This window comes from Microbacterium sp. NPDC057407 (assembly GCF_042803895.1).
Lineage (GTDB): Bacteria > Actinomycetota > Actinomycetes > Actinomycetales > Microbacteriaceae > Microbacterium.
The window spans coordinates 1-55869 of the sequence record NZ_JBHVCA010000006.1; the positions used below are offsets into that span (position 1 = coordinate 1).

The window sequence follows — 55869 nt, forward strand, 5'->3', positions numbered from 1 at the left end:
TGACAAGTGCACGCTGTTGAGTTCTCAAGGATCGGACGCACCCACCCACCAACCACACAGGCCAGCACAGCAGGGCAACTTCACAATCTTATCCGACCTCGGCCCGCTCGTCAAATCGGCGGCATCCAGGTCGTCGACCCGATGCCGCGGTCATCGACCGCGCCTCCGAGGAGGATCTCCCACCGGGCCCGAGAGCCAGTCCTCCGAAGAGGTGTCGGTGAGGTGTTTTCCGCTTGAGGGGGCGGGGCCTTCGGCCTCTCCGCTCTTCCCTTTGGGGCGAACAACAAGAACATTACGTGTCGGGCGCCCCGCCGTCCAATCGAGGCAGCATCCCGGGCGTGTCGCGCAGTGTGCCGCCCCAACGCGGCGGGATCGCCCCACCGAAAAGTGTCAGCTGCGCGTTGAGACGTTCGCGCGCGCTGTGCGCCGCCGCTGCACCGCGGCGCACAGCACCGCGGTGGCCAGTCCCCATGCCGCGCAGGCGGGAGGGAGCACGCGGTAGGCGAGATGAGCGACGGTGAAGTCGGAATCGATCGGCCCGAGGACGGCCAGCCCGCCCGCCCAGGCGACGAGGAGGACCACCGGCAAGGACGCCCACCACGCCCAGCGCACGCCGTGGGGGAGAACGCGCGCGACCTGCCCCGTGGCGTCGCGCCGGGACAACCAGACCATCATCCAGACGCCGAGGACGGCGAGCCCGATCACGGAGGACCCGTGCTGGAGCCATTTGTACCCCGGTAGAGCGCCCCATTCCTCGGCGAGCGCCGGAATCGCGGCGACTCCCCACCGTCCCTCGTGGGTGAAGAGGTCCCAGACGATGTGACTCACCACGCCGAGCGCCAGGGACACCGCGAGAAGGACGAGCCCTCCCCACGACACCCGCCACCGCTGCGATGCCAGACCCGCCGCCGGGAGGACGGCGAAGGTCTCGCGAAACGCCGCCGGAGCGCCGGCATCCCATTCGACGGGCAGCCTCTCCGCCAGCGCGCGGGGTGACAGCTCGCGGATCGCGGGGCGCAGGAGGGTCCGCCACACGAGCAGCAGCACGAGCGCGAGAACGGTGGTGGCACCGAGCCACGCCACATCGTGGGTGAGCCCGTAGCCGAGCGGAAGGAACCGTACGAAAAGGGGCAGGTCGGGGGCCATGGCGCCGACGGCGATGGCCGCCGGGACGAGCGGAGTGCGCACGAAGGGCAGCGCCACCACGGCGTGACTCGGAGTGAACGGCATACGACTCTCGCGCTTCAGGTCCGGGCGGTCACGAGCTGTCGGAGGTCGCCGCGCTCAGGAGCCGACGTACAGTCCGGCGAGGGTCTTCTTGCCGCGCCGAAGCACCGACACGCCGCCCGGCAGGCTGCCCGTCACCGTCGCCGCCTCGTCGTCGACCTTGACCCCGTCGAGCGAGACACCGCCCTGCGCGATCGAACGGCGGGCCTCCGAGAGGCTCGTCACGAGTCCCGTCTCGACGAGGGCCTGCACGACGGGGGTGCCCCGACCCACGGTCGCATGCGGGAGTTCGGCCAGCGCATGCCCGAGCGTCTCGGCATCGAGCGCAGTGAGATCGCCGTGACCGAAGAGCGCCTCGGAGGCCGCGACCACGGCGGCCGCGGCATCCGGTCCGTGAACGAAGCTCGTGACTTCGAGCGCCAGCCGTCGCTGAGCGGCCCGGCGGAACGGCTCGCTGGCCACCAGGCGCTCGTACTCCTCGATCTCGGCGCGTGTGAGGAACGTGAACACCTTCAGCCGCGAGATCACGTCGGCGTCGTCGGTGTTGAGCCAGAACTGGTACATGCGGTACGGGCTGCACATGTCGGGGTCGAGCCAGATGGCGTTGCCCTCGCTCTTGCCGAACTTCGTGCCGTCGCTGTTCGTGATGAGCGGAGTGCCGATCGCGTGCACGGAGACGCCCTCGACGCGATGGATGAGGTCGGTGCCGCTGGTGAGGTTGCCCCACTGGTCGCTGCCGCCCGTCTGCAGCACGCAGCCGTACTGGCGGTACAGCTCGAGGTAGTCCATGCCCTGGAGGATCTGGTAGCTGAACTCCGTGTAGCTGATGCCGGCCTCGGAGTTGAGGCGCGCGGCCACCGCGTCTTTCTTGAGCATGGTGCCGACGCGGTAGTGCTTGCCGATCTCGCGGAGGAAGTCGATGGCGCTCAACGGCGCGGTCCAGTCCAGGTTGTTGACGATGCGCGCCGCGTTGTCGCCCTCGAAGCTGAGGAAGCGCTCGACCTGCGAACGGAGGCGATCGACCCATTCGGCGACGGTCTCGCGCGTGTTGAGCGTGCGCTCCGCGGACGGCCGGGGGTCGCCGATGAGGCCCGTCGAGCCGCCGACGAGGCCGAGCGGCCGGTGGCCGGCCAGCTGCAGGCGACGCATCGTGAGGAGCTGCACGAGATTGCCCAAGTGCAGGCTGGGAGCGGTCGGGTCGAATCCGCAGTAGTACGTGATCGGGCCATCGGCCAGCAGGGCGCGCAGCGCGTCCTGGTCGGTGGACACATGCACGAGCCCCCGCCACACGATCTCGTCCCAGACGTTGTCGAAGGTCGGGTCGTTGGCGGGCGCTGACGCGCTCACGACGGTTTCAGACACGCGCTTCAGGCTATCAGCGGGCGCACGGATGCCGCGGCCGCCGCCGGACGCCCGGGGACGAGGCATCCGCCGTCCCTCCCGTCACGCCGCTGCGTCGAGGCGCGCGAGCTGGTCCGGTGAGAGCGCGCGTGGCATGTCGCCCGCGGCGTGGCTCGCGGGAAGCACACGTTGCATATGTCTCGGGGCTAAACCGTCGAGGATTTAGCCTGGGAGCTTTACGTGCGGGGGGACCGCAGGCTAAACTTTCCGAATGTTAGATCCGAGGCTAAAGGCGACGCTGTGTTCGTGATCACCGCCGACCAGCGCGGCAGCCGCACGCGCTCCGACTTGGTCCCCGAGGGCATCGCGGCGGTCGCCGAGGCTGCCGGCACGAGGCTCACCCTCGCTCCGGAACGGACCGCCGGCGACGAGCTGCAGGTCGCACTACCCGACCCGGCTGCCGTCCTCGATGTCGTGCTCGACCTCACGCGGGCCGGCAGCTGGAGCGTGGGCGTCGGAGTCGGACCGGTAGAAGAACCGCTGCCCGCGCAGGTTCGGGCCGGGCGCGGCACCGCCTTCGTGAACGCTCGCGACGCGGTGGAACGAGCCAAGCGGACGCCCACCCGACTCGCCATCACCGGCGGCGAGGGCGGCGCCGACGCCGAGGCGCTCCTGCGTCTGCTCGTCGAGCTGCGCGACCGGCGGACGGTCGAAGGATGGGAGATCTACGACCTCCTCGCGGAGGGACTCACCCAACGAGAAGCCGCCGCGCGCTTGAGCATCACCGAGGGAGCCGTCAGCCTGCGCGTGCGGAATGCGGGCATCCGAACCGAAGAGGCCGCGATCCCCGCGCTGCACCGGCTGCTGGGCCGCGCCGACGGCGAAGGGCCGGGCGAGGTCGGGGCATGACTCCGCACGCCCACCACCCCGTGCGAGACTGAGCCGCATGATCGTCCCGACCAGCCTCCACCCGCTCGGAATGGCGCTGCTCCTGCTCGCGACGCTCTGCATCGCGCTCGTGCTCGTGATCGTCACGACGAAACGGCCGCGGGAGATTCCGCTTCTGATCGCCGGCGGACTCGTACTCCTCTCGCTGCTGGTGGTCGTCGTCGTCCCGGTGAACGTGCCCCTTCCCGCTGCCGTCGTGATCGCCCTGCTCGGGGTGTCTCTGGCCGCGGTCGGCGGGAGCCCGGTGACGCGCCGCGTGCTCGACGTCGCGACGCACGGTACCGTTCCCGAAGGCGCGCACGGAGGGATCATGCTGCGACCGGCGGCGGTCCCGGGGATCGTCCCCGACGACGCCCCCGAACGGGAGGTGCTCCGCGGCGGCACCACGATCGGCTACCTCGAGCGACTCGCGGTCGCCATCGCCATCATCGTCGGCTACCCCGAGGCCATCGCCGTCGTCGTGGCGATCAAGGGCGTCGGGCGCTTCTCCGAACTCGCCTCGGCCGAAGCACGCGAGCGATTCATCATCGGAACGCTCGCGAGCCTGCTCTGGGCCTGCGCCATCGGCGGGGTGGTGCGGCTCGCCATCTGGTGAGCACCAGGCTGGCGGCCGGAATCAGAGCCCGAGAGCGTGAGCCGCGGCCTGCACGCGCTCGACGAGGTCGGCGCGCTGCTCGGCCACCCGCACCGGGGCCGTGCCGCCCGAGCCCGCGCGACTGGCGACCGATCCCTCGACGGTGAGCACCTCGCGCACGTCGGGCGTGAGAGCGGGAGAGACCTCGGCCAGCTGACCGTCCGACACCTCGTGCAGCTCGATCCCCTGCGACTCGCACACACGGACGAGGCGCCCGGAGATCTCGTGCGCGTCACGGAACGGGATGCCTCGCTTCACGAGCCATTCGGCCACATCGGTCGCGAGCGAGAAGCCCTCCGGGGCGGACTGCGCCATCCGCTCGGTGTCGAAGCGGAGCGTCGCCACCATTCCGGCGAAGGCAGGCAGCACGGTCTCGAGGGTGCGCACCGAGTCGAACACCGGCTCTTTGTCTTCCTGAAGATCGCGGTTGTACGCCAGGGGCAGAGCCTTGAGCGTCGCCAGGAGGCCGGTCAGGTTGCCGATCAGCCTTCCCGCCTTCCCGCGGGCCAGCTCGGCGATGTCGGGGTTCTTCTTCTGCGGCATGATGCTCGAACCCGTGGAGTACCCGTCGTCGAGCGTCACGAACCCGAACTCCCGTGTGTTCCACAGGATGATCTCCTCGGCGAATCGCGAGACGTCCACGCCGATCATCGCCGCGATGAAGGCGAACTCGGCCACGACGTCGCGGGCGGCGGTGCCGTCGAGCGAGTTCTCGGCGGGACGTGCGAGTCCGAGCTCGCTCGCGACGAGCTGCGGATCGAGTCCCAGCGTCGAACCCGCGAGCGCTCCGCCGCCGTAGGGCGAGACCTCGGCACGCGCGCTCCAGTCGCGCAGCCGCTCGAGATCTCTGACGAGCGGCCAGGCGTGGGCCTGCAGGTGGTGGGCGAGCAGCACGGGTTGCGCATGCTGCAGGTGAGTGCGGCCGGGCATGACGGCATCGGGGTTGGCTTCGGCCTGCGAGACGAGCGCATCGACCAGGCGAAGGAGCTCGCGGGCGATCGTGCGGCTGTGGTCGAGCAGGTACATGCGCACGAGCGTCGCGATCTGGTCGTTGCGGCTGCGTCCGGCGCGGAGCTTGCCGCCCAGCTCCGGCCCGACGATCCGGATGAGGGCCTGCTCGAGCGCGCCGTGCACGTCCTCGTCGGCCGGCGCCGGGCGAAGCGTCCCGTCCACGACCGCGCGTGAGAGATCGTCGAGCCCGTCGTGCATCGCCCGCTCCTCGTCGGCGGTGAGGTATCCCGCCGCGGCGAGCGCCTTCGCGTGCGCGTGGGAGCCCGCGATGTCATAGAGCGCCAGGTCCCAGTCGAAGTGCGTCGATCGGCTCAGCTCGGCGAGCTCCGGCGACGGTCCGGTCGCGAATCGCGCCCCCCACAGCGCGCCCTCATTGGTTCCCTCGCCCTTGCTCTCGCTCATCGGACCAGCCTATCCGCGCTCGCGTCGGCGACGAGGCGGCTGCTGCGATCGACCAGCCATTCGAAGGGCCCCCGGCCGATCAGCAGCGCCCACGCCGTGCACGCGACGACGGTTCCGCCCACGAGCGGCCAGAACGGCTCGAGGTCGCGGAAGCCGGCCAGATCTCCCGGCGCTCCCAGCACCGCCGTCGCCACCGCGGCCCACACGATGAGCTGACCGATGTACGCCGTCAGCGGCATCGCGCCCACCGCCCGCAGGGGAAGCACCACCCATCGGACGGCAGTCCGGCATGCCAGCAGGCTCGCACCGATGACGGCCAGCGCGAACCCGCCCGACCCAATGACTTCCAGCAGTCCGCTGGAGTGGGCCCGGGCGGTCCACAGCGCACCGCCGTAGGACGAGCTCTCGTCTCCGGCGGTGAGGCCGGATGCGGCATCCAGTCCGTATGCGACGGCAGCGAGAGCGCTGCCGATCGCCAGCGCGCCGACCTGTACCGGGAGCCGGGAGACGCCCGCACGGGCGACGCCCAGGCCCGCGACGAGGAACGCGATCCACGTGGTGAAGGGATAGTGCCATCCGAGCGCCAGCGAGAGCGCTTCGCCGAGAGGCGACCGCCACAGCGGCAGCTCGTCGAGGGCCACCTGCGCGAACGGCATCACGAGCGCGAGCACCGCCGCCAGCATGAGGAGCGATCGAGCACTCAGGGACAGCAGCGGCAGTGCGAGAAGGAAGAGCAGGGCATAGGCCGGGAGGATCACGTAGACCGGAACGCCCGTGAGGATGAGCGCGACGCCGAGAACCCACAGGATGGCCGCACGCACCCCCAGGCGAATGCGGGCGACGCGGAGGCGCTCCCCCCGCACGGGTGTGCCGCCCCCGGTGGCGAGTCCGATCGACACCCCGGCGAGCGTCGCGAACAGGATCGACGAGCGGCCGTCGACCACCGCGATCCACGTCGAGGGCTCGCCCCAGCGGAACGGATCCCGGATCCACAGCAGGTGGGCCGCGAACATGCCCAGCACCGCGAGCCCGCGGGCGAGGTCGACGCCGGCGACCCGATCCGGGCCGTTGAGGCGCAGCCACCGCGTGGCGAGCCACGTCCTGCCCTGCGCATCGGCCACGGGAGCCCGCTTCAGCCCTGCCGCAGCAGCCAGACCAGGAGCGCCTTCTGAGCGTGGAGGCGGTTCTCGGCCTCGTCCCAGACCACGCTCTGCGGGCCGTCGATGACTTCCGCGTCGACCTCGTAGCCACGGTCGGCGGGAAGGCAGTGGATGAAGATCGCGTCGTCCTCGGCGAGCGACATGAGCTCCTGCGTCACCTTGTACGAGCCCAGGTCGCGGAGCCGCGCGAGCTTCTCCTCCTCTTTGCCCATCGACACCCAGGTGTCGGTCACGACGACATCCGCCCCCGCGGCCGCCTCATTGGGGTCGGTGTAGAGGGTGACGGATCCCCCCGTCTCGGCCGCCCGCCGGTCGGCGTCCGCGATCACGTCGTCGCGGGGAGCGTAGGACTCGGGCGACGCGACGCGCACGTGCATGCCGGCCGTGACACCGGCCAGCACGTACGAGTGCGCCATGTTCGACATCCCGTCGCCGAAGAACGCCAGCGTGAGACCCGCCAGCCGTCCCTTGTGCTCGCGGATCGTCAGCAGATCGGCCAGGAGCTGGCACGGGTGGAAGTCGTCGCTGAGGGCGTTGACGACGGGAACCCGCGTGCCCTCCGCCATCTCCTCCAGCCCTGCCTGCGCATACGTGCGCCACACGATCGCCGCGACCTGACGCTCGAGCACCCGCGCGGTGTCGGATGGCGTCTCCTTGCCGCCGAGCTGGCTGTTCGCCGTCGAGATGATCAGCGGGGACCCCCCGAGATCGGCGATGCCCACCGCGAAGGACACGCGGGTGCGGGTCGACGACTTGTCGAAGATCACCGCCACGGTCTGAGGTCCCTCGAGCGGACGGAGCTTCCAGCGATCCTTCTTGAGCGCGACCGCCAGGTCGAGGATCTCGTCCTGTTCGGCCTGCGTCAGGTCGTCGTCACGCAGCAGATGGCGGGTCATGCGGGGACCTCCGTGGGAGTCTCGAGCAGCAGGGCGTCCTCGACCGTCCGCAGTGCGGCGGTGAACAGCTCGACGAACTCGTCGACTTCGACGTCGCCGATCGTGAGAGCGGGGACCAGCCGGATGGTCTCGTCGTTCGGAGCGTTGACGACCAGGCCGTGCTCCTGCGCGGCCGCCACGACCGCTTTCGCGACGGGGTGGGCGAGGGCGACGCCGATGAGGAGCCCGCGGCCGCGCACGCCGACCACGAGAGCGGAGTCGATCCCCAGGATCGCTGCGCGCAGCTGCGTACCCCGCTCGGCGGCGTTCCGCACCAGGTCGGCGCGCTCGATCTCGCCGAGCACCGCACCGGCGACCGCCGTTCCCAGCGCGTTGCCGCCGAAGGTCGAGCCGTGCGTCCCCGGGTAGAAGAGATCGCTCGCCGCGCCGAATGTGATGAGCGCACCGATGGGGAATCCCCCGCCGATCCCCTTGGCCACGGTGATCGCGTCGGGGGTGATGCCGCTGTGCTGGAACGCGAACCACTCCCCCGTCCGTCCCGCACCCGTCTGGATCTCGTCGACGATGAGCAGCGCGCCGTGGCGTGCGGTGATCTCCCGTGCCGCCTCGAGGTACCCGTCCGGCAGCTCGATGACGCCGGCCTCTCCCTTCACCGGCTCGACGAACAGCGCCGCGACGCGATCGTCGATCGCCGCTTCCAGTGCCTCGACGGTGGAGTCGATGAACTCCACACCAGGGGTCATCGGAAGGAAAGGCTCCTGCATGTACGGCTTGCCGGTGAGCGCGAGGGTGCCCATGGTGCGGCCGTGGAACGCGTCCGTGAGGGCGAGGATGCGAGGACGGTCGGCGCCGCCGTGCAGTCGTGCCAGCTTGAACGCCGCCTCGTTGGCCTCGGCCCCGGAGTTGCCGAAGTACACCCGGCCCGTGGGCCCGGTTCCCGCGAGCCGCTTCAGCCGGGCCGCGAGCTCGAGCTGCGGCGGCGTGGCGAAGTAGTTCGACACGTGCGCGAGGGTCGCGGCCTGGTCGGCGAGAGCCCCCACGAAGACCGGATGCGCGTGTCCGAGCGAGTCGACCGCGATGCCCGCGAGGAAGTCGAGGTAGCGCTTGTCGTCGGCGTCCCAGAGGTACGAGCCTTCGCCGCGCACGAACATCGCCATCCGGTCGCCGAAGCTGCGGACGAGGTCTCGTCCGGCGTCTTCCTGCCACGTCATCCGAGCACCACCTCTGTTCCGATTCCCTTGCTGGTGAAGATCTCCACGAGCACCGAGTGCGGCACGCGTCCGTCGATGATCGCGGCCGTCTCGACGCCGCCCTCGACGGCTTCGAGGCACGCCTGCATCTTCGGGATCATCCCGGACTCGAGCGAGGGCAGCATCGCCTTCAGCTCGGTCGAGGTGAGGTGCGACACGAGGGAGTCGCGGCGGGGCCAGTCGGCGTACAGCCCGGGCACGTCGGTGAGGACGACGAGCTTCGCGGCGCCCAGGGCGACGGCGAGGGCGGATGCCGCGGCATCCGCGTTCACGTTCAGACTGTGTCCGGGATGGTCGAGGTCGGGTGCGATGCTCGAGACGACCGGGATCCTGCCCGCGGCGAGCTGGTCGAGCACCGGCTGCGGATCCACCTCGACGACGTCGCCGACCCGGCCGAGGTCGTGCTCGACCCCCTCGATCACCACACCGCGGCGGCGGCCGCCGAAGAGTCCCGCATCCTCGCCGCTGAGCCCGGCGGCGTGGGGCCCGTGGGCGTTGATCTTGGCCACCAGCTGCGGGTTGATCTGACCCGTGAGCACCATGCGGACGACCGAGATCGCCTCGGTGGAGGTCACGCGGTACCCGCCCTTGAACTCGCTGGGGATGGCCAGACGGTCGAGCATCGACGAGATCTGCGGGCCCCCGCCGTGCACGACGACCGGCTTGACCCCGACGTAGCGCAGGTAGGCGATGTCGGCGGCGAACGCGTCCTGCAGCTCGTCGGAGACCATCGCGTTGCCGCCGTACTTGATGACGACGATCTGTTCGCTGAAGCGCTGGAGCCACGGCAGCGACTCGATGAGCGTCGCCGCCTTGAGGCTGGCCTCGTCGGGATCGGTGTCCTGGATCTGAGTCATGAGGAGTACGCGCTGTTCTCGTGGACGTAGTCGTGCGTGAGGTCGTTCGTGAGGATCGTGGCGGACTCGCCGCCGACCTTGAGGTCGATGACGAGGTCGGTCGCACGCGGCGTGAGGTCGACCGCTTCGCGCGGAGCATCGGGGCCACCGGCCGAGCACACCCTGACGCCGTTCATCCAGACGTCCACGTCGTAGGGATCGAAGGCGGCGTCGGTCGTGCCGATCGCGGCGAGCACCCGGCCCCAGTTGGGATCGTTGCCGAAGATGGCCGCCTTGAAGAGGTTGTTGCGGGCGACCGAGCGCCCCACGTCGACGGCATCCTGCTCGGACGCCGCGTTCACCACCCGGATGGTGATGTCGTGGCTGGCGCCTTCGGCGTCGGACTGCAGCTGCACGGCGAGATCGCGGCTGACCTCGGCGAGCGCAGCGGCGAACTCGGCCGGGTCGGGCGCGATGCCGGAGGCTCCGCTCACGAGGAGCGTCACCTGGTCGTTGGTCGACATGCAGCCGTCGGAGTCGAGCCGGTCGAAGGTGCGCGCGGTGGCCGATCGCAGGGCCGCGTCGGCCTGCGCGGCGTCGAGCACCGCGTCGGTGGTGATCACCACGAGCATGGTCGCCAGGCCGGGCGCCAGCATCCCGGCGCCCTTCGCCATCGCGCCGATGGACCATCCGTCGCGCGAGAGGCTCGACCGCTTGGGTCGGGAGTCGGTCGTCATGATCGCGAGGGACGCGGCTTCTCCCCCATCGGCCGACAGCTCGGCGATCGCCTGCTCGGTCCCGGCGAGAACCTTGGCCCGGAAGACCTCGTCGCCCGTGCCGATCAGCCCGGTCGAGCACACCAGCACGTCGCCGGCGCCCACGTCGAGCAGGGCGGCCGCCTTCTCGGCGGTCTGGTGGGTCGTCTGGAACCCGAACGACCCGGTGAAGCAGTTCGCACCACCGGAGTTGAGGACCACCGCCTCGACGACGCCGTCGCGCACCGCCTCTTCGGACCAGATGATGGGATTGGCCTTGGCCCGGTTGCTGGTGAAGACGGCGGCTCCCACCTTCAGCGGCCCGCGGTTGACGACGACGGCCACGTCGGGCTTGCCCGTCGACTTCAACCCCGCGGCCACCCCGGCTGCCTCGAAGCCCGCCGGCACGGTGACGCTCACGGCGCGACCCCGTTCACGGCGAGCGCGGTCCCCTCGGCGAGGCCGAGCGCGATGTTCATGGACTGCACGGCCGCTCCCGCTGTTCCCTTGGTGAGGTTGTCGAGCGCCGCCACCACGACCACGCGCCCGGCGGCGCGATCGATCGCCAGGCCCATCAGCGCGGTGTTGGCGCCGATGACGTCGGCGGTGCGCGGGAACTGGCCCTCGGGCAGCAGCTGCACGAAGGTCTCGTCGCCGTAGGCGGTCTCCCACGCCGCCCGCACCTCTTCGTCGGAGACGCCGGGGGCGAGGGGCGCGGTCGACGTGGCGAGGATTCCCCTCGACATCGGGACGAGCACCGGCGTGAACGAGATGCGGATGCCTTCGTCGGCGCCTCCCGCAGACGACGGCCGCGCGGCGGCGAGCGCCTGGCGGATCTCGGGGACGTGCCGGTGCGTGCCGCCGACGGCGTAGGGGTTGGCGCTGCCGAGGATCTCGCTCGCCAGGAGGTTGGTCTTCAGGCTCTTCCCGGCACCCGACGGGCCGACCGCGAGGACGGTGACGATGTCGGACGGGTCGATGACGCCCGCCGCGACGCCCGGCGCGAGCGACAGCGACACGGTCGAGGCGTTGCAGCCCGGGGCGGCGATGCGAGCGGCGCCGACCAGCCGCTCGCGCTGCTTCGACCCGCCGACGGGGAGCTCGGGGACGCCGTAGGCCCACGGTTCGTGGAAAGAGCCGCCGTAGAAGCGATCCCAATCGGCCACCGACTCGAGCCGGTGGTCGGCGCCGGCGTCGATCACCAGCGGCGTGTCCCGGAGGGCGTCCGTGTACTGCCCGGACTGACCATGCGGAAGGGCGAGGAAGACGATGTCGTGACCGGCGAGCACCTCGGGCGTGGTCTCGGCCAGTGTCAGGTGGGCGAGCGAGCGCAGATGCGGCTGGTGCTGGATGAGCGGCTGCCCCGCGTTGGAGTGCGCGGTGACGGTGCGGATCTCGACGTCGGGATGCGCGGCGAGGATCCGCAGGATCTCGCCGCCCGCATAGCCGGATGCGCCGGAGACGGCGACCGAATATGTCATGGATTCCACCTTAGAGTCTGGGTGCGGGAGCCGGAGACGGCGACGCCCGAGGGTCCACGACAGACCGCGTGCGGGGTCGCCTAGAGTCGGCGCTCGCCCAGACGGCGTCGGCGCGCAGGAGAAGCGCTCGAGACGAGCGTCAGTGTTCCCTGGGGCGCCGAAGGCATGCCGCGACGATAGCCGCAGGGTCGCGGCATCCGCAAATCCGGCGGCGGCGCGCTACGCCAGCTGCGCCAGCAGCGCCAACTCGTCGGGCCGGGAGAGGCCGGCGCGGCGGTCCCGATCCAGGCCCCGCGACCGCTCGTCGTCGAGGGTCCGTCGGAGCGTCTCACCGATGGGCCGCAGCCTGCCGCCGAGAAGTCGGTAGACGGCGTTCGAGCGCGTCCAGAACCCCGGCATGTCGGCCGGGAGCCACAGCGGCAGCGACCGCGGGCCCATCCAGTAGGCGACGCCGTGCTCCGCCAGCCAGCCGGCATCCGCCGAGCGCTGACGTCCGGCGAATCCGGCCGCCGTCGCCGCCTCCCGCAGCAGCGCATCGAGCGGGAGCGGATCTCCTACCGCGTTGGCGACGCCCGTCCAGCGTTCCCGCCCGATGGCCGCGACGAAGTCGGCCAGGTCGTCCACGTCGATGACCTGCGCCCCCAGCCCGTGGCCCGGCGGGACGAGGACATCGCCGTCTGCGGCGAGCGCGAACCGGCCGACCCAGTAGCCGAACCGGTCCGTCGGGTCGCCCGGGCCCACGATGAGCCCCGGGCGGACCACCGCGGCGCGGTGCCCGAGTCCCACGCGGACGGATGCCTCGGCCGCCGCCTTCGCGCGGCCGTAGTCCGCTTCGTCGTCGGGGCCGAGTGGCGCGAGGAGCTCAGCCGACTCGTCCTCGCCGGGACGGTCGTTCGCGGCGTACACCGACACGGTGGAGATGTACGTCCAGTGCTTCGCGCGGCCGCCGAGCGCATCGACGGCCGCCGCGACATGCACCGGATTCGACGAGATGTCGACCACTTCGTCCCAGTCCCGCCCCGACACCTGGTCATAGGGCGCCGACGCATCGCGATCCGCGGGCGCGAGGGTCGTCCCGTAGGGCGCCGGGCGTCCGCCCCGCGCGAGACAGGTGACGGATGCCCCGGCATCCGCCCAGCGCTCGGCGATCCGTCCGCTCAGCCAGCCCGTTCCACCCAGCACCAGTACGTCGGTCATGCGTCCAGCCAACCAGAACGTCGCTGCGAGGTCTCGGGACTACTCGCGCAGGGTGGCTCCGAAGCGCTCCGCCGCGACGGCCACACCGGCGAGCTTCGCCTCCGTGGCCTCCGCCGCGGTCAGCGTGCGATCGGCAGCCCGGAACCGGAGCGCGAACGTCAGGCTCTTCGAGCCCTCCGGCACGCCCTGTCCACGGTAGTCATCGACCAGCCGCAGAGACTCCAGCAGCTCGCCCGCGCCGTCCTGAAGCGCCGACCGCACCTCGGCGGCCGGGATGTCGGCGCCGACGACGAGCGAGACGTCCTGGGTCGCTGCCGGATACCCCGACAGCGAGCCTGCGACGACCTTCTCGCCCGCGAGCGAGAGGACGAGGTCGAGGTTCAGCTCGGCCACGACGACCCGCCCCGCGAGATCGGATGCCTCCGCCACGGTCGGCAGGAGCTCGCCCACGTAGCCCACCTCGGTGCCGGCGACCGACAGCACCCCGGTGCGGCCGGGATGGAGCGCGGCGCGGCGGCCCTGGGCGACGTCGATCCTGACCCCCGCAGCCGCGGCGATCGTTCGGACCGCGTCCACGGCGTCGGCCAGACCGGCGGCCAGCGGCGCGACCCCGGGCTGCTTCGCGACGACGTTGCCCGTCAGCAGCACGGCGACGTGCCGCGGCTGCGGAGGGATCGACGCGTCGAGCTCGGCGAGGGTCGAGGCATCCGGTCGCACCGCCAGCGGCGGCACGTGGGACGTGCCGTAGCGCACGCCCGCCTTCGGCAGGAACACCGCCCCCGCCTCGAACAGTGCGAGGTCGGTGAAGCCGCGCGAGACGTTGCGGTGGGCCACCTGGAGCAGGTTCGGCACGAGCGAGCGGCGCAGGAACGGGGCCTGGCCGTCGAGAGGATTGGCCAGCTTGACGCTCGGGAGGTGCTCGCCCGAGGCCGAGCCGTGGAGGTCGTTGTGCTCTTCGGTGGTGAAGGGGAACGACGGCGTCTCGACGAAGCCCGCCGCGGCGAGGGCGTTCGCGACGCGGCGGCGACCCTGCTGCGCGGACGTGAGCCCGCGTCCCGACGGGGGCAGCGGCAGCACCGAGGGGATGCGGTCGTAGCCCTCGATGCGGGCGACCTCCTCGGCCAGCGTCCACTTGTCGGTGAGGTCGGGGCGCCACGACGGCGGTGTGACCCACCACTGCGACTCTTCCGATGCGGCGCCGCTCTCGCTCACCTCGGCGCCGATCATCTCGAGCGCCGCGACGATCTCGCCCTCGGTGTAGGGCACCCCGATCAGAGCCGGCACGAAATCCTTCGGCAGCCCGATCGCGCGCTGCTCGACGGCCGCGAACAGCGCGCCGCCCGTCTCGACGTCGAGGGTGCCGCCCGCGTACTCGACCATGAGCTCGGCGACGCGTTCCGCCGCGACGAAGGGGATCAGCGGGTCGACGCCCCGTTCGAACCGGCGCGAGGCCTCACTGGGAAGCTTGTGGCGCCGTGCCGTGCGCGCAATCGACACCGTGTCGAACGTCGCGGCCTCGATGAGGACGTTGCGGGTCGCCTGGGTCATCTCGGTCGTGCCGCCGCCCATGACGCCGGCCAGGCCGATCGGCCCCGACTCGTCGGTGATGAGGAGGTCTTCAGGGCTCAGGGTGCGGATCTTGCCGTCGAGGGTCTCGAGCTTCTCGCCGGCGTGTGCGCGGCGGACGGTGATCCCGCCCTGGAGCTTGTCGAGGTCGTAGCCGTGGATCGGCTGGCCGAGCTCCACCATGACGTAGTTGGTGATGTCGATGAGGATGCCGAGCGAGCGGATGCCGGCCAGCGTCAGCCGCGCCACCATCCACGCCGGGGTCGGCTTCGTGGGATCGACGTCGCGCACGATCCGGGCGACGAACTCCGACGCCCCCACGCGGCCGCGGATGGGCGCACGATCGTCGACGGCGACCGGGAAGCCCCCGGTGGGCTGGTGCAGGTCCTCCCACGCGCGCAGGCCGGGGTCGCGGAAGGCCGCGCCCGTCGCGTGGGAGTACTCTCGCGCGACGCCGCGGATGGAGAGGGCGTAGCCCCGGTCGGGCGTGACGTTGATGTCGACCGCGACGTCGTCGAGCCCGAGCAGGGCGATCGCGTCGGTGCCGACGGGTGCGTCGAGGCCGAGCTCGACCAGCCGGAGGATGCCGCTGTGCTCGTCGCCGAGTCCGAGCTCCTTCGCCGAGGCGATCATGCCGTCGGACACGTGTCCGTAGGTCTTGCGCGCGGCGATCGGGAACGGCCCGGGCAGCACCGATCCGGGAAGCGTCACCACGACCTTGTCGCCGACGAAGAAGTTGCGGGCGCCGCAGACGATGCCGTGCACGGCGTCCCCGCCGTCGGCCGCCTTCTCACCTTCGGGCGCGACGCGCACCTGGCACCACCGGATCGTCTTGCCGTTGGACTGCGGCTCCTCGACGAAATCGAGCACCTCGCCGACGACGATGGGGCCCTCCAGGTCGAAGCGGAAGACGTCCTCCTCTTCGAAGCCGACCGACACCAGGGCGGCCAGGACGTCCTCGGCCGTGGCGTCGTGCGGGACGTCGACGAATTCGCGGAGCCACGAGAGCGGGACGCGCATCAGACCACCATTCCGAACTGCTCGCTGAAGCGCACATCGCCCTCGGCCATGTCGCGCATGTCGTGGACGTCGCTGCGGAACATGAGGGTGCGCTCGACGCCCATGCCGAAGGCGAAGCCCGAATACTCCTCCGGGTCGATCCCGGCCGCGCGCAGGACGTTGGGGTTGATCATCCCGCAGCCGCCCCACTCGATCCACCGCGCCCCGCCCTTGAAGGTGGGATGCCACAGGTCGAGTTCTGCGGAGGGCTCCGTGAACGGGAAGTAGTTCGCCCGGAACCGGGTCTTCGCCTCGGCCCCGAACAGCACCTTCGCGGCGTGGTCGAGCGTGCCCTTCAGGTGCGCCATCGTGATGCCCTTGTCGACGACGATGCCCTCGAACTGGGTGAAGACGGGCAGATGCGTCGCGTCGAACTCGTCGGTGCGGTACACCCGCCCGGGGCACAGCACGTACAGCGGCAGATCGCGCTCGAGCATCGAGCGGACCTGGACCGGGCTCGTGTGGGTGCGCATCACGAGGTGCCGTTCGACGGGGTCGACGAAGAACGTGTCCTGCATCTGCCGGGCCGGGTGGTCTTCGTCGAAGTTGAGAGCGTCGAAGTTGAACCACTCGTGCTCGAGCTCGGGCCCCTCTGCGATCTCCCACCCCATGCCGACGAAGATGTCGGAAATCTGGTCCTGGAGGAGGGAGATCGGATGGCGCGCCCCTACGCGGGCCCGCTGGGCGAGGGCCGTGACGTCCACCCTCTCCGCCTCCAGGCGGGCCGCGGTCTCGGCCTCGGCGAGCTCCTGCTCGCGCGACGCGAACGCCTGCGTGACGCGGCCGCGGGCCTGGCCCACGAGCTTGCCGAACTCGGCCTTCTTCTCGTTCGGCACATCGCGGAGCCGCGCGTTCAGCCGAGCGAGCGGCGAGCCTTCGGCGGTGTGCGCGGCGCGAGCGGCCTTCAGCGCCGCGGTGTCACCCGCTGCGGCCACGGCGTCGAGCGCCGCCTGCACCGCCGATTCCACCGCCTCAGCGGTGATCTCCGCGGACGGGTTCAGTGGTACGTCAGACACGAAGAGAGAGTCTACCGAGAGCGGATGCCTCGCCTGCTCCGGACCACGTCGACAGCGGCCGTCGGGTCAGGCTCCCCCGCTCTGCCCGTACCTCCCCGCCGCGCGCTGCGCGACGATCAGCTCGGTATCGGTGATCTCCTGCACCGGCTGCTCCGCAGCAGCCACGCGGCCGGTCTTCCCCGAGCGGCGCAGTCGCTTCTCGACCGTGTTGGCCACGAGCGACAGGATCAGACAGAGCGCGATGTAGATCGCACCCACGACGATCGTGGCCGGGACGATCGGCGAGTCGAGCACGGCCTGCGATCCGAGGAATCGGGCATAGAACAGCAGCTCGGGGTAGGTGATGATGAACCCGAGCGCGGTGTCCTTCAGGGTCACCACGAGCTGGGCGATGATGACCGGCATCATGGCGCGGATGGCCTGCGGGAGCAGGACGAGCCGCATGACCCCCGCCTTGCGCAGTCCGATCGCGTAGCCGGCCTCCTTCTGGCCGCGCGGGAGCGACTCCACCCCGGCGCGGATCACCTCGGCCAGCACCGACCCGTTGTAGGCGATGAGCGCGATCACGACGGCCCAGTACGAGGGCATCCGGATGCCGATCACCGGGAGGCCGTAGTAGAGCAGGAACATGAAGATCAGCACCGGGATGGCGCGTAGCACCTCGACCACGGCACCGACCGGAATGCGGATCCAGGCGTGGTCAGACATCCGTCCGATCGCGAGCACGAACCCGAGGATCAGCGCGCCGATCGCCGCGACGATAAAGGCGGCGAGCGTGCGCAGCGTCGCCAGCCCCAGCTGGATCCAGACGTTGGTGTACGTGAACGCGGCCCACTTCTCGGCCGAGAACTGCCCGGTGACCGCGAGGCGCCACACGAAGAAGCCGACGATCGCGGCGACGACGAGGATCGTCAGGACGCCGAGCACGCGGTTGCGCGTGATGGCGCGGGGACCCGGGACGTCGTAGAGGACCGAGCTCATCAGCGGGCCACCTTCCATCGGTTCTCGAGGGAGCGCTGGGCCCACGAGAGGAGGAGCACCATGGCGACGAAGATCGCCATCACCCACAGGATGACGACGAACTGGTTCTCACCGCGCTCGCTCAGGTAGTTGCGCATCGATCCGAGGTTCACCACGGAGAACCCTGCGGCCACGGTGGTGTTCTTCAGCAAGGCGATGAAGACGCTCATCATGGGCGGGATGACCGACCGGAACGCCTGCGGCATGACGACGAGCGTCATGACCTGCCCGAAGGTGAGGCCGAGCGCCCGCGCCGCCTCGGCCTGGCCCACGGGCACCGTGTTGATGCCGGACCGGATGGTCTCGGCGACGTAGGTGGCGGTGTAGATGCCGAGCGCGCAGATCGCGAGGGTCAGCGAGACCGGCGCCGTGAGGCGAAGCCCCAGCAGCGGCGGCAGCGCGAAGGCGAAGGCGAAGAACACGAGGGTGAGCGGCGTGTTCCTGATCGTGTTCACGTAGAGAGCACCCACTGCTCGGGCGACAGGGATCGGCGACACCCGCATCGCACCGACGATCGTCCCCAGGATCAGCGCGAGCAGCCCGCCCGCGAAGAACAGGATCAACGTGCCGACGAGGGTCTCGACCCACAGGTCGAGGTTGTCGGTGATGACGCCCACGCGTCCTCCTTAGCGCTGAGAGGGTGAGAGGTCCCGGGGGCGGCCCGCGCCACCCCCGGGAACGGATCACTCGTCGACGGCCGGCTGGGTGCCGGTGATCCCCGCCGGGGCCAGGTACTGCTCGAAGAGCGCCGTCCACACGTCGCCACCGTCGGTGAAGAGCGTGTTGATGTGCTCCTGGAGCGCGCTGTCGCCCTTGGCGAGGCCGACGCCATAGCGCTCCTCGCTGAAGGGCTCGCCGGCGATCTTCAGGTTGTCGGGGTCTTGCGCGACATAGCCGGCGAGGATGGCCTCATCGGTCGTGATGGCGTCGACCGACCCCGCCTTGAGCTGCTCGACGCACTGCGAGTAGGTGTCGTACTCGACGGTGTCGCCGGGGTTGTACTCGTCGCGGATGCGCTGCAGCGGCGTGGACCCCGTGACCGAGCAGACGATCTTGCCCTCGAGGTCGTCGGGTCCGTTGATGTCGTCGTTGTCGGCGGCGACCAGCAGGCCCTGCCCGGTGATGAAGTACGGGCCGGCGAAGTCGATCTGCTCCTTGCGGTCGTCGGTGATCGAGTACGTGCCGACGTAGTAGTCGATGTCGCCGTTGACGATGGCCTGCTCGCGGTTCGCCGACGGGATCGTAACGTATTCGATCTGGTCCTGGTCGTAGCCGAGCGATGCCGCGATCCACCGGGCGATGTCGACGTCGAACCCGGAGCGCTCACCGGTCGTGGGATCTTCCATTCCCAGTCCCGGCTGGTCGTTCTTGACGCCGACGACGACGCCGCCGCGCTCGGTGATCGCATCGAAGGTCGGGCTGCCCTCGAGCGAGACGTCGGACGCGACCTCCCACAGCCCCTCGCTGCTCATGTCGTCGCCGCCGCCGCTGGGGTCCGCGCCGGGCGTGCCGCTGTTGCAGGCGGTGAGCGCGAGCATGGCGATGGCCGAGATGCCGATGCCCGTGATGATCCGTGATTTACGCATGTCTTCTCCTGGTTGCTGTGCGTGCTGGTTCCGTATGTCCGACGTTTCGGGTCCGTGCGGGCGTCGATGAAGGGGGTTGTGCTGCTCGGAATCGTCCTCCTCGGTGGCGGGCCTGACCGTCGTCAGTGGGTCAGGAGCTTGGACAGGAAGTCCTTGGCGCGGTCGCTGCGCGGGTTGGTGAAGAACTCCTCCGGCGTCGCCTGCTCGACGATCTGCCCATCGGCCATGAACACGACGCGGTCGGCGGCCTTGCGGGCAAAGCCCATCTCGTGGGTGACGACGATCATCGTCATGCCGTCCTGGGCGAGCCCCACCATCACGTCGAGGACCTCGTTGATCATCTCCGGGTCGAGCGCGCTCGTCGGCTCGTCGAACAGCATGACCTTCGGCTGCATGGCAAGCGCCCGGGCGATCGCGACGCGCTGCTGCTGGCCGCCCGACAGCTGAGCGGGGAGCTTGCCGGCCTGGTGTCCCACGCCCACGCGATCCAGCAGATCGCGGCCGAGCTTCTCGGCGTCGCCCTTCTTCATGCCCTTGACCTTGAGGGGGCCGAGGGTGACGTTGTCGAGGATCGAGAGGTGCGCGAAGAGGTTGAAGGACTGGAAGACCATGCCGACGTCCGCGCGCAGCGCCGCGAGCTCCTTGCCCTCCTTGGGCAGCTCTTTGCCGTCGATCGTGATCGTTCCGCTGGTGATCGTCTCGAGGCGGTTGATCGTTCGGCAGAGGGTGGACTTGCCCGATCCGGAGGGGCCGATGACCACCACGACCTCGCCGCGGTTGACCGTGAGGTCGATGTCCTTGAGAGCCTGGAAGTCGCCGTAGTGCTTCTGCACTCCCGTGATGTCGACCAGAGGATCACCGCGGCGGACGTTGATGTTCGACGTTCTCGACGCGCTTTCATCGGGCGTCGTCATACCGCCACCCTATGGCGACGCGGTGAGCATCGACCAGGCCCTGGCGCGGGTCTTAACCGTGTTGTAACAGCGGGTGATCGCCGGATGAACCGGTCAGCCGGCACGCTGCGCGAAGGCCGTCTCGTACATGCAGACGCTCGCCGCCGTCGCGAGGTTGAGCGACTCCGCCGCGCCGTAGATCGGCAGGCGCAGCGAGAGGTCGGCGAGCGCGAGCGCCTCCTCGTCGAGCCCTCGGGCCTCGTTGCCGAACAGCCACGCCGTCGGCTCTGAGAGGAGGTCGCGCGAGGCGAGGAAGTCGCCGCCCGCGACGTCGGCCGCGATGACCCTCACTCCCGCCGCATGCGCCCGCTCGACGGCGGTGGCGAGGTCGACGCCGACCGCGACCGGCACATGGAAGAGCGACCCGGTGGTCGCGCGCACGACCTTCGGGTTGTACGGGTCGACGGTGCGGCCGGTGAGCACCACCGCGTCGGCGCCGGCGGCGTCGGCCGCGCGGATGATGGTGCCCAGATTCCCCGGATCCCGCACCTCCTCGCAGATGGCCACGAGACGAGGGGATGCCGCGAACACGTCGCGCACCGACGTCGGCGCCTGTCGCGCCACGGCGACGATCCCCTGGGGGGTGACCGTGTCGGCCATGGAGTCGAGCACGGCCTCCGTGGTGAAGACGACCTCGACGGCCGCATCCCGGGCGGCTTCGCGCACGTCGGCGTGGCGCTCCAGCGCCGTAGGGGTCGCGAACATCTCGACGAGCGTGTCGGGCCGGTGGGCCAGGGCCTCACGCGCCGCCTGCGGGCCCTCCAGGAGGAACAGTCCGGTCTCCTGGCGGGCGCTTCTCTTCGTCAGCTTCGCGACGGCGCGAACTCGCGGAGAGCGGGGGTTCTCGAGCACGCACTCAGCATAGGGTCGATGCGGCTCGAGACACGCGCGGAGCGCCCGCGGCGGCCGAAGCATCCGTCCGCTCGATTCGGGCGAACGACGAAAGGGCGCCCTCCTCGCGGAGGACGCCCCTTCGGGAAAGAACCTGCGTCAGGCGCTCTTGGGAGCGTTGACGTTCTCGGGCAGCGCGGCCTTAGCCGTCTGCACCAGCGACGCGAACACGGCCGGCTCGTTCACGGCCAGCTCGGCCAGCATGCGGCGGTCGACCTGGACACCCGCGAGGCCGAGGCCCTGGATGAAGCGGTTGTAGGTGATGCCGTTCTGACGGCTCGCAGCATTGATGCGCTGGATCCACAGACGACGGAAGTCGCCCTTGCGCTTGCGACGGTCGCGGTACGCGTAGACGAGCGAGTGGGTGACCTGCTCCTTCGCCTTGCGGTACAGACGCGAGCGCTGGCCCCGGTAACCGGAGGCGCGCTCGAGGATGACGCGACGCTTCTTGTGGGCGTTGACGGCCCGCTTGACTCTAGCCATTTCGTTGGTTTCCTAACTTGCGTCGGCGCGCTCAGCGGCCGAGGAGCTTCTTCGCGACCTTGGCGTCGCCCGGAGCGAGGACCTGGTCCTGCGACAGGCGGCGGGTGCGGCGCGTGGGCTTGCCCTCGAAGTTGTGGCGGAGGTTCGCCTGCTGCTTCATGAGCTTCCCGCTGCCGGTGACCTTGAAGCGCTTCTTGGCGCCCGAGTGGGTCTTCTGCTTCGGCATCTGTTCTTCCTTCGTTTCACGTCCCGCATGGGCGGGAGTCGGGTTCCCGCCGTGCGGGAGTCTGTGGGGGACCTACTCGGCCGCAGCCTTATCGGTCGCTTCTTCGTCGGCGTGCGCCGCACCGGTGCGGGCGGATCGCGCGGCCTCCTTGTTCGCGGCGCGCTGAGCGTTCTGCTCGGTCTTCACCTCGGACTTGTTCTTGTGCGGCGCGATCACCATCACCATGTTGCGTCCGTCGATGGTGGGGTTGGACTCGACCGTGCCGAACTCCGCGACGTCCTCTGCGAACTTGCGCAGCAGGCGCACGCCCTGCTCGGGACGGGACTGCTCGCGGCCACGGAACAGGATCATCGCCTTGACCTTGTCGCCGGCCTTGAGGAAGCCCTCGGCGCGCTTGAGCTTGGTCGTGTAGTCGTGGGCCTCGATCTTCAAACGGAACCGGACCTCTTTGAGGACGGTGTTCGCCTGGTTGCGACGCGCTTCCTTGGCCTTCTGCGCAGCCTCGTACTTGAACTTGCCGTAGTCCATGATCTTGACCACGGGCGGCTTCGAGTTGGGGGCCACCTCGACGAGATCGAGGTCGGCCTCCTGGGCCAGGCGCAGCGCCACCTCGATGCGGACGACGCCGACCTGCTCACCCGCGGGTCCGACGAGGCGGACCTCGGGGACGCGGATGCGGTCGTTGGTGCGGGGATCGCTGATGCGGAGCTCCTTGGGTTGCGGCTGGTGATCACCGCGACACGGGAGCATCGCGGGCGGAAGAGGCTCTCATTCCACCCGGCCGGACGCACGGGCGCCGACTCTGCACCCTGTCATCGTGCGCAGCGTTCCGCTGGCGCCCGCCTGCCTCGATCGCGGAACGGTCGGGGCGGAGTGCGTGACCCGGTAGCCTGGAGCGGCAAGCGCGGGTGGGATGTGATCCTCTTTCGGTCCGGCACAGATCGCACCGGAATCCGCACAAGTCTATCAGAGAGAACCGCGTGACCACGATTCCGCCCGCCGACGACGACCGACACGCCCGCTGGGAAGAGCAGGAGCGCGCCGCCGCCGCCGCTTCGCGCGACATCGCCGACGTCCCGGCGGTCGAGGTGATCACCACCGCGGCGGTGCATCTGATGAGCGCCGCCGCCGTCAAGGTCGGCCTCGCCGACGACCCCGGCGTGCAGACCGATCTCGACGAGGCCCGCAAGCTCATCAACGCGCTGGCCGGTCTCATCACCGCCGGCGCCCCCGAGATCAGCGACATGCACGCCCGGTCACTTCGCGACGGACTCCGGTCGCTCCAGCTGGCGTTCCGTGAGGCGTCCGCCATCCCCGACCCGATCGGCAAGGGGCCGGGCGAGAAGTGGACCGGGCCGGTCACCTAGCCACGGATGCCGACGGATGCCGCGCCCCGGGCGACGGCGTCCACGGTGCGCGCGATCGCCTCGGCGCCGGTGCCGAAATTGCTCACCGCGAAGCGGACGACCGTCCGCCCCCGCCATGACGAAGACGAGGCCCAGACCGTTCCCTCGTCGCGAAGCCATTCGCCCAGGGCTGCCGTGTCGTCGTCGTCCCGAGCCGCGACGCACACCTGCGTGAAGACCACGTCGTTGAGCACCTCGAGCCCCGGAATGGCACGGAATCCGTCCGCGAGGGCGGTCGCGGCATCCGCCAGCCCATCGACGAGTGCGGCCACTCCCCCACGGCCGAGGGTGCGCAGCGCTGCCCAGACGGGGACGCCGCGGGCCCGGCGCGACAGCTCCGGCACCCGGTCGTAGGGGTCCGACACGGTGGCGACGGCGGGAAGGTACGCGGCGTGCGCACCCAGCGACGCCGTCATGGCCGCCTCGTCCCGGACGATCGCCACGCCGCAGTCGTAGGGCACATTGAGCGTCTTGTGCGCATCGGTGGCCCAGGAGTCGGCCTCCGACATGCCGACGGTGAGGTGGCGCAGGCGCGGACTCGCGGCGGCCCACAGCCCGAAGGCGCCGTCCACGTGCACCCACGCCCCGGCGTCGTGCGCGACGCTCACCGCCGCCGCGAAGTCGTCGAAGGCGCCCGAGTGCACCTCCCCCGCCTGGAGCGACACGACCGCCGGCGCGTCGTCCTCGGCGAGGGCGCGCGCGAGCCCGTCGACGTCGATGCGGCCCTGCGCGTCCGCGCCCACGGTGACCGGCACGCCCAGGCCCGCCAGCCGTCCCGCGAGCACGACCGAGGTGTGCACCGCGCCGCCCGCGAGGAACCGGATGCGCGGGGCCGCCTGGAGCCCGGCGAGGGGATCCACCCCCGCCCGCCGCAGCATCGCGTCGCGCCCGACGATCAGGCACGACGTGTTGGCCATCGTCGCGCCCGTGACGAATCCCACGCCGCTGCCCCCGGGCAGCCCGAGCAGGTCGAGAAGCCATTCGGCAGCGACCTCTTCCAGCGCGGCGGTCCCCGGCGTCGGCTGCCGCGAGCCGCTGTTCTGGTCCCAGGCGGAGACGAGCCAGTCGGCTCCGAGGGCCGCGGGGTAGGCGCCGCCGATCACGAACCCGTAGAAGCGCGACGACCCCATCGCCATCAGTCCCGGGCCCGACGCATCCGCCATCTCCTCGACGACGGCCGCCGCCTTCGCCCCACCCTCCGGAAGCTCGCGATCCAGTCGCGAGAGCACGCCGTCGACATCGAGCTCGGGCCGGATGGGCCGGTCGTCCAGCGAGTCCAGCCACTCCACCGCGCGCCGGTGCGCTGCGTCCAGAGCCTCTCGATACTCACGCCGCACCGTGTCACGATCCATGCGAACACCTCCGCCCAGGCGATCTCCTGACCAGGCGATCCTCCGCCCTGCGCCTCCTCCTCGGCAACCCCTCGGCGCCGCGGGCCCGGCCGGGCGCCTCAGGCGCGCAGCAGCTTGACGGTGAGCGAGTCCACGAGGACGGCGACGCGGTCGTCGGCCGCCCAGCGGGCGGCGAGGCGCGCCAGCACGGCATCGAGTTCGGCGCTCTCCAGCCCGTGGATGAGGTGCAGCCGCACGACGAGCTCGGGTCCGCGGAGCCGGGCATCGGGATCCCCCGCCTCCACGGCCAGATCGATCACGGCGAGCTCCCCGCCGATGCTCGACTGCAAGCCGGCGAACACCTCGGGAGACGCGAAGCTCGGCTCCCAGGACACCCCCTGCGCGATCGCCCACACGGCGGGTCGACGGATGACGAACTCCGTGTCCGAGCCGGGATCCACCACGATCAGGTCGGTGTCGTCGGCCGAGGCGGCCACGGCGGTGCGCACACCGTCGGCAGGAACGGGCCGGGCCGCGGCATCCCACCGGCTCATCGCCTGAACCGACGTGAACACGGGAAGAACGCGGCGGCCGTCGGGCGCGGCGACCGTGACGATCGACAGCTCCTGCGTCTTGTCGACCGTCAGGCCGTGCGCTCCCACTCCCTCGTCGCCCTTGTCGGCCAGGAGCGGGATGAGCAGGCGCGCCGACCGGTAGGCGTCCACGACGTCCGCCTGCCCTGCCGTGCCCGCGCGGAAGGCCGTCAGGGCAGCCAGGAGCGCAGGGTCGGCCGAGCCGTCGTCGTCGGAATGCGGGTTCGGCTGGAAGCTGCGACCCTCCCACGGAACCCCGGCGGAGTCAGCGCCGCGGCCGTGATGGTCGTGCGGGTCAGTGTCCGGCGACATCCAGCGCCTCGGCGAGCGTGAAGGCGCCGGCGTACAGCGCCTTCCCGACGATCGCTCCCTCGACGCCCAGCGGCACGAGCTCGCGCAGGGCGGCGATGTCGTCGAGGCTCGACACCCCTCCGGACGCGACGATCGGCTTCGGCGTCCGCGCGGTAAGTTCGCGCAGCAGGTCGACGTTCGGCCCCTGCAGGGTGCCGTCCTTGGTCACGTCCGTGACGACGTAGCGGCTGCAGCCGGCCGATTCCAGTCGGTCCAGGACGGTCCACAGGTCGCCGCCCTCCCGCGTCCATCCCCGTGCGGCGAGGGTGGTGCCGCGGACGTCCAGCCCGACGGCGATCAGGTCGCCGTACCGGCCGATCACGTCCGCCGCCCACTCCGGGTTCTCGAGCGCCGCGGTGCCCAGGTTGATCCGGGCGGCACCGCTCTCGAGGGCCGCTTCGAGCGTGCGGTCGTCGCGGATGCCGCCGGAGAGCTCGACCTGAACGCCCCGCACCTGCTTGATCACCTTGCGCAAGACGCCCGCGTTGGAGCCCCGGCCGAAAGCGGCGTCGAGGTCGACCAGGTGGATCCACTGCGCACCCTGGCGCGCGAAGTCCATCGCGGCGTCGACCGGGTCGCCGTAGTTCGTCTCGGTGCCCGCCTCCCCCTGGGTGAGGCGCACCGCCTTGCCGTCGGCGACGTCGACGGCGGGCAGCAGGATCAACTCGGGCGTTGAGGCGAAATCGTTCATGGCTCCTCGTGCGGGGAAGTCGCGGGAAGCAGGCGCTCCCGCGAACGGCACGATCTCAGAGGGTAGCCCCGCCGAGGCCGTCGATCCAATTCGCGAGGAGCTGGATGCCGGCATCGCCGGACTTCTCCGGGTGGAACTGCGTCGCCGAAAGCGGCCCGTTCTCGACGGCCGCGAGGAACGGCTGGCCGTACGTGCACCACGTCAGCGCGGGCGGCGGGAACGGCGGCTGGACGTCGAGTGTCCACTTCTGCACACCGAAGGAGTGGACGAAGTAGAAGCGCTCGTCCTCGAGTCCGCGGAAGAGCCGCGACCCCTGCCCCGCCTCGACCGTGTTCCAGCCCATGTGCGGCAGGACGGGCGCGTCGAGCTCGGTCACCACGCCGGGCCACTCGCCCATGCCCTCCGTGTCGACGCCGCGTTCCACCCCTCGCTCGAAGAGCACCTGCATGCCGACGCAGATGCCGAGCACGGGTCGGCCGCCCGCCAGGCGCCGATCGATCAGCTCGTCGCCGCGACTGGCGCGAAGCGCGTCCATCACCGCGCGGAAGGCGCCGACGCCCGGCACGACCAGACCGTCCGCATCGCGGACGAGGGCGCGGTCCGACGTGAGGCGCGCGTCGGCGCCGGCCGCCGCAAGCGCCTTCACGGCGGAGTGGACGTTGCCGGATCCGTAGTCGAGGACCGCGACGACGGGCTGGGAGCTCACAGAGCGCCTTTCGTGCTCGGGATCCCCTCGACGAGCGGGTCGAGGGCCTTCGCCTGACGGAACGCCCGGGCGAACGCCTTGTATTCCGCTTCGGCGATGTGGTGCGGATCGCGCCCCGACAGGACCGTGACGTGAACGGTCAGCGCGGCGTTGAAGGAGATGGCCTCGAACGTGTGCCGCACGAGCGAACCGGTGAAGTGACCGCCGATCAGGTGGTGCTCGAAGCCGGCCGGCTCGCCGGTGTGGACGAGGTAGGGGCGGCCGCTGATGTCGACGACGGCCTGCGCGAGCGCCTCGTCGAGCGGGACGAGCGCATCGCCGTATCGCGAGATGCCGGATTTGTCGCCGAGCGCCTCGCGGATCGCCTGCCCGAGCACGATCGAGATGTCTTCGACCGTGTGGTGGGCGTCGATGTCGGTGTCACCGGAGGCACGCACGGTGAGGTCGGTGAGGGAATGCTTGGCGAACGCGGTGAGCAGGTGATCGAAGAAGGGAACCGTCGTGTCGATCCGGCTGCGACCGGTGCCGTCCAGATCGAGTTCGAGCTCGACCGTGGACTCGCTGGTGGAGCGTCGAACGGAGGCGGTACGCGGGGCGGCGCTCATGCGTCCGAGTCTACCGAGGCGAGTGCGTCGAGGAACGCCGTCGTCTCGTCCTCGGTGCCGGCGGTGACCCGCAGGTGGTGCGGGATTCCGACATCCCGGATCAGCACGCCGCGGTCGTACAGGCGCTGCCAGGTGGCAGCCGGATCGGAGACGCCCCCGAAGAGCACGAAGTTCGTCCACGACGCGTGGGGCACGTAGCCCAGCGCCTCCACGGTCGCGGTGATGCGGTCGCGCTGCGCGACGATCTCGTCCACCATGCCGAGCATCGTCGGGGCGTGACGAAGAGCGGCGGATGCTGCGGCCTGCGTCAGGGCGCTCAGGTGGTAGGGCAGTCGCACGAGGCGCAGCGCATCGACGAAGGCCGGGTCGGCGGCGAGGTATCCGACGCGGGCCCCGGCGAACGCGAAGGCCTTGCTCATCGTTCTGGACACCACGAGCCGCTCCCTGCCGGGGAGCAGCGTGAGTGCGGAGCGCTCGTCGCGCGGCGCGAACTCGAAGTAGGCCTCATCCACGACGACCACTCCCGGCGCGGCGTCGTACACCGCCTCGATCACGTCGAGGCCGAGCGGCGTGCCGGTCGGATTGTTGGGCGAGCAGAGGAAGACGACGTCGGGCGCGGCGTCGGCGACCTGCGCGGCGGCGTCGCCGGCGTCGACCGTGTAGTCGGCCGAACGGGGCGCGGTCACCCATTCCGCCCCCGTCGCTCGCGTCAGCAGCGGGTACATCGAGTAGGTGGGTGCGAAGCTGAAGGCCGTGCGACCGGGCCCGGCGAAGGCCTGCAGGACGTGCTGGAGCACCTCGTTCGAACCGTTCGCCGCCCAGATCTGATCGCGGTGGAGTCCATGGCCCAGATAGTCGGCGAACCCTTCGCGCAGGGCCGTGAACTCGCGGTCGGGGTAGCGGTTGACGTCGCGCAGAGCCTGGGCGACCGAATCCATGATGTCGTCGGCGACGTCTTGGGGAACGGGGTGGGTGTTCTCGTTGACGTTGAGCGCGACCGGAAGCGGGGCCTGCGGTGCGCCGTAGGGCGTCATTCCGCGGAGGTCGTCGCGCAGAGGGAGATCTTCGAGGCGGGGACTCACCCCTCCGATCCTACGGCGCGCACTCAACGGCCCGGTGCGTACTCCGCGGGGATGGCGAGGCTCTGACCGGCCTGGAGCGTCACGCCGTCGAGCGCGTTCAGGCGGACGATGGCGTCGACCACGTCGCGCGGATCGGCGTCGGGAGCCACGTCCTGCGCGATCGACCACAGGGAGTCTCCTGACGAGACCGTCACGGTGGCGAAGGAGCCGGGGTCGGTGCCGGCGTCGCGCGAAGCCAGCGCCGCCCCACCCGAGACCATGGCGACCGAGATCGCCACGACAGCCGGCAGCGCGGCGAGGGCGGCCAGCACACGACGCCCGCGGAGGGTGAGGCGCAGGCGGGTCGACCGTGCCGGCAGGCCGAAAGACGTCGTGCCGAGCCCGGGGGACGTGATGCCGATGGCGGTCATGGTCTTCTCCTCCTGTGGGGGAGAGATTCGCACCCTTCGCGCGGCCGGGAGCGGAGGGTGCGAATCTCTGTACCGAAGTTATCTTCGATGTTCTACGATGTCAACAGTCCGTTTCGGCGGCGCACCCTCGAACGCGACACGCGGTCGTGTTGCTGTGTTCGAGGGCCGAAGCCGGATACGGTTTCGATACGAGTAGCCCACCACGGGCCTCCGACATTCGAAGACCGCTGCACCCCGAGGACGCCTCCCGGGACGAGACAGGAGCCGGAAGATGAGCGATGCCACCGGGCGTGAACGGCCGCAGACGCGGCGCCGCAAGAGCCTGAGCGACAAGCAGCTGGCGATCCTCGAGGTGATCCAGCGCTCGATCGCGCGGCACGGGTATCCCCCGAGCATGCGCGAGATCGGCGATGCGGTCGGTCTGAAGTCGCTGTCGAGCGTGACGCACCAGCTCAATCAGCTCGAGCTGAGCGGCTACCTCCGCCGCGACGCCGGCAAGACCCGGGCCATGGAAGTGCTCATCGACCTCCCGGGCGCCGCCACCGAGAGCCCGGCGGACTCGCTCCCCTCATTGGGCGACGCAGCGCTGGTGCCGCTCGTGGGGCGCATCGCCGCCGGCGTGCCCATCACAGCCGAGCAGCAGGTGGAGGAGATCTTCCCCCTTCCCCGTCAGCTGGTGGGCAAGGGCGAGCTGTTCATGCTCAAGGTGTCGGGCGAGTCGATGATCGACGCCGCCATCTGCGACGGCGACTGGGTGGTGGTGCGTTCGCAGGCGACGGCCGACAACGGCGAGATCGTCGCGGCGATGCTCGACGGCGAGGCGACCGTGAAGACCTTCCGGCAGCGCGACGGCCACACGTGGCTGCTCCCCCGCAACTCGGCCTTCGAGCCGATCCTCGGCGACGAGGCGGTCGTCCTCGGCAAGGTCGTCGCGGTGCTGCGCGCGGTCTGACCCGCCGGGTCACCCGCGCCGGGTGATCCTTCTCGCAACGGGCTCGCGTTCGGCCAGAATGACGCCATGAGCGACATCGACATCGATGCGGCCGACGCCCCGGCTCTCGCCGCGCGCATCCGCGAACTCGAATCCGAGAACGCCCGGCTCGCCTCGGCGGTGACGACGAGTCCCGCGCCGCGGTCGAGCGGCCGATGGCGGGCCGTCGTGTCGGCGATCTGCATCGTCGTCGCGGCCATCCTCGTCCCCGTCTCGATCGTGACCGCGTGGGCGCGGGTGCAGCTCGTCGAGGAGGAGGCCTTCGTCGCGACGCTCGCTCCGCTCGCCGACGATCCGGCGGTGCAGGCGCTCGTTGTCGACGAGACCATGGACGCCATCACGGCGCAGGTCGATTTCGACCAGCTCACCTCCGACGTGTTCACCGGCATCGCCGACCTCGGCGTCCCGCCGCGCGTGGCTCAGCTGCTCGACATGCTCCAGGCGCCCGCCGCCGACGGACTGGAGAACCTCGTCGACGGGGCCGTGACCCGGGTGGTGGAATCGGATGCCTTCTCCGACGTGTGGGCGACCGCGACCCGGGCGGCGCACCGGGCGCTCACCACCGCGGCCACGTCGGACGGCGGCGGCCTGGTCGTGAAGACCGACGACGGGGTCGGCATCCAACTCGGCGCGATCGTCGACGTCGTGAAGCAGCGGCTTCTCGACCGCGGGGTGAGCGCCGCGCAGCTGATACCGGCCGTCGACCGGGTGGTGATCATCGGAAAGGGCGACAACCTCGCGGCGATCCGCACCGGATACGCCCTGGCGACGACTCTGGGATGGTGGCTGCCGGTCATCACCCTCGCCCTGTTCGGCGCGGGGATCGCGATCGCCCGGCGCCGCAGCGTCGCGGTGCTCGGCACCGGGCTCGGTCTGGCGATCGGGGCCGGAGGTCTCGCCGTCGCACTCGCGATCGGCGACACGACGATGGGCATCGTCGCCGGCGACCTCGACCTGTCTGCGTCGGCCCTCGACGTCATCTACGACCAGCTCGTCGGGGCGATGACCCAGACCGCCATCGTGCTGTGCGTGCTCGGCGTCTTCGTCGCCGTCCTCGGCTGGGCGATGGGCCGCTCGGCTGGCGCGGAGGGCGCGCGCCGGGCCGTGCGCAGCATGAACTCGTCGGCACGGCGGCAGCTGGCCGGCCGCGGCCTCGATACCCGCGGGTTCGGCGCCTGGCTCGCCCGCTATCGCGTGCTCGTCCGCTCGGTGATCGCGGTACTCGCGGTTCTCTGGCTCTTCGCGTTGCGGCCGCTGTCGTTCGGGGACGTCGTCCTGGTCCTGGTGGTGGCCTTCGGCGTCGCCTGGATCCTCGAGCTCGTCCAGCGCCGCGACGAGGAGCAGCCGCTGCTCGCCGCACCGGCGGGGGATGCGGGCGCCGGGCACGGGCCGGCAGATGCCGACATTCACACCGGCCCTCCCACTGCCGAGGCGGTGCCCGCGGAGGACGCCGCCACCGACGCCGTCACCGTCGTCATCCCGGCCAGGGGCGAGACGACGGATGCCGCGGAGGCACCGGCCCCCGCGGCATCCGCGTCGACGAAGAAGAAGCCGCCGCGACGCTAGACGGCCGCGCCCACCTTCTCGCGGATGTCGCGGGTGGCGGTGATGATGTTGCGCAGCGACTCGACCGTCTCGTCGTAGCCCCGGGTCTTGAGGCCGCAGTCGGGGTTCACCCACACCTGACGCAGCGGCAGCTCGGTCGCGGCGCGATCGAGCAGGTCCGCCACTTCGCCCACCGACGGCACGCGCGGCGAGTGGATGTCGTACACCCCGGGGCCGACGCCATGGGTGAAGCCCGACGCGGCGATGTCGCCGATCACTTCGCCGCGGCTGCGGGCCGCCTCGATCGAGGTGACGTCGGCGTCGAGCGCGGCGATCGCATCGATCACCACGTCGAACTCGGAGTAGCAGAGGTGCGTGTGGACCTGGGTCGCTTCGGCCGCGCCGGCGGTGGCGAGACGGAACGCGCCGACCGACCACTCGAGGTACGCGGGCTGATCGGCCTTCTTCAGGGGCAGCAGCTCGCGCAGGGCCGGCTCGTCCACCTGGATCACGCCGATGCCGGCCGCCTCGAGATCGGCGATCTCGTCGCGCAGCGCGAGCGCGACCTGGTTGGCCGTCTCGGCGAGCGGCTGGTCGTCGCGCACGAACGACCACGCGAGGATCGTGACGGGACCGGTGAGCATCCCCTTCATGGGCTTGTCCGTGAGCGACTGCGCGAAGGTCGACCAGGCGACGGTGATCGGAGCCGGACGGGACACGTCCCCCCACAGGATCGACGGGCGTGTTGCACGCGAGCCGTAGGACTGCACCCACCCGTGCTCGGTGACGTCGAAGCCGCCGAGGTTCTCTGCGAAGTACTGCACCATGTCGTTGCGCTCGGCTTCGCCGTGCACGAGGACGTCGAGCCCGAGGTCCTCCTGCAGTGCCACGACTCGCGCGATCTCGTCGCGGAGGAACTGCTCGTACTCCTCGGTGCTGATCTCGCCCTTCGCGTGCCGGGCACGGGCGCGACGGATGTCTCCGGTCTGCGGGAACGAGCCGATCGTGGTCGTCGGCAGCACGGGAAGGCCGAGCGCCGCCTCCTGCGCCGCGACCCGGGCATCGTAATCGCCGCGGTCGAAGTCGTCGGGCGTGAGCGCCTCCGCGCGCTCGCGCACCGCGCCGTCGCGCACGCCGGGCGCGCTGCGCCTGTCGGCGAGGGCAGCGGATGCCGCGGCCAGCTCGTCCGCGATGGCGTCGGCGCCGTCGGCGAGCCCTCGCGCGAGAGTCACGACCTGGCGCGTCTTCTGATCGGCGAAGGCGAGCCACGACGCCAGGCGCGGGTCGAGGCGCGTCTCGTCGTCGACGTCGTGGGGAACGTGCTGCAGCGACGTCGACGTGCCGGCCGACACCCGGTCGGCGCCCAGCGCTTCGAGCGCCTCCAGCTTCGCCCACGCGCCGGCGAGGTCGCCGCGCCAGATGTTCCGCCCGTCGATCACGCCGCCCACGAGCGTCTTGCCGCCGAGATCGACGGCAGCGTCGGGCGTCGCGCCGCGCGTCAGGTCGATGGCGACGGCCTCGACGGGAGCAGCGGCCAGCGCGGTCCAGGCGGCGTCGGTCAGCTGGGCGTACCCGGCCGCCACGAGGATCGCCGGACGATCGGCCGCGGTGCCGAGCGCCGCGTAGGCTCGCGCGGCAGCGGCGGCGAGCGTCGCGGCGTCGACCGGCAGACTCTCGCTCACGAGAGCGGGCTCGTCCAGCTGGACCCAATCGGCCCCGGCTGAGCGGAGGCTCGCGAGAAGCTCCGCGTAGACGGGCACCAGGTCGTCGAGGCGGGTCAGCGGATCGAAGCCCGCGGGCGCGGCATCCGTCGCCTTCGCGAGCGCGAGCAGCGTGACCGGGCCCACGATCACAGGCCGCACGGTGAAGCCGTCGGCCCTCGCCTCGGCCACCTGGCGGGCGAACCGGTCGCTCGACAGGGCGAAGCGCGTCTCGGGGCCGATCTCGGGAACGAGATAGTGGTAGTTGGTGTCGAACCACTTGGTCATCTCGAGGGGAGCCTTCTCGCCGGCGCCCCGCGCGGCCGTGAAGTACGCGCCGAGGCCGATCTCGCCGTCGTCGCCGCGCAGGTCGGCGAACCGCTCCGGAAGGGCTCCGACGGCCACCGCCGCATCGAGGACCTGGTCGTAGTACGAGAACGACTCGGGAATCGAGGAGTCGTCGCGCCCGAGCCCGAGCGCTGCGAGACGCTCTCGCGTCTGGCGGCGGAGCTCTGCCGCGGTCGTCTCGAGCTGCTGCTCGTCGGCGGTCCCTGCCCAGTGGGCCTCGACGGCGCGCTTGAGCTCGCGACGGCGTCCGATGCGGGGGTAGCCCAGGATCGTTCCGCGGGGGAAGGCGGGTGTGGTGTCGGTCATCGTGCGGCTTCCTTTTCGAGGGGAGGGGTGAGGATGCCGGCGTCGCGGAGGACCGCGATCACCGTCTCGTGGCTGTTGAACGCATAGAGGTGGACGCCTGGCGCGCCGCCGGCGACGACGTCACGGGCGAGGCCGGCCGCATAGCCGAGGCCGACGGCACGCTGGCCTTCGGGCGTCGGCTCGATCTCGAGCGCGATGGCGAGCTCGGCCGGCAGCTCTTCGCCGGTCAGCTCGAGGACGCGCCGCAGCCGGGCGGGCGACGTGATCGGCATGATCCCGGGGAGGATCGGGATCGTGACGCCCGCGTCGCGCGATCGCTGGACGAAGGCGAGGTAGTCGTCGGCGTGGAAGAACAGCTGCGTGATCGCCAGCGTCGCGCCCGCGGCCTGCTTGGCCAGGAGCGCGTCGATGTGCTCCCGCGGATGCCGCGACCGAGGGTGTCCGTTGGGAAACGCGGCGACCGCGATGTCGACCTTCGGACGCGGCTGCACCCGGGCGGCACCCGGGACCCCGGGGATCGGCTGCTCGGTGTACGGCGCCCGCTCCGCCTGCACCCGGTCGATGAGCTGGACGAGCTGGGCCGAGCTCTCGAGGTCGCCCAGGAACGCGTCGCCCTCGCGAGCGCCCGCGGGCGGATCGCCGCGGAGTGCGAGGAAGCTGGTCACCCCGGCGTCGAGGAACTCGCGGATGAGGGAGGCGGCGCCGGCGTAGGTGTTGCCGACGCACGTGAGGTGGGCGAGGGGCGCGACGGTCGTCTCGCGCAGGATGTGGCGGAGGAGGTCGAGCGAGCGACCTCCGGTCGACCCGCCGGCGCCGTAGGTGACGGAGATGAACCGGGGACCGACCTCGGCGAGACGGCGGACGGTCTCGTGGAGGGCGGCGATCCCCGCCTCGGACTTCGGCGGGTACACCTCGAACGAGAACGGCACCGGCGGGGCGCTGAGGTCGATCGACATGTCGTTCTTCTCTGTTCGGGGGACGGAGGCCGGACGGCCGCGGACGGGCGCGCCGGAAGTCGAGGACCGGCGGCGCGGTGTCATCGCGGGCGGGTGCCGGGCTCGGCTGTCGCTCCCTGCCCGGTCCGTCGGTGACGCATCGGGCGACGATGGGTCCACGGTAGCGGAGGGCTCTCCCGCTTCCGCCGCCTGTGACCTTGTGTTTCGGGGCACCGGTTTCCCCTACCGTGGGTGTCGTGACGACCGCTCTGCCCTACGGAACCTGGCCCTCCCCGATCTCCGCGCGGGCGGTCACGGCCGCATCGCCACGGCTCGAGGGCGCCCGCTACGTCGGCGACGAGATCTGGTGGGGCGAGACCGTGCCCGAGCAGGCCGGGCGCACCGCGGTGCGCAGGCGCGCGGCATCCGGCGCTGTCTCGGACGTGATCGCGACGCCGTGGAGCGCGCGATCACGAGTTCACGAGTACGGCGGGGGCGCGTGGACGGCGGCCGACGGCGCACTCGTCTTCGTCGACAAGGCCGATCAGCGCGTGTGGCGTGTCGAGCACGGCTCGCCGCGGCCGCTCACACCCGCCGCCGGCGACATGCGCTTCGGAGGGCTGGTGTGGCAGGCCGGACGGCTGCTCGCGGTGCGCGAGATCCACGAGGGTGCGGGGACGCCCCGGCGCGACATCGTCGAGATCCCGCTCGACGGACGCGGAGCGCACGACGACGGCGCTCTCGTCTCGGTCGCCGAGGACAGCGACTTCCTCGCCCAGCCGGCGCTCTCGCCGGACGGCTCGCACCTCGCATGGGTGGCGTGGCATCACCCCGCGATGCCGTGGGATCGCACCGAGCTGCGCGTGGGCCGCATCGAGGACGGCGTGGTCGCCGAATGGACGGCCGTCGCGGGCGGCCGGACCGCGGCGCTGCAGCCCCAGTGGGTCGGAGCCGACGACCTGCTCTACCTCGACGACCCGGACGGGCGCTGGAATCTCTGGCGCCTGCGGCTGACCGCCGACCTCCACCGGGAGTCGGTCTCGCCCGCCGACGCCGACACCGGCGGCGCCCTCTGGACGCTCGGACAGCGGTGGTACGGCGTGCTGGACGACGGGCGCATCGTCGCCGTGCGGACGAACGGCGGCGACGAGCTGGTGGTGATCGACCACGACGGTGCCACGCGCCGCGTGCACACCGAGGCCGTCGCTGGCATGTGCGTCGAGGACGTTCGGGGCACGCGGGTGCTGCTGAGCGGCGCCGGCCCCGACGGCCCCGCGCTCTGGGATGTCGACGTCGATCGCGCCGACGCCGCGGAGCGCGTGGTGGGGGGCGGCTCGCCATGGGGAGCCGAATGGATGCCGCGTGCCCGGCCCGTCACCTTCGACGGGTCGCACGGGCCGGTGCATGCCTACGACTACCCGCCCACCAACCCCGTGGCCACGGGACCGGACGGTTCGGCGCCGCCCTACCTGGTGCTCGTCCACGGCGGACCGACCTCCCACGTCGGCGGCGCGGCCTCGGGCAAGATCGCGTACTTCACCAGCCGCGGCATCGGGGTGCTGGACGTCAACTACGGCGGGTCCACCGGCTACGGACGGGAGTACCGGGAGCGCCTGCTCGGGCAGTGGGGCATCGTCGACGTGGACGACGTCGTCGCCGCGGCGCGCGGTCACGCGGCCGCGGGCGATGCGGACCCCGACCGGCTCGCGATCGCCGGCGGGTCGGCCGGCGGCTGGACGGTGCTGTGCGCTGTGGCCGCGACCGACGCCTTCGCCGCGGGGATCAGCCGCTACGGGGTGGCGGATCTCCGTCGCCTCGCCGAAGACACCCACGATTTCGAAGCGCGTTACCTCGACAGCATGGTCGGCCCCCTGCCGGAGGCCGAGCCCGTCTACATCGAGCGGTCGCCGCTGTCGCGACTCGATCGGCTGCGCACGCCCCTCCTCATCGAGCAGGGGCTGGACGACCGCGTCGTGCCACCGTCTCAGTCCGAAGCCGTCCGCGACGCGCTGGCGGCGAACGGCGTCCCCCATGCCTACCTCGCGTTCGAGGGCGAGGGGCACGGGTTCCGGCGCGCCGAGACGCTCGTGCGCCAGCTCGAAGCGGAACTGGCGTTCCTCGGTCAGGTGCTGGGCTTCGAGCCGGTCGACGTGCCCGCCCTGACACTCAGCTGACCGCGCGGGCGCGCTCAGCACGGGATCGTCAGCGCGCGCCCCTCGTCGCGGGGGCCGCTCGCCCGCGCCTCCCGCTCAGCGGGCGAAGGGGGCCAGTCGAGCGGCGAGGTGCTCGCCGACGCGCGCGTGCACGGCGGTGCCGCCTTCCTCGTGCGCCTGCGAGAGGATCATGCCCTGCTCGTGGATCGCCGAGACGAGATCGCCCCGGTCGTACGGTACGAGCACGTCGAGCTCGACCGCCGGAAGGGGCAGCGCCGCCTCGATCGCGGCGCGCAGCTCGTCGATGCCCTCGCCGGTGCGCGACGACGCGAACAGGGCCTTCGGCTCGAGGCCGCGCAGCACGAGACGGGTGTCGTCGTCGACGAGGTCGGCCTTGTTGAAGACGACGAGCTCGGGGATGTCGCGTCCTCCGACATCGCCGATCACGTCGCGCACCGTCGCGAGCTGGGCGGCCGGGTCGGGGTGCGAGCCGTCGACCACGTGCAGGATGACGTCGGATGCCCCGACCTCTTCGAGCGTGGACCGGAACGCCTCGACCAGCTGGTGCGGCAGGTTGCGCACGAAGCCCACCGTGTCGGTGAGCGTGTAGACGCGCCCGTCGGCGGTCTCCGAGCGTCGCACCGTCGCATCCAGCGTGGCGAACAGGGCGTTCTCGACCAGCACCCCCGCGCTCGTCAGTCGATTGAGGAGGCTCGACTTGCCGGCGTTGGTGTACCCCGCGATGGCGACCGAGGGGATCGTGTGCCGCTTGCGCTCCGCGCGCTTGGCGTCCCGCGCCGGGGCGAAGTCGCGGATCGTACGCCGCAGCTGCGCCATGCGGGTGCGGATGCGACGTCGATCGAGTTCGATCTTCGTCTCACCCGGACCGCGCGAGCCCATGCCCGCGCCGCCGGCGCCGACCTGGCCACCGGCCTGACGACTCATCGACTCACCCCAGCCGCGGAGGCGGGGAAGCAGGTACTCCAGCTGGGCGAGCTCGACCTGCGCCTTGCCCTCCCGGCTCTTGGCATGCTGGCTGAAGATGTCGAGGATGACGGTGGTGCGGTCGATGACCTTCACCTTCACCACGTCTTCCAGTGCGCGTCGCTGACTGGGCGCCAGCTCGGTGTCGGCGATCACGGTGTCAGCACCGACGGCCGCGACGATATCGCGAAGCTCCTCGGCCTTGCCGCGACCGACGTACGTGGCCGGGTCGGGGTGCGGTCGCCGCTGCAGGACGCCGTCGAGCACGACGGCCCCCGCGGTCTCGGCGAGGGCAGCCAGCTCGCGCAGCGAGTTCTCGGCGTCTTCCTGCTCGCCCTGCGGGTGGACGCCCACGAGCACGACGTTCTCGAGGCGCAGCTGCCGGTACTCGACCTCGGTGACGTCCTCGAGCTCGGTCGACAGTCCCGGGACGCGGCGCAGTGCGGCGCGCTCTTCGCGATCCCACTGGTCGCCGTCGGTGTCGGCGACGCCGATGGTCGCCTGGTCCTGCAGCGCCTGCGCGGCGCCGAACACGCGCACCCCCGAGCGTGACTCGGATCGGGCCAGCACGCGATCGACCGGGTCGACCGGTGTCTCTTCGGCGCCCTGGGGTGTTGTCGTATCCGTCATCAGTTCCTTCCGGGGATGCCTCTCCCCTGCCGTGATCGGCCGGTTCGAGGCATCCGTGAATTCTATTCTCCCCCGCATCGTGCCGGGCCGCTCGGGCCGTCTGCAGGCACTCCCGCGACGGCGACGTCCTCCGCTAGGCTCATCGACCATGGGCAGCGACCACTACTTCAGTGCTGCGCCCGCCAGTCCCGAGAATCTCCGTCGCATCCGCGTCACCCTCGCACACCGTGACGTGGAGGTGACCACGGCCGGCGGTGTGTTCAGCCCCGACCACGTCGACTCCGGCACGGCGGTGCTGCTCGCCAACACTCCCCCGCCGCCGCGCGGCGGGAACCTGCTCGATCTCGGCGCGGGGTGGGGTCCGATCGCGCTGAGTCTCGCCCTCGAATCGCCTCACGCGACCGTGTGGGCGGTCGACGTGAACGAGCGCGCCCTCGACCTGGTGCGTCGGAACGCTGCGGCGTTGGGCCTCGAGAACGTCAACGCCGTGCTGCCGGACGATGTTCCCGACGACGTGGTCTTCCGCACGATCCGTTCCAACCCCCCGATCCGGGTGGGCAAGAACGAGCTCCACGGCCTGCTCGAGCGGTGGATCCCCCGCCTGGACGAGCGCGCGGACGCCTGGCTCGTCGTGCAGCGCAACCTCGGCTCCGATTCGCTGCAGCGCTGGCTCGCGGCGACCTTCGACCGGGGGTGGAGCGTCCATCGCGCAGCGACCGGCCGTGGGTTCCGCGTGATCCGCGTGAGGCGCCACGGATCGCCGGTGAGTGAGCCGATCGACCTGCCCTGAACCGATCGGGGTCAGGCCAGCGCGACTTCGCCGGAGTACACGAGCGTCGCGGGGCCCGACAGCAGCACGTGGCGCTCATCGCCCACGAGCGGCATCCGCACTCCGAGAGTGCCACCGGGCACCTCCACGGTCCAGTGGTCGGGTGCGGCCGCACCCGCCCAGTCCCGCACGGCGAGGGCGGCGGCGGCGACGCCGGTGCCGCAGCTGAGCGTCTCGCCCACGCCGCGTTCGAACACCCGCATGCGGATCGTGCCGACGCCGTCGCGCACCAGCGGGTCGCTCGGCACGACGAACTCGACGTTGGCGCCGTGGGGAGGCTCGGGGTGCAGCTGCGGGACGGCGGTCAGGTCGAGGCCGTCGAGTTCGCGCTCGTCGGGCAGCGCGACGACGACGTGAGGGTTGCCGACGTCGATGCCGAGGCCGGGCCGGGGGGCGCCGATCCCGCGCGCGCGCACGAGGACCTCCTGCGGCTCGACGCGCCACGGACCGAGGTCGACCTCGAATCCCAGGTCGCTGCGGGTGACCGTCTTCACGCCGGCGCGCGTGCCGATCGCGAGGGGGCCATCGTCGAGAGTGGCCCAGCCGACCTCCGCGAGGTACCGGGCGAAGACGCGGATGCCGTTGCCGCACATCTCGGCCCGGGACCCGTCGGCGTTGCGGTAGTCCATGAACCAGACGGCGCCGGATGCCGCGGCATCCGCTCCCTCGTCGATCGCGTCCGCTCGCACGACGCGCAGGATGCCGTCGCCCCCGATTCCGAAGCGCCGGTCGCAGAGGACGGCGACCTGATCGTCGGAAAGGTCGAGTTCGCCGTCGGGGTCGGAGACGATGACGAAGTCGTTCCCGGTCCCGTGACCCTTGGTGAACGCGACGAGAGGCATCCTCTGATTCTAGGGACGTCGGAGACCCGGTCCGCCTCAACCGTGGCCCCAGGTTCGGGCCGCCGGGTCAGACGCCGTCGGCGGGGCCGTCGACGATGAGTCGCTTGCCGGTGGCCCAGATGTCGAACGGCTCGTATCCGAGGGAATCGTAGAACCCGCGCGCGGCTTCGTTCTCGGGGCGGACCATGAGCTGCACCTTCGGGCATCCCAGCGCGAGGAGTCGCTCCTCGGCCGCCTCGACGAGGCGTCTGCCGATGCCCTCCCCGCGACGGTTCGGCGCCGCGGCGAGGTAGTACAGCCAGCCGCGGTGTCCGTCGTAGCCGGCCATCACCGTGCCGATGACCGCCCCGTCGTCGACCGCGACCAGGAACAGCTCCGGCTGCACGCGGAGCTTGCGGGCGATGTCGAGGTGCGGGTCGTTCCAGGGACGGGTCAGCCCGGCCGCCCGCCAGAGGGCGACCACCTCGGATGTCTGGTGCTCCTCGAAGGGGCGGATGTGGATCGTCATGAGAGCTCCTTCACGAGATCGGCGGCATCGTGCCCGGGCTCGACCCAACGGACTCCGCGGTACCTGCGAAACCACGAGACCTGGCGCCGGGCGTAACGGCGGGTGAGCTGCTGGGTCTGCGAGATCGCCTCGGTCTCGCTCAGCTGCCCGTCGAGCTGCCCCAGCGCCTGGGCGTAGCCGATGGCCCGCCGGGCGGTGACGCCGTCCTCGAGGCCGTGGGCCCGCAGGCGGGCGACTTCGTCGAGCAGGCCGTCGCGCCACATCCGACCGACTCTCTCGTCGAGCCGGGCGACGAGCTCGTCGCGGGGCACCGTGACGCCGATGATGCGGGTGTCGGGATGCCAGAGCACGGGGTCGTCGGGGAGCGCGGCGCCGTGCGTGGCGGCACCGGCGGCGAGCACTTCGAGGGCGCGCACGATGCGCCGCCCGTTCTTCGGATCGACGCGGGCCGCGGTGACCGGGTCGGCATCCCGCAAGCGGCCGTAGAGCATCCCCGGGCCGTGGGCGGAGAGGTCTGCCTCGAGGGTCGCCCGAAGTTGCGGGTCGTGAGGTGGGAAGCGGAAGTCGAAGACGACCGCGGAGACGTAGAGTCCCGACCCGCCCACGAGGATCGCGTCCGCTCCGCGCGCGTGGATCGCGGTGATCTCGGCGCGCGCAGCGCTCTGGTACCAGGCGACGGCGGCGTCCTGCCGCGGGTCGAGAGCGTCGAAGAGGTGATGCGGGATGCCTCGTCGCTGCGTCTGCGGCAGCTTGGCGGTGCCGATGTCCATGCCTCGATACAGCTGCATGGCGTCGGCGTTGACGATCTCTGCCGGTCTTCCCCGGTCGCCGAGGGCTTGGGCCAGATCGAGCGACAGCGCCGTCTTGCCGGTTCCTGTCGCGCCGACGACGACCCACAGGCGGGGCGGTGCCGACGCTCCGGTGTCGGTGGTCACACGCCGATGCGGAGGGTGGGCAGCCCGAGCGACACGGCCTTCGGGTTCGCGGCCGAGCCTGCCGGGGCCGGGACGCCGCAGGACTCGGCCTGCGAGCGGTCCCACGCGTCGCCGGACCGGGTGCGGCGGATGCGCAGAGGCGCGCCGTCGGGGGCGTCGGCGAGGAGGTGGAAGGGCGCGGCGTGCGTCACGGTCACGCTGACGACGTCGCCGGGACGCGGAAGGGCGGACCCCTCCGGCACCTCGAAGTGCACCAGGCGGTTGTCTTCGGCGCGGCCCGTCAGACGGTGGGTCGCCGCATCTTTCTTGCCCTCGCCCGTCGAGACGAGCACCTGGAGTTCGCGCCCGACCTGCTTCTGGTTCTCTTCGAGCGAGATGCGCTCCTGCAACGCGACCAGCCGCTCGTAGCGCTCTTGGACGACGTGCTTGGGGACCTGGTCGGACATGGTTGCCGCCGGGGTGCCCTCGCGGATGGAGTACTGGAACGTGAACGCGCTGGCGAACCGCGCCTGCTCGACGACTCGAAGGGTGTCTTCGAAGTCTTCGTCGGTCTCACCGGGGAACCCGACGATGATGTCGGTCGAGATCGCCGCGTTCGGGATCTTCGCACGCACGCGATCGAGGATTCCGAGGAACCGCTCGCTGCGGTACGACCGGCGCATCGCCTTCAGGATGCGGTCGCTCCCCGACTGGAGCGGCATGTGCAGCTGCGGCATGACAGCCGGGGTCTCGGCCATCGCGTCGATGACGTCGTCGGTGAAGGCGGCAGGGTGGGGGCTCGTGAACCGGATGCGCTCGAGGCCGGGGATCGCGCCCGCCGCGCGCAGCAGCTTGCCGAACGCCTGCCGGTCGCCGAACTCGACGCCGTACGAGTTCACGTTCTGCCCGAGGAGCGTGACCTCCATGGCGCCGTCGTCGACCAGGAGCCGGATCTCGTTGAGGATGTCGCCGGGGCGGCGGTCCTTCTCTTTGCCGCGCAGGCTGGGCACGATGCAGAACGTGCAGGTGTTGTTGCAGCCGACGGAGATCGACACCCACCCGCTGTAGACGCTGTCGCGCTTCGTGGGCAGCGTGGACGGGAACACCTCGAGCGATTCGAGGATCTCGAGCTCGGCTTCGCCGTTGTGGCGCGCGCGCTCGAGGAGGCTGGGGAGCGAGCCCATGTTGTGGGTGCCGAAGACCACGTCCACCCACGGCGCCTTCTGCTGAACGGCGTCTTTGTCCATCTGGGCCAGGCACCCGCCCACCGCGATCTGCATGCCGTCGCGCTTGTCTTTGCGGGATTTGAGGTGGCCGAGCGTGCCGTACAGCTTGCCGGACGCGTTGTCGCGGACCGCGCAGGTGTTGATGACGACGACGTCGGCCTCTTCGCCGACGGCGGCGCGGACGTAACCGGCACTCTCGAGCGAACCCGACAGTCGCTCGGAGTCGTGCACGTTCATCTGGCAGCCGAACGTGCGCACCTCGTAGGTGCGGGCGCGGCCATCGGCGTCGAGCGCGGCGCCTGACGGCTCGATGAGCGTCGGAGAGCTGAGGGGGGTGGTCATGATGGCTGCCATTCTACGATCCGCGGGTGTGAGCACCGGCTCCCGCACCCTCCGGCGCGACGGACCGGGTCGAGTCCGCTAGACGAAGCGGACGCCGCCCGATGCAGGTGGACGCTCGTCGAGGGCGATGCGCGCAGCGGTGAGGGCGAGGGACCCGCCGTAGCCGCGTCGCGCCAGCTGACCGGCGAGGCGGCGGAGGGCCGTGTCGCGCTCCAGGTCGCGCAGGCTCCGGGCTTTGCCGCGCGCATATTCGAGCGCGCGCTCCAGGTCGTCATCGGGGAGCGCGGCCAGGGCGATATCGGCGACGTCGCGCGGTATGCCCCGCTTGGTCAGGGTCTGCGCGATGGCCTGCCGGCCCTGACCTTTGCGCTCGGCGCCGGCATGCACGAGCTGCTCGGCCAGCGCAGCGTCGTCGAGGTACCCGTACTCCTCCATGGCTGCGACGATGTCGTCGGTCTGCGCGTCGTCGAGTTCGTGTTCGCGCAGCACGGCACGGGCTTCCGACACGGACAGCGAGCGGGTGCGCAGCTTCTTCAGCAGCGCCTTCTCCGCGAGCTCGACGCCCGGCGTGGCGGGGTCTTCGCCGTCAGCGACCCGACGATCGGACACCCATGTCGGGTGCCACGTTTCGGATCCCGTGGGATCGTCCGCCACGGCGCGACCACCGAACAGAGGGATGACGGGGGCGAGCGAGTCGCGCTCGCCCCCGTGGTCGCCGCTCATGTCAGGCGGGTCGGCGGGCAGCCAGCTCGTCCTGCGCGGGTGCCTCGACCGACTTCGGCTGGCCGATGCCGAGCTTCGCCTTGATCTTCGACTCGATCTCGGACGCGACATCGTCGTTCTTGATGAGGAAGTTGCGGGCGTTCTCCTTGCCCTGGCCGAGCTGCTCGCCGTCATACGTGTACCAGGCACCGGACTTCTTGACGATGCCGTGCTCGACGCCGAAGTCGATGAGGCTTCCCTCTCGCGAGATGCCGACGCCGTACAGGATGTCGAACTCCGCCTGCTTGAAGGGCGGCGCCATCTTGTTCTTCACGATCTTCACGCGGGTGCGGTTTCCGACCGCCTCGGTGCCGTCCTTCAGCGTCTCGATGCGACGGATGTCGAGGCGGACGGATGCGTAGAACTTCAGCGCCTTACCGCCCGCCGTGGTCTCGGGCGAACCGAAGAAGACGCCGATCTTCTCGCGCAGCTGGTTGATGAAGATCATCGTGGTGTTCGTCTGGTTGAGCCCACCCGTGAGCTTGCGCAGTGCCTGCGACATCAGGCGGGCCTGAAGACCCACGTGCGAGTCGCCCATCTCGCCCTCGATCTCGGCCTTCGGGACGAGAGCGGCGACGGAGTCGATGACGACGAGGTCGATCGCACCCGAACGCACCAGCATGTCGGCGATCTCGAGCGCCTGCTCCCCGGTGTCGGGCTGCGAGACGAGCAGGGAATCGATGTCGACGCCGAGCTTCTGGGCGTAGTCGGGGTCGAGCGCGTGCTCGGCGTCGATGAACGCGGCGATCCCGCCGGCGCGCTGCACATTGGCGATGGCGTGAAGCGTGAGGGTCGTCTTACCCGACGACTCGGGACCGTAGATCTCGATGATGCGGCCGCGGGGAAGCCCGCCGATGCCGAGCGCGACGTCGAGGGCGATCGATCCCGTGGGAACGACCTCGACAGGAGCGCGCTCGTCGCTGCCCAGCCGCATGACCGAGCCCTTTCCGAACTGCCGGTCGATCTGGGCGAGGGCCGATTCGAGGGCCTTCTCGCGGTCAACTGCTGAGGGCATGGCGTGCTCCTTATGCTCGCGTTCCGTCGCCTGTAGGCTGTCGCGCTCCGACCCGGTGGGACGGATGCTGCGACAAGGCGTGAGGTGTCGTTCGACGTCTTCCACGCTAGGGAGGGGCTCCGACATCCGTCTTCGCTCCCCCGCCTTCGTGGGAAGACGGGCTCTCGACACCTGCTGTGCAGGAGCCTACGCCGAGTCGAACACCTGTTCGACTGCGACACGCCGTGGACCGCGTCAGCGGCGCTTCGGCTCGAGCCGGCCGGCTCCGTAGCGCCGCTCCGGCGGCACGTCCGTCTCGGCGCAGAGCGCGAGCCACACCTCTCGCGGGGGCACGCCTGCGGCCAGCGCCTCCACGGCAGTGCGGTCTCCGAGCGCGGACAGCACCAGATCGGCGATCAGCGCCCCGCCGCGGGGACCGAACTCGTCGGAGACGGCACGGTCGAACTCACTGCGACGCATGAAGAGGTGCGGCTCCGGGAAGGTCGGGACGAATGCTCAGCGCAGCGACAGCTCGGCGTCGACGGACGCCACGAGGTCGTCGGGAACGACGTCGGGGAAGGTCTGCAGGCCCTCGAGGACCGAGATGCGGTCGCCCACCTCGCGCATGATCGTGGAGATGGGGACGTCGAGGGCCTCGGCGACCGACGCGAGGATCTCGCTCGACGCCTCTTTCTGACCCCGCTCGACCTCGCTGAGGTAGCCGAGTGCCACGCTGGCGCGGCTCGCGACCTGGCGGAGGGTGCGACCCTTCTGCTGGCGGAAATCACGAAGCACTTCGCCGATTTCTTGACGTACCAGGATCATTGTGGGCCCCCTCCTCACTTCTGATTCCGCTTGTCCGGGGTGGACAACAGTACAGCACCCGTTGATGCCAATCTAATCCCCCGAACTGGGGAGTGGGTGGGAATCACCGAATGTAACCGAGAAGAAACACGCGATGTTCCCGCGAGGCGGAGGACATCCGGATGCCGGGGCTCAGAGCCGCGCGAGACACTCGGTGAGGACCTCCGTCGTCGCCGACTCACGGATCCGGCTCCGGTCCCCCTCGAAGAGCCGGGTGGTGGTCCACTCCCCCTCGGGGGTGACGACGGCGAGGCAGACCGTGCCGACAGCCTTGCCGTCCTGGGGCTCCGGCCCGGCCACCCCCGTGGTGGCGATCCCGACGTCCGCCCCGAGGACCCTTCGGGCCGCCGCCGCCATCTGCCGCGCGACCTCGGGATCGACGGCGCCCGCCGACGCCAGGAGATCCGCATCGACACCGAGCACGGATCGCTTGACGTCGGTCGCGTAGGCGACCACCCCGCCACGGAAGACCGCGGAGGCTCCGGGGACGTCGACCAGGCTCGACGCGACCATCCCGCCCGTGAGCGACTCCGCCGCCGCCATGGTCCAGCCCCGGGCCGCCAGCCGGGCGAGCACGTCGGCCGCAGCGGTCACGCGACGCCCTTCGCCCGGCGCGCCCCGCGGAACTCGGTCACGACGTAGTCGATGCCGCTGGCGATCGTCAGTATCACCGCGATCGTCATCGCGACGCCGTTGACCCAGAAGATGCCGTCGCCGACCACCGTCCACAGCGGCAGCAGCGCGAGGGAGAGCGCCACACCCTGGGCGACCGTCTTGAGCTTGCCCATCCACGCCGCGGCGACCACGTGGTCGCTCGCGACGACGAGCCGGTGCACGGTGATGCCGATCTCGCGGACCAGCACGACGATCGTGATCCACCACGGCAGCTCGCCGAGGATCGAGAGTCCGACGAAGGCGAAGCCGGTGAGCACCTTGTCGGCGATGGGGTCGAGCAGCTTGCCGAGGTCGGTGACGATGTGGTGACGTCTGGCGAGGTAGCCGTCGACGCCGTCGGTCGCGATCGCGACGATGAACAGCGCGGCGGCCCACCACCGCAGCGGCCCGTCGGCGCCGCCGTCCGCCAGGAGCAGCCACAGGAAGACGGGGGCGCACAGGATGCGCACGATCGTGATCGAGTTGGGAAGCTGCCGCGGGATCGCCATGGGCCGAGCCTATCGGCGACGGGTCGGAAGCTGCGGTGTCGCCCGGCGGTCCGTACCGTCAATCCCGGCCGGTCAGTCCCCACGCGTCTTCGTCGCCGTCGCCCTCGACGACGGGGTAGCCGTCGAACTGCGCATCGACGGCGTCGGCGCCGTAGGGGTCGGCTGCCGGGGCGGGCGCGGCATCCGGAACGTCCTCGCCGCGCAGTCGGGCGAGCACCGCCGGCAGCTGATCCGGCGTCACCAGCACGTCGCGCGCCTTCGATCCCTCGGACGGACCGACGATCTCCCGGGACTCGAGCAGATCCATGAGCCGGCCGGCTTTCGCGAACCCGACGCGGAGCTTGCGCTGCAGCATCGACGTCGATCCGAACTGGGTCGAGATGATCTGCTCGGCCGCGGCCAGGAGGAGCTCGAGGTCGTCGCCGATGTCGGCGTCGATCTCCTTCTTCTCCGCCGCGGCCTGGACGTCGGCGCGATACTCGGGCCGCGCCTGCGCCGTGACGTGCTTGACGACCTTCTCGATCTCCTGCTCGCTCACCCACGCGCCCTGGACGCGGAGCGCCTTGGACGCGCCCATGGGCAGGAAGAGGCCGTCACCCTGACCGATGAGGCGGTCGGCGCCCGGCTGGTCGAGGATGACCCGAGAGTCCGTCACGCTGGTCACGGCGAAGGCCAGGCGCGACGGCACGTTGGCCTTGATCAGGCCCGTCACGACGTCGACCGAGGGCCGCTGCGTGGCCAGGACCAGGTGGATGCCGCTGGCTCGAGCGAGCTGCGTGATGCGGACGATCGAGTCCTCGACGTCTCGCGGCGCGACCATCATGAGGTCGGCCAGCTCGTCGACCACCACGAGCAGATACGGGTACGGCTTGAGCACCCGCTCGCTCCCGGCGGGAAGGGTGATCTCTCCGGCGACGACGGCCTTGTTGAAGTCGTCGATGTGGCGGAACCCGAACGACGCGAGGTCGTCGTATCGCATGTCCATCTCTTTCACGACCCACTGCAGGGCTTCCGCCGCCTTCTTCGGGTTCGTGATGATCGGCGTGATGAGGTGCGGAACTCCGGCGTAGGAGGTGAGCTCGACGCGCTTGGGGTCGATGAGCACCATCCGCACGTCGGACGGCTTCGCGCGCATCAGCAGACTAGTGATCATCGAGTTGACGAAGCTGGACTTACCCGAGCCGGTCGAGCCGGCCACCAGCAGGTGGGGCATCTTGGCCAGGTTGGCCACGACGTAGCCGCCGCCGACGTCTTTTCCGACGCCGATGGTCATGGGATGCGTGGACTGCTGAGCGTTCTGCGACCGCAGGACGTCGCCCAGGGTCACGATCTCGCGGTCGGTGTTGGGGATCTCGACGCCGATGGCGCTCTTGCCGGGGATCGGCGCGAGGATCCGCACCTCGTTGGACGCGACGGCGTAGGCGATGTTGTTGGTGAGCGCCGTGATCCGCTCGACCTTGACGCCGGGACCGAGCTCGATCTCATACTGCGTCACGGTCGGCCCGCGCGAGAAGCCCGTCACGCGCGCGTCGACCGAGAACTGGTCGAGCACACTGGTGATGGCCCGCACCGTGTCGTCGTTGGCCTGCGAGCGCGCGACATGCGGGGTGCCCGCGGCGAGCGCGTGCACCGAGGGCAGCCGGTACGGCGCCGTCGACGCGGTCGGCACGTCGGTGCCGATGCCGTCCAGACCGGGGAGGATGCCGTCGGCGAGCGGGTCGTCGGCGTCGTCGCGCAGCGCGGTGCCGCCGCCCTTGGCGCCCTTGGCCGCGGCGAGGACGCCGGGGTCGATCACCTCGGTCATCGCGTCGCTGGGCGACGGCGCCGCCGGCGGCTCGAGGACCTGCTCGAAGCCGCCCTCGGACGCGCCGGGGGTGAGCAGCGCGGTGAGATCCTCGGAGCCGAGGACGCCGTCGGGATCCTTCTCCCGCCCGGTCTTGTTGCGACGCCACCACGGCAGCGAAGGGTCGGTCTCGTCATCCGGATCGGCGGATCCCATCGCCGCCGTGTCGCGCTCCTCCCGCGGCTCGGCGCCGAACATCCACGCGTACAGCTCGCCCAGCCGCCGGCCGATCCGGTTCGGCGGGGTCTTCGTGATTATGAGGACGCTGAGGACGGCCAGGAGGGTCAGCGCGACGTAGGCGCCGATGTCGGTGAGCACCAGGGCGAGTGGCTCGGCGATCATCCAGCCGAAGAGCCCGCCGGCCTCGCTGAGAGCCGGAAGTCCCTCGCGGGGCTGGGGGCGCCCGCCTGCGACGTGGCAGAAACCGGCGACGGTGAGGATGAGGAGCCCGAAGCCGATGCCGATGCGGCCGTTGTCGTGCACCGACGACGGATGCCGGAACATCCATCCCGCGAGGACGAGCAGCAGCACCGGGAGCACGAACGCCTCGCGCCCGACGAGGGCGCCGACCGTGTAGGCGCTGATGTTCTTCGCGACCTCGCTGCCGATGAAGAACCACTCGTTGACCGCCCCGGCGACCGCCAGCAGCACGAGGAAGAACGGGAAGCCGTCGCGACGCTGGTCTTTCTCGAGCGTCTCGGGTCCGAACGCGCGGAAGAGCGCTCCCGTCGCGTGGGCCAGTCCCAGCCAGGCGCGCACCACGAGCGGGGGGCGCTCGGACTCGCCGACGTACCGCTTGGGCGCGGGCTCGGGCTTCTTCGCGCGCGACGACGCGCCCTGCGTGCGGGACGGCGCGCGACCGCTCTTGGTCGGGCTGGAGCTCCTGGCCATTCCCCCACGGTAAGCCGGACCACGGACTTTTCCGCGGAACCACGCGGGGCTTCGCGACGCGGCGCGACGCGTCAGCGCAGCCGCTTGACCATGGTGTCGCGGCCGTGGGCGGCCTCGACCACCGCGAAGCCTTCGCTGCGGTACAGCGTCGCGGCGAAGTTGCCTCGCTCGACGCTCAGGCTGATGCGGCCGAAACCCTGCGCCCTGGCGTGCTCGCACAGCCGCTGCAGGAGGGCCCGGCCGACTCCGTGCGCCCGCCAGATCGGACGGACCCCGATGATCAGCTCGGGGACGCCCGTGCCGACGTAGCCGAACCCGGGGTCGGTGCGGGGCAGCATCCGATACCAGGCCGCCCCGATCGGCTCGCCGTTCGCGTCCTCGGCGACGAACCCGGCATCCCCCGGACGCATCCACCCTGCCACGTACCGGCTGTGTTCGGACCCCGACACCACCTGGTGCTTGGGCAGTCCGCCGCCGGGCCGCCAGTTCGCCGCCTCGACCACCATGTCGGCGAGGAACGCGCCGTCGCCCTGCGCCGCGGCGCGGATCCGGAAGGCGGTGGGCATGCCGGGAGTTTACCGGGGGGACGGATGCCTCTCCCCGCCGGGTGCTGGTGTGCTCAGGCCTCGATCACCAGCGGCACGATCATCGGCCGCCGGCGGAGCGACTGGTTGACCCACCGTCCGATCGTGCGCCGCACGACCTGCGAGAGAGCGTGCTGATCGCGCACGCCCGACTTCGCCGCCTCGGAGAGCGCCGCGGCGATCTTCGGCTTGACGTCGTCGAACACGGCGTCGTCCTCCGCGAACCCCCGGGCGTGGATCTCGGGCCCCGAGATGACCTTGCCCGTCGAGGCGTCGACGACGACGATCACCGAGATGAAACCCTCCTCCCCCAGGATCCGGCGGTCCTTCAGATCCGCGTCGGTGATCTCGCCGACCGTGGAGCCGTCGACGTACACGAAGCCGAGGTCGAGCTGCCCGACGACCCGCGCGGCGCCGTCCTTCAGGTCGATCACCGTGCCGTTCTCGGCGAGGATCGTGCGGTCCGGGTCGACGCCGGTGTCCTGTGCCAGGCGAGCGTTCGCCATCAGGTGGCGGTATTCGCCGTGGACGGGCAGCACGTTGCGGGGCTGGAGGATGTTGTAGCAGTAGAGCAGCTCGCCGGCCGCGGCGTGGCCCGAGACGTGCACCTTCGCGTTGCCCTTGTGCACGACGTGGGCGCCGAGCTTCGTGAGGCCGTCGATCACGCGGTAAACGGCGTTCTCGTTGCCCGGGATCAGGCTCGACGCGAGGATCACCGTATCGCCGGGCCCGGGCTCGATCGCGTGGTCGAGGTTCGCCATGCGGCTCAGCACGGCCATCGGCTCGCCCTGGGATCCCGTGGACATGTAGACGATCTGGTCGTCGGGAAGGTCGCGCGCCTTCTTGTAGTCGATGAGCACGCCGTCGGGCACGTGGAGGTAGCCGAGCTCCTCGGCGATGGTCATGTTGCGCAGCATGCTGCGGCCGAGCAGCGCGACCCGGCGTCCGTGGGCGGCGGCGGCATCCAGCACCTGCTGCACCCGGTGCACGTGACTGGAGAAGCTCGCCACGATCACCCGGCGAGGCGAGCCGGCGATCACCTGGTCGAGCACCGGTCCGATCGAGCGCTCGAGGGGGGTGAATCCGGGCACGTCGGCGTTGGTCGAATCGACCAGGAAGAGATCGACGCCCTCCTCGCCGAGCCTCGCGAACGCGCGCAGGTCGGTGAGCCGTCCGTCGAGCGGCAGCTGGTCCATCTTGAAGTCGCCGGTGGCCAGCGCCAGGCCGGCCGGGGTGCGGATCGCCACGGCCAGGGCGTCGGGAATGGAGTGGTTCACGGCGATGAACTCGAGCTCGAAGGGCCCGAGGTTCTCGCGCTGGCCCTCGGTGACCGTGAGGCTGTAGGGCCGGATCCGATGCTCCTTCAGCTTCGCCTCGGTGAGGGCCAGCGTCAGGCCGGATCCGACGATGGGGATGTCGGGCTTGAGCTTCAGCAGGTAGGGCACGGCGCCGATATGGTCCTCGTGGCCGTGGGTGAGCACGACGCCCACGATGTCGTCGAGCCGTCCCTTGATCGGCTCGAAGTCGGGGAGGATGAGGTCGACCCCGGGCTGATGCTCCTCGGGGAAGAGTACGCCGCAGTCGACGACGAGGAGCTTCCCGCCGTACTCGAACACGGTCATGTTGCGACCGACCTCGCCGAGGCCGCCGAGCGGGACGATCCGCAGCGTCCCCTGCTCGAGGGCGGGAGGATCGAACGGGGTGGTGGGCATTTCAGCCTCCTGACGTCATCGCGGCCCGGAAGGGGCCGCCGGGGATACCGGATGCCACGGCATCCGTCTGCGGTTCGCTCCGGCGCCGGCTCGACAGCACGTCGCCGCGGATCGTCATCGGGTGGTGCCCGAGACCTTGGGCAGGGCTCCGCCGGCCGCGGCGTTGCGGTCGGGTCGGAAGTTGGAGAAGTCGGCGCCGGGCACGTCGGTGACGAGAGCGAGCTCATCCTCGATCTTGGCGGCCTCCCACTCTTCGGGGCCGACGAGGGGCAGGCGCACGCGAGGGCTGCCGATGCGGCCCAGGCCGTGCAGGATGTACTTCGCCGAGACGGTTCCGGGGACATGGGTCATGACGGCGCGCACGAGGGGCTCGAGCCTGCGGTGCGCGGCGGTCGCGGTCTTCAGGTCGCCTGCGTTGACGGCGTCGACGATCGCGCGGTAGGGCGCCGGCGCGATGTTCGCCGTCACGCCGATGAGCCCGGTGGCGCCGATCGCCAGGTGCGGCAGCACGTTGGCGTCGTCGCCGGAGAAGTACAGGAGGTCGGTCTGGTTCAGCACCCGGCTGACCTCGCTGAAGTCGCCCTTCGCGTCTTTGATCGCGAGGATGTTCGGGTGCTTCGCGAGCCGGAGGATCGTCTCGTAGCGGATCGGGACGCCGGTGCGGCCGGGGATGTCGTACAGGATCACCGGAAGGTCGGTGGCGTCGGCGACCAGGCGGAAGTGCGTCAGGATGCCGGCCTGTGTGGGCTTGTTGTAGTACGGCGTGACGATCATGATGCCGTCGGCGCCGGCCTTCTCGCTCGCCTTGTACAGCTCGATGGCGTGAGCGGTCTCGTTCGACCCGCCGCCGGTGATGATCTTCGCGCGTCCGGCCGCGATGTCCTTGCCGACCTCGACGAGGCGCAGCTTCTCGGCGTCGGTGAGGGTCGAGGTCTCTCCGGTCGTGCCGGTGACGACGATCCCGTCGGCGCCGGCGGAGATGACGTCGTCGATGTGCTTCTCGACGGCGGGCCAGTCGACCTCGCCGTCGGCCGTCATCGGAGTGACGAGCGCGACGAGCACCTGTCCGAAAGGGTTGCCCGTATGCGTCATGAATTCAGGTTATCGGGATGCCGCACCCCGCCGCGCCCCATCGGGCGTGCCTGCGGGCGCCGCTGCGGAGCTCAGCGCCCCCGCGCGGCAGCCCGCGCCACCAGGGACGACGGGACCACCCGCGCCAACGCGGCGAGGGCCTTGTACTTCGCCGACGGGATCGACACCGCGCGCCCGCGTGCCGCGTCGCGCAGCGACTCGGACACCACGGCCGAGGCATCCAGCCACATCCACCCGGGAACCCCCTCCTCGCCCGGCGGCATGCCGGCCCGCTCGTGGAAGTTCGTGTGCGTGAACCCGGGGCACACGGCCGTCACGGAGACGCCGCGGCCGCGATACGCGCTGTCGGCCCAGCGGCTGAAGCTGATGAGCCAGCCCTTGCATGCGCCGTAGGTCGAGCGAGGGGTGAAGCCCGCGACCGAGGCGACGTTCAGGATGCGGCCGTGGCCGCGCTGCAGCATGGGGCCGAGAGCCGCATGGGTGAGGCGCATGGGCACCTCAACGTGGAGTTCGAGGTGCCGGGCCTCGTCCTCGATGTCGTTTTTCTCGAAGGCGAGCGGGAGCCCGAACCCGGCGTTGTTCACGAGGATCTCGACGGGTCTGCCGGGATCGTCCAGACGTTGCTCCACGTGCGCGCGCTGCTCGGGATCGAGGAGGTCGGCCGCCATCACCTCGACCTCGACCCCGTGCCGTCGGCGCAGCGAGGCCGCCAGTTCGTCGAGCGCGGCGGCGTCTCGGGCGACGAGCACGAGGTCGGCTCCTCGCCCCGCGAGCTGGCGGGCGTATTCGGCTCCCAGCCCCGAGCTGGCACCCGTGATGAGGGCGGTCCTGGTCATCCGACAACCCTAGGCGGGTCGCTCCAGCCGCACGAAGCGATATCGGATGCCGCCGCTCGAGGTATGCCAGCCGTCAACAGGATCGATCGACACCGGCTGCCAGCCGGGGCGCTCCGGCGCGTGGGTGTCGCCGTCGACGGCCAGATCCAGCTCGGTGACCTCGAGGCGGTCGGCGCCGCCGATGGCCTCGCGGAAGAGCGCGCCCCCGCCGATCACCCAGATCCACTCGGGCGAGGCATCCGCCGCCATCGCGAGCGCGTCGCCGAGCGACCCCGCCCGCTCCGCGCCGTCGGCGACCCAGCCGGCGTTGCGGGTCACCACGATGTTGCGCCGCCCGGGGAGCGGCCGGAAGCGGTCGGGGAAGGACTCCCAGGTGCGACGGCCCATGATCACGGGCGACCCGAGGGTTACGGCTTTGAAGTGGGCGAGATCCTCCGGGACATGCCAGGGCATGCCGCCGTCGGCGCCGATCACCCCGCCGTGGGCCTCGGCCCAGACGAGACCGATGCGGGCTCGAGGGGGCTCCGGGGTCATACCGCCACCGCGGCGCGGATGGCGGGATGGTGCTGATAGTTCTCGACGACGAAGTCCTCGTAGGCGTAGTCGAAGATCGACTCGGGCTTCCGCGCGAAGCGCAGCGTGGGGTACGGGTAGGGATCCCGAGTCAGCTGCTCGCGGACCTGCTCGCGGTGGTTGTCGTAGATGTGGCAGTCGCCGCCGGTCCAGACGAAGTCGCCCGGCTCGAGACCCGTCTGCTGGGCGACCATCAGCGTCAGCAGCGCGTACGAGGCGATGTTGAACGGCACGCCGAGGAACAGGTCGGCGCTGCGCTGGTAGAGCTGGCACGAGAGGCGGCCGTCGGCGACGTAGAACTGGAACAGCGCGTGGCAGGGCGCGAGCGCCATGTCGGGGATGTCGGCGGGGTTCCATGCCGACACGAGCAGCCGACGGGAATCCGGGTTGGCCCGGATCTGCTCGATCACCTGCGAGATCTGGTCGATGTGGGCGCCGTCGGGCGCCGGCCACGAGCGCCACTGGACGCCGTAGACGGGGCCCAGCTCGCCGGCGTCGTCGGCCCACTCGTCCCAGATCGTCACGCCGTTGTCTTGCAGCCACCGCACATTGGACTCGCCCCGCAGGAACCACAGGAGCTCGTAGGCGATCGACTTGAAGTGCACGCGCTTGGTCGTGATGAGCGGGAAGCCCTGAGACAGATCGAAGCGGATCTGCCGCCCGAAGGCGCTGGTCGTGCCGGTGCCGGTCCGGTCGTCTTTGTGAGTGCCGTTCTCCAGCACGTCACGCAGGAGGTCCTCGTAGGGAGTCGGGATCGCGCGGGTCACGGCTGCCACGATACCCGCGCCCTCCCCCACGGGGGTTTGTTACGGCCGGAGCGTCATATTCACGGATCCGGGATCCATTCAGGTGAACACAGATACGCTGATGAGTTGTGAACCTGGTGTCCGCGCTCGTCGTCATCACCGCCCTCCTGGCGGTGACGGTCGCTGCGGGCGCCTACCTGCGGTGGCGTCAGGCGCGCCCGCAGCGCCACATCCCCCACGAGGTGGTCGAACCCGCGCGCCTGGGCGCCGACGGGTTGGGCGAGGTCGCGACGCTCCTGCAGTTCAGCACCGAGATGTGCGCGCGCTGCCCCGGGGTCCACCGCACGCTCAAGGCCATCGCCGACGGTCGCGAAGGGGTGCGGCACCTCGACGTCGACCTCACGCACCGCCCCGACATCGCCAAGCACTTCCACGTGCTCCAG

55 protein-coding genes (1 of these 55 only partly in view) are annotated in these 55869 nt (G+C 70.8%); 8 read left to right on the plus strand and 47 right to left on the minus strand.

Annotation, left to right across the window (positions count from 1 at the left end):
- Nucleotides 1-390 precede the first annotated feature (390 nt).
- Together ACFUTX_RS14345 and tyrS are read right to left on the minus strand one after the other, a co-directional pair.
- Entirely contained in the window at nt 391-1230 is an 840-nt protein-coding gene (locus tag ACFUTX_RS14345) for a DUF4184 family protein (protein ID WP_378866010.1), read from the minus strand.
- A gap of 54 nt (nt 1231-1284) precedes the next feature.
- A complete protein-coding gene (gene tyrS, locus ACFUTX_RS14350) occupies nt 1285-2589 on the minus strand; it encodes a tyrosine--tRNA ligase (protein ID WP_378866013.1) in 1305 nt (434 codons plus the stop codon).
- Between the two features lie 285 nt (nt 2590-2874).
- On the opposite strand from tyrS, the gene ACFUTX_RS14355 reads away from it, so the two are divergent.
- Together ACFUTX_RS14355 and ACFUTX_RS14360 are read left to right on the plus strand one after the other, a co-directional pair.
- Nucleotides 2875-3477, plus strand: coding sequence for a DNA-binding protein (locus tag ACFUTX_RS14355; protein ID WP_378866016.1), 603 nt, complete (start codon nt 2875-2877; stop codon nt 3475-3477).
- A 37-nt stretch (nt 3478-3514) separates the two neighbouring features.
- Complete coding sequence (locus tag ACFUTX_RS14360) at nt 3515-4111, plus strand: hypothetical protein (protein ID WP_378866019.1); 597 nt, start codon at nt 3515-3517, stop codon at nt 4109-4111.
- A 21-nt stretch (nt 4112-4132) separates the two neighbouring features.
- On the opposite strand, the gene argH is transcribed toward ACFUTX_RS14360, so the two are convergent.
- From argH to infC, 18 genes are all read right to left on the minus strand, one after another.
- Nucleotides 4133-5563 (minus strand): argininosuccinate lyase, encoded by a 1431-nt coding sequence (gene argH, locus ACFUTX_RS14365; protein WP_378866022.1) that lies wholly within the window; start codon nt 5561-5563, stop codon nt 4133-4135.
- On the minus strand, nt 5560-6684 hold the full coding sequence (locus tag ACFUTX_RS14370; RefSeq protein WP_378866025.1) for a heparan-alpha-glucosaminide N-acetyltransferase domain-containing protein: 1125 nt from the start codon (nt 6682-6684) through the stop codon (nt 5560-5562). Before ACFUTX_RS14370 ends, argH begins: the two co-directional genes overlap by 4 nt.
- Before the next feature lie 11 nt (nt 6685-6695).
- Nucleotides 6696-7619: an ornithine carbamoyltransferase gene (gene argF / locus ACFUTX_RS14375; protein ID WP_378866028.1), complete on the minus strand. Its 924-nt coding sequence runs from the start codon at nt 7617-7619 to the stop codon at nt 6696-6698.
- Nucleotides 7616-8830, minus strand: a complete 1215-nt coding sequence (locus ACFUTX_RS14380) for an acetylornithine transaminase (RefSeq protein WP_378866031.1) — start codon at nt 8828-8830, stop codon at nt 7616-7618. Before ACFUTX_RS14380 ends, argF begins: the two co-directional genes overlap by 4 nt.
- On the minus strand, nt 8827-9726 hold the full coding sequence (gene argB / locus ACFUTX_RS14385) for an acetylglutamate kinase (protein WP_378866034.1): 900 nt from the start codon (nt 9724-9726) through the stop codon (nt 8827-8829). Before argB ends, ACFUTX_RS14380 begins: the two co-directional genes overlap by 4 nt.
- The gene (gene argJ / locus ACFUTX_RS14390; RefSeq protein WP_378866036.1) at nt 9723-10880 is read right to left on the minus strand and encodes a bifunctional glutamate N-acetyltransferase/amino-acid acetyltransferase ArgJ; all 1158 of its coding nucleotides are present in this window, start codon (nt 10878-10880) and stop codon (nt 9723-9725) included. Before argJ ends, argB begins: the two co-directional genes overlap by 4 nt.
- On the minus strand, nt 10877-11941 hold the full coding sequence (gene argC, locus ACFUTX_RS14395) for an N-acetyl-gamma-glutamyl-phosphate reductase (protein ID WP_378866039.1): 1065 nt from the start codon (nt 11939-11941) through the stop codon (nt 10877-10879). Before argC ends, argJ begins: the two co-directional genes overlap by 4 nt.
- Nucleotides 11942-12160: 219 nt before the next feature.
- Nucleotides 12161-13138 (minus strand): NAD-dependent epimerase/dehydratase family protein, encoded by a 978-nt coding sequence (locus tag ACFUTX_RS14400; protein ID WP_378866042.1) that lies wholly within the window; start codon nt 13136-13138, stop codon nt 12161-12163.
- A gap of 39 nt (nt 13139-13177) precedes the next feature.
- A complete protein-coding gene (gene pheT, locus ACFUTX_RS14405; protein ID WP_378866045.1) occupies nt 13178-15724 on the minus strand; it encodes a phenylalanine--tRNA ligase subunit beta in 2547 nt (848 codons plus the stop codon).
- On the minus strand, nt 15724-16764 hold the full coding sequence (gene pheS / locus ACFUTX_RS14410) for a phenylalanine--tRNA ligase subunit alpha (protein WP_378866450.1): 1041 nt from the start codon (nt 16762-16764) through the stop codon (nt 15724-15726). Before pheS ends, pheT begins: the two co-directional genes overlap by 1 nt.
- Before the next feature lie 81 nt (nt 16765-16845).
- Nucleotides 16846-17760: an amino acid ABC transporter permease gene (locus tag ACFUTX_RS14415; protein WP_378866047.1), complete on the minus strand. Its 915-nt coding sequence runs from the start codon at nt 17758-17760 to the stop codon at nt 16846-16848.
- Complete coding sequence (locus ACFUTX_RS14420; protein WP_378866050.1) at nt 17760-18416, minus strand: amino acid ABC transporter permease; 657 nt, start codon at nt 18414-18416, stop codon at nt 17760-17762. The genes ACFUTX_RS14415 and ACFUTX_RS14420 overlap by 1 nt, the downstream gene beginning before the upstream one ends.
- Nucleotides 18417-18482: 66 nt before the next feature.
- Nucleotides 18483-19385 carry a glutamate ABC transporter substrate-binding protein gene (locus ACFUTX_RS14425; protein ID WP_378866052.1) on the minus strand — a complete coding sequence of 301 codons (903 nt, stop codon included), beginning with the start codon at nt 19383-19385 and terminating at the stop codon, nt 18483-18485.
- A 122-nt stretch (nt 19386-19507) separates the two neighbouring features.
- Complete coding sequence (locus ACFUTX_RS14430; RefSeq protein ID WP_378866453.1) at nt 19508-20236, minus strand: amino acid ABC transporter ATP-binding protein; 729 nt, start codon at nt 20234-20236, stop codon at nt 19508-19510.
- Between the two features lie 156 nt (nt 20237-20392).
- On the minus strand, nt 20393-21190 hold the full coding sequence (locus ACFUTX_RS14435; protein WP_378866056.1) for a TrmH family RNA methyltransferase: 798 nt from the start codon (nt 21188-21190) through the stop codon (nt 20393-20395).
- A 138-nt stretch (nt 21191-21328) separates the two neighbouring features.
- Nucleotides 21329-21712, minus strand: coding sequence for a 50S ribosomal protein L20 (rplT, locus tag ACFUTX_RS14440; protein WP_204979719.1), 384 nt, complete (start codon nt 21710-21712; stop codon nt 21329-21331).
- A 31-nt stretch (nt 21713-21743) separates the two neighbouring features.
- Nucleotides 21744-21938, minus strand: coding sequence for a 50S ribosomal protein L35 (gene rpmI / locus ACFUTX_RS14445; protein WP_106813610.1), 195 nt, complete (start codon nt 21936-21938; stop codon nt 21744-21746).
- Nucleotides 21939-22010: 72 nt separating this feature from the next.
- Nucleotides 22011-22688, minus strand: a complete 678-nt coding sequence (gene infC / locus ACFUTX_RS14450; RefSeq protein ID WP_378866059.1) for a translation initiation factor IF-3 — start codon at nt 22686-22688, stop codon at nt 22011-22013.
- Between the two features lie 230 nt (nt 22689-22918).
- Between infC and ACFUTX_RS14455 the strand changes: the two genes are divergently transcribed.
- Entirely contained in the window at nt 22919-23305 is a 387-nt protein-coding gene (locus ACFUTX_RS14455; protein ID WP_378866062.1) for a DUF1844 domain-containing protein, read from the plus strand.
- Here the strand turns inward: ACFUTX_RS14455 and ACFUTX_RS14460 are convergent.
- The 7 genes from ACFUTX_RS14460 to ACFUTX_RS14490 all read right to left on the minus strand — a co-directional run bounded on the left by ACFUTX_RS14460 (nt 23302) and on the right by ACFUTX_RS14490 (nt 29113).
- Nucleotides 23302-24696 carry a pyridoxal phosphate-dependent decarboxylase family protein gene (locus tag ACFUTX_RS14460; protein WP_378866065.1) on the minus strand — a complete coding sequence of 465 codons (1395 nt, stop codon included), beginning with the start codon at nt 24694-24696 and terminating at the stop codon, nt 23302-23304. The two genes, ACFUTX_RS14455 and ACFUTX_RS14460, sit on opposite strands and share 4 nt — an antisense overlap.
- 98 nt (nt 24697-24794) lie before the next feature.
- A complete protein-coding gene (locus tag ACFUTX_RS14465) occupies nt 24795-25580 on the minus strand; it encodes an SseB family protein (RefSeq protein WP_378866068.1) in 786 nt (261 codons plus the stop codon).
- The gene (gene priA, locus ACFUTX_RS14470) at nt 25564-26310 is read right to left on the minus strand and encodes a bifunctional 1-(5-phosphoribosyl)-5-((5-phosphoribosylamino)methylideneamino)imidazole-4-carboxamide isomerase/phosphoribosylanthranilate isomerase PriA (protein WP_378866072.1); all 747 of its coding nucleotides are present in this window, start codon (nt 26308-26310) and stop codon (nt 25564-25566) included. Before priA ends, ACFUTX_RS14465 begins: the two co-directional genes overlap by 17 nt.
- 55 nt (nt 26311-26365) lie before the next feature.
- Entirely contained in the window at nt 26366-27016 is a 651-nt protein-coding gene (gene hisH, locus ACFUTX_RS14475) for an imidazole glycerol phosphate synthase subunit HisH (RefSeq protein WP_378866075.1), read from the minus strand.
- Complete coding sequence (hisB, locus tag ACFUTX_RS14480) at nt 27013-27621, minus strand: imidazoleglycerol-phosphate dehydratase HisB (RefSeq protein ID WP_378866077.1); 609 nt, start codon at nt 27619-27621, stop codon at nt 27013-27015. Before hisB ends, hisH begins: the two co-directional genes overlap by 4 nt.
- The gene (locus tag ACFUTX_RS14485) at nt 27618-28703 is read right to left on the minus strand and encodes a histidinol-phosphate transaminase (RefSeq protein WP_378866080.1); all 1086 of its coding nucleotides are present in this window, start codon (nt 28701-28703) and stop codon (nt 27618-27620) included. Before ACFUTX_RS14485 ends, hisB begins: the two co-directional genes overlap by 4 nt.
- Before the next feature lie 23 nt (nt 28704-28726).
- Complete coding sequence (locus tag ACFUTX_RS14490) at nt 28727-29113, minus strand: LysM peptidoglycan-binding domain-containing protein (RefSeq protein WP_378866082.1); 387 nt, start codon at nt 29111-29113, stop codon at nt 28727-28729.
- Between the two features lie 271 nt (nt 29114-29384).
- On the opposite strand from ACFUTX_RS14490, the gene lexA reads away from it, so the two are divergent.
- Together lexA and ACFUTX_RS14500 are read left to right on the plus strand one after the other, a co-directional pair.
- Complete coding sequence (gene lexA / locus ACFUTX_RS14495) at nt 29385-30065, plus strand: transcriptional repressor LexA (protein WP_378866085.1); 681 nt, start codon at nt 29385-29387, stop codon at nt 30063-30065.
- A gap of 66 nt (nt 30066-30131) precedes the next feature.
- Complete coding sequence (locus tag ACFUTX_RS14500; RefSeq protein WP_378866088.1) at nt 30132-31670, plus strand: hypothetical protein; 1539 nt, start codon at nt 30132-30134, stop codon at nt 31668-31670.
- Here the strand turns inward: ACFUTX_RS14500 and metE are convergent.
- Nucleotides 31667-34003 carry a 5-methyltetrahydropteroyltriglutamate--homocysteine S-methyltransferase gene (gene metE, locus ACFUTX_RS14505; protein WP_378866092.1) on the minus strand — a complete coding sequence of 779 codons (2337 nt, stop codon included), beginning with the start codon at nt 34001-34003 and terminating at the stop codon, nt 31667-31669. The genes ACFUTX_RS14500 and metE overlap by 4 nt on opposite strands.
- The gene (locus ACFUTX_RS14510; RefSeq protein ID WP_378866095.1) at nt 34000-34959 is read right to left on the minus strand and encodes a methylenetetrahydrofolate reductase; all 960 of its coding nucleotides are present in this window, start codon (nt 34957-34959) and stop codon (nt 34000-34002) included. The genes metE and ACFUTX_RS14510 overlap by 4 nt, the downstream gene beginning before the upstream one ends.
- A 236-nt stretch (nt 34960-35195) precedes the next feature.
- On the opposite strand from ACFUTX_RS14510, the gene ACFUTX_RS14515 reads away from it, so the two are divergent.
- Nucleotides 35196-37112 (plus strand): alpha/beta hydrolase family protein, encoded by a 1917-nt coding sequence (locus tag ACFUTX_RS14515; protein ID WP_378866098.1) that lies wholly within the window; start codon nt 35196-35198, stop codon nt 37110-37112.
- Between the two features lie 75 nt (nt 37113-37187).
- Here the strand turns inward: ACFUTX_RS14515 and hflX are convergent, their stop codons facing one another.
- Nucleotides 37188-38705: a GTPase HflX gene (gene hflX / locus ACFUTX_RS14520; protein WP_378866101.1), complete on the minus strand. Its 1518-nt coding sequence runs from the start codon at nt 38703-38705 to the stop codon at nt 37188-37190.
- Between the two features lie 148 nt (nt 38706-38853).
- On the opposite strand from hflX, the gene ACFUTX_RS14525 reads away from it, so the two are divergent.
- Nucleotides 38854-39495, plus strand: coding sequence for a class I SAM-dependent methyltransferase (locus tag ACFUTX_RS14525; protein WP_378866104.1), 642 nt, complete (start codon nt 38854-38856; stop codon nt 39493-39495).
- Nucleotides 39496-39506: 11 nt separating this feature from the next.
- On the opposite strand, the gene dapF is transcribed toward ACFUTX_RS14525, so the two are convergent.
- From dapF to ACFUTX_RS14610, 17 genes are all read right to left on the minus strand, one after another.
- Nucleotides 39507-40376, minus strand: a complete 870-nt coding sequence (gene dapF / locus ACFUTX_RS14530; RefSeq protein WP_378866107.1) for a diaminopimelate epimerase — start codon at nt 40374-40376, stop codon at nt 39507-39509.
- 67 nt (nt 40377-40443) lie between these two features.
- Nucleotides 40444-40884, minus strand: a complete 441-nt coding sequence (locus ACFUTX_RS14535) for a GNAT family acetyltransferase (protein WP_378866110.1) — start codon at nt 40882-40884, stop codon at nt 40444-40446.
- Entirely contained in the window at nt 40881-41819 is a 939-nt protein-coding gene (gene miaA / locus ACFUTX_RS14540) for a tRNA (adenosine(37)-N6)-dimethylallyltransferase MiaA (RefSeq protein ID WP_378866113.1), read from the minus strand. Before miaA ends, ACFUTX_RS14535 begins: the two co-directional genes overlap by 4 nt.
- Nucleotides 41816-43366 carry a tRNA (N6-isopentenyl adenosine(37)-C2)-methylthiotransferase MiaB gene (gene miaB / locus ACFUTX_RS14545; protein ID WP_378866116.1) on the minus strand — a complete coding sequence of 517 codons (1551 nt, stop codon included), beginning with the start codon at nt 43364-43366 and terminating at the stop codon, nt 41816-41818. The genes miaA and miaB overlap by 4 nt, the downstream gene beginning before the upstream one ends.
- A gap of 78 nt (nt 43367-43444) precedes the next feature.
- Nucleotides 43445-44089 carry a regulatory protein RecX gene (locus ACFUTX_RS14550; RefSeq protein WP_378866119.1) on the minus strand — a complete coding sequence of 215 codons (645 nt, stop codon included), beginning with the start codon at nt 44087-44089 and terminating at the stop codon, nt 43445-43447.
- Between the two features lies 1 nt (nt 44090).
- The gene (gene recA, locus ACFUTX_RS14555) at nt 44091-45143 is read right to left on the minus strand and encodes a recombinase RecA (protein ID WP_378866122.1); all 1053 of its coding nucleotides are present in this window, start codon (nt 45141-45143) and stop codon (nt 44091-44093) included.
- Nucleotides 45144-45377: 234 nt separating this feature from the next.
- Nucleotides 45378-45602 (minus strand): DUF3046 domain-containing protein, encoded by a 225-nt coding sequence (locus ACFUTX_RS14560; RefSeq protein ID WP_378866125.1) that lies wholly within the window; start codon nt 45600-45602, stop codon nt 45378-45380.
- 36 nt (nt 45603-45638) lie between these two features.
- Complete coding sequence (locus ACFUTX_RS14565) at nt 45639-45947, minus strand: helix-turn-helix domain-containing protein (RefSeq protein ID WP_109211855.1); 309 nt, start codon at nt 45945-45947, stop codon at nt 45639-45641.
- A 171-nt stretch (nt 45948-46118) separates the two neighbouring features.
- On the minus strand, nt 46119-46580 hold the full coding sequence (locus ACFUTX_RS14570; RefSeq protein ID WP_378866128.1) for a CinA family protein: 462 nt from the start codon (nt 46578-46580) through the stop codon (nt 46119-46121).
- Nucleotides 46577-47149 carry a CDP-diacylglycerol--glycerol-3-phosphate 3-phosphatidyltransferase gene (pgsA, locus tag ACFUTX_RS14575; protein ID WP_378866131.1) on the minus strand — a complete coding sequence of 191 codons (573 nt, stop codon included), beginning with the start codon at nt 47147-47149 and terminating at the stop codon, nt 46577-46579. The genes ACFUTX_RS14570 and pgsA overlap by 4 nt, the downstream gene beginning before the upstream one ends.
- Before the next feature lie 58 nt (nt 47150-47207).
- Nucleotides 47208-49883: a DNA translocase FtsK 4TM domain-containing protein gene (locus ACFUTX_RS14580; RefSeq protein WP_378866134.1), complete on the minus strand. Its 2676-nt coding sequence runs from the start codon at nt 49881-49883 to the stop codon at nt 47208-47210.
- Nucleotides 49884-49954: 71 nt separating this feature from the next.
- Nucleotides 49955-50449: a GNAT family N-acetyltransferase gene (locus ACFUTX_RS14585; protein WP_378866137.1), complete on the minus strand. Its 495-nt coding sequence runs from the start codon at nt 50447-50449 to the stop codon at nt 49955-49957.
- A gap of 53 nt (nt 50450-50502) precedes the next feature.
- A complete protein-coding gene (locus ACFUTX_RS14590) occupies nt 50503-52179 on the minus strand; it encodes a ribonuclease J (RefSeq protein ID WP_378866140.1) in 1677 nt (558 codons plus the stop codon).
- A 114-nt stretch (nt 52180-52293) separates the two neighbouring features.
- Entirely contained in the window at nt 52294-53271 is a 978-nt protein-coding gene (gene dapA, locus ACFUTX_RS14595) for a 4-hydroxy-tetrahydrodipicolinate synthase (RefSeq protein WP_378866143.1), read from the minus strand.
- Nucleotides 53272-53342: 71 nt separating this feature from the next.
- A complete protein-coding gene (locus ACFUTX_RS14600; RefSeq protein WP_378866146.1) occupies nt 53343-54107 on the minus strand; it encodes an SDR family NAD(P)-dependent oxidoreductase in 765 nt (254 codons plus the stop codon).
- 9 nt (nt 54108-54116) lie between these two features.
- The gene (locus ACFUTX_RS14605) at nt 54117-54641 is read right to left on the minus strand and encodes a dihydrofolate reductase (protein ID WP_378866148.1); all 525 of its coding nucleotides are present in this window, start codon (nt 54639-54641) and stop codon (nt 54117-54119) included.
- Nucleotides 54638-55447 carry a thymidylate synthase gene (locus ACFUTX_RS14610; RefSeq protein ID WP_378866151.1) on the minus strand — a complete coding sequence of 270 codons (810 nt, stop codon included), beginning with the start codon at nt 55445-55447 and terminating at the stop codon, nt 54638-54640. The genes ACFUTX_RS14605 and ACFUTX_RS14610 overlap by 4 nt, the downstream gene beginning before the upstream one ends.
- 107 nt (nt 55448-55554) lie before the next feature.
- Here ACFUTX_RS14610 and ACFUTX_RS14615 point away from each other — a divergent pair, with 107 nt between their 5' ends.
- Nucleotides 55555-55869, plus strand: the 5' portion of a protein-coding gene (locus ACFUTX_RS14615; RefSeq protein ID WP_378866154.1) for a TlpA family protein disulfide reductase. Its footprint extends 123 nt past the window's final position; the window shows 315 of its 438 coding nt (coding positions 1-315); its start codon is at nt 55555-55557; the stop codon falls past the right edge of the window.

Bases quoted from the DNA above. Each gene is read 5' to 3' on its own strand.
- ACFUTX_RS14345 (WP_378866010.1), bottom strand. From the start codon at position 1,230: ATGCCGTTCACTCCGAGTCACGCCGTGGTGGCGCTGCCCTTCGTGCGC.
- ACFUTX_RS14360 (WP_378866019.1), top strand. From the start codon at position 3,515: ATGATCGTCCCGACCAGCCTCCACCCGCTCGGAATGGCGCTGCTCCTG.
- argH (WP_378866022.1), bottom strand. From the start codon at position 5,563: ATGAGCGAGAGCAAGGGCGAGGGAACCAATGAGGGCGCGCTGTGGGGG.
- argF (WP_378866028.1), bottom strand. From the start codon at position 7,619: ATGACCCGCCATCTGCTGCGTGACGACGACCTGACGCAGGCCGAACAG.
- ACFUTX_RS14380 (WP_378866031.1), bottom strand. From the start codon at position 8,830: ATGACGTGGCAGGAAGACGCCGGACGAGACCTCGTCCGCAGCTTCGGC.
- argB (WP_378866034.1), bottom strand. From the start codon at position 9,726: ATGACTCAGATCCAGGACACCGATCCCGACGAGGCCAGCCTCAAGGCG.
- argC (WP_378866039.1), bottom strand. From the start codon at position 11,941: ATGACATATTCGGTCGCCGTCTCCGGCGCATCCGGCTATGCGGGCGGC.
- ACFUTX_RS14400 (WP_378866042.1), bottom strand. From the start codon at position 13,138: ATGACCGACGTACTGGTGCTGGGTGGAACGGGCTGGCTGAGCGGACGG.
- pheT (WP_378866045.1), bottom strand. From the start codon at position 15,724: ATGCGCGTCCCGCTCTCGTGGCTCCGCGAATTCGTCGACGTCCCGCAC.
- ACFUTX_RS14415 (WP_378866047.1), bottom strand. From the start codon at position 17,760: ATGAGCTCGGTCCTCTACGACGTCCCGGGTCCCCGCGCCATCACGCGC.
- ACFUTX_RS14425 (WP_378866052.1), bottom strand. From the start codon at position 19,385: ATGCGTAAATCACGGATCATCACGGGCATCGGCATCTCGGCCATCGCC.
- rplT (WP_204979719.1), bottom strand. From the start codon at position 21,712: ATGGCTAGAGTCAAGCGGGCCGTCAACGCCCACAAGAAGCGTCGCGTC.
- rpmI (WP_106813610.1), bottom strand. From the start codon at position 21,938: ATGCCGAAGCAGAAGACCCACTCGGGCGCCAAGAAGCGCTTCAAGGTC.
- infC (WP_378866059.1), bottom strand. From the start codon at position 22,688: ATGCTCCCGTGTCGCGGTGATCACCAGCCGCAACCCAAGGAGCTCCGC.
- ACFUTX_RS14460 (WP_378866065.1), bottom strand. From the start codon at position 24,696: ATGGATCGTGACACGGTGCGGCGTGAGTATCGAGAGGCTCTGGACGCA.
- ACFUTX_RS14465 (WP_378866068.1), bottom strand. From the start codon at position 25,580: ATGTCGCCGGACACTGACCCGCACGACCATCACGGCCGCGGCGCTGAC.
- priA (WP_378866072.1), bottom strand. From the start codon at position 26,310: ATGAACGATTTCGCCTCAACGCCCGAGTTGATCCTGCTGCCCGCCGTC.
- hisB (WP_378866077.1), bottom strand. From the start codon at position 27,621: ATGAGCGCCGCCCCGCGTACCGCCTCCGTTCGACGCTCCACCAGCGAG.
- ACFUTX_RS14490 (WP_378866082.1), bottom strand. From the start codon at position 29,113: ATGACCGCCATCGGCATCACGTCCCCCGGGCTCGGCACGACGTCTTTC.
- lexA (WP_378866085.1), top strand. From the start codon at position 29,385: ATGAGCGATGCCACCGGGCGTGAACGGCCGCAGACGCGGCGCCGCAAG.
- ACFUTX_RS14500 (WP_378866088.1), top strand. From the start codon at position 30,132: ATGAGCGACATCGACATCGATGCGGCCGACGCCCCGGCTCTCGCCGCG.
- metE (WP_378866092.1), bottom strand. From the start codon at position 34,003: ATGACCGACACCACACCCGCCTTCCCCCGCGGAACGATCCTGGGCTAC.
- ACFUTX_RS14510 (WP_378866095.1), bottom strand. From the start codon at position 34,959: ATGTCGATCGACCTCAGCGCCCCGCCGGTGCCGTTCTCGTTCGAGGTG.
- hflX (WP_378866101.1), bottom strand. From the start codon at position 38,705: ATGACGGATACGACAACACCCCAGGGCGCCGAAGAGACACCGGTCGAC.
- ACFUTX_RS14525 (WP_378866104.1), top strand. From the start codon at position 38,854: ATGGGCAGCGACCACTACTTCAGTGCTGCGCCCGCCAGTCCCGAGAAT.
- dapF (WP_378866107.1), bottom strand. From the start codon at position 40,376: ATGCCTCTCGTCGCGTTCACCAAGGGTCACGGGACCGGGAACGACTTC.
- ACFUTX_RS14535 (WP_378866110.1), bottom strand. From the start codon at position 40,884: ATGACGATCCACATCCGCCCCTTCGAGGAGCACCAGACATCCGAGGTG.
- miaB (WP_378866116.1), bottom strand. From the start codon at position 43,366: ATGACCACCCCCCTCAGCTCTCCGACGCTCATCGAGCCGTCAGGCGCC.
- ACFUTX_RS14550 (WP_378866119.1), bottom strand. From the start codon at position 44,089: ATGAGCGGCGACCACGGGGGCGAGCGCGACTCGCTCGCCCCCGTCATC.
- recA (WP_378866122.1), bottom strand. From the start codon at position 45,143: ATGCCCTCAGCAGTTGACCGCGAGAAGGCCCTCGAATCGGCCCTCGCC.
- ACFUTX_RS14560 (WP_378866125.1), bottom strand. From the start codon at position 45,602: ATGCGTCGCAGTGAGTTCGACCGTGCCGTCTCCGACGAGTTCGGTCCC.
- ACFUTX_RS14565 (WP_109211855.1), bottom strand. From the start codon at position 45,947: ATGATCCTGGTACGTCAAGAAATCGGCGAAGTGCTTCGTGATTTCCGC.
- pgsA (WP_378866131.1), bottom strand. From the start codon at position 47,149: ATGGCGATCCCGCGGCAGCTTCCCAACTCGATCACGATCGTGCGCATC.
- ACFUTX_RS14580 (WP_378866134.1), bottom strand. From the start codon at position 49,883: ATGGCCAGGAGCTCCAGCCCGACCAAGAGCGGTCGCGCGCCGTCCCGC.
- ACFUTX_RS14585 (WP_378866137.1), bottom strand. From the start codon at position 50,449: ATGCCCACCGCCTTCCGGATCCGCGCCGCGGCGCAGGGCGACGGCGCG.
- ACFUTX_RS14590 (WP_378866140.1), bottom strand. From the start codon at position 52,179: ATGCCCACCACCCCGTTCGATCCTCCCGCCCTCGAGCAGGGGACGCTG.
- dapA (WP_378866143.1), bottom strand. From the start codon at position 53,271: ATGACGCATACGGGCAACCCTTTCGGACAGGTGCTCGTCGCGCTCGTC.
- ACFUTX_RS14600 (WP_378866146.1), bottom strand. From the start codon at position 54,107: ATGACCAGGACCGCCCTCATCACGGGTGCCAGCTCGGGGCTGGGAGCC.
- ACFUTX_RS14605 (WP_378866148.1), bottom strand. From the start codon at position 54,641: ATGACCCCGGAGCCCCCTCGAGCCCGCATCGGTCTCGTCTGGGCCGAG.